Below are 57,671 nucleotides of genomic sequence, written 5' to 3'. Positions count from 1 at the left end.
ATTAAAAGACTTAAGAACGCAAGCCATACAAATTGAAGAGAGTCTTAAAAATGATCCTGATTTTGTAAAAAGTTATGACGACAGCAAGAAAAAAGCGGAAGCCAAAGGTGAAAAATTCGTTCCTATGAATGAAAGAGAAATTGTAGCCTTGATAGCATACATTCAAAGACTTGGCACTGATATTAAAGTGAAAGATAATTCTAAATAATAAAGTCATGTTCGAACAAATAAAACATAATATGGAAACTATCGAAGGAGTTGCCATATACCCAATAGTGTCGCTGCTGATTTTCTTTGCCTTTTTTGTTGGGTTGGGCATTTGGGTTTCATCATACAAAAAAGAAAAAATTAAAGAGATGAGCCAAATTCCATTAGAAAATTAATTTCAAATGTATGTTGTCATGAATTAGTTTAACAAGAATATAAATTTTTAGAAAATCAAATAATAATCATTCCAGTTTCGACCCCCTTTCCTTCGGATGGGAATGGGAGGGAGAAGCTTTAAATATAAAAAAATGAAAAAATTAATCCCAGCATATTTAAGAGTACCACTAATTTTCTTTATTATTTTTGGTGCAATGGAATATTTCATAGATTCTGGTGATAAACCAGCTTTTATAAAATTCCCAATGGTTTCTGTCTTCTTATTGGTATTTCTTTTCCTTTTAATAGCAATTGAAATTACGCTAAATGCGGTTGATACGATTACCTATCAATTACTTACTGAAGAACAGAAAGCAAAATTAGATGAAGCAAACAGTTTAAGCTTTAAGGACAGCAAATGGTTTAAAAACCTAATAAAAGGACTTACTCAATCCGAGTCTATTGAAAACGAATCCCAGTTACTGTTACATCACGATTATGATGGTATCAAGGAGTTAGACAATAATTTACCGCCATGGTGGGTATATTTATTCTATGGTTGTATTGTTTTTTCAGCAGTTTATTTAGTTCGATTTGAGATTATGGGTGGTGACAATCAGGAAACGGAACTCAAAAATGAAATGGCTCAAGCCAAAATTGAAGTGGCTGCCTATATGAAGACCGCTCCCGATATGATGGACGAGAAAACGGTAACCCTATTGACGGATCCAGCTGATTTGTCAATTGGTAAAGAAATTTTCACAACTAATTGTGTTGCTTGTCACAGAGCGGATGCAGGTGGACAAATTGGACCAAATTTAACAGATGACCATTGGGTTTTAGGTGGCGGAATTAAAAATGTATTTCATACAATTGCAAATGGAGGTCGAGATGGAAAGGGAATGATTGCTTGGAAAGCCACGCTTAAACCAAAAGATATTCAGCATGTAGCCAGTTATGTTCTATCTTTACAAGGAAGTAATCCAAAAGATCCAAAGGCACCAGATGGTGAAATTTGGGTTGAGGGAGGTACACCTACAACAAATGCTGCTGCTGTAATTACAAATACAGATAGTACTCAAGTTAAAAAATAAATAAAATGTCAAAATTACCAGACGAAGCCTTTAGAGATACCATCGGAACGATTGATGATGAGGGACATAGAAAGTTTATTTTTCCTAAAAAACCGTCTGGTAAGTTTTATGAATACAGAAAGTGGGTTAGTTATTTTTTGTTATTGGTTCTTATTGCCAATCCTTTTATAAAGATCAATGGCAATCAGTTCATGATGTTTAATGTATTAGAAAGGAGATTTAATATTTTTGGGTTTCCATTTTGGCCACAAGATTTTTATTTGTTCGTTCTTTTTATGATTGTTGGAGTTGTTTTTGTCATTCTATTTACGGTGATTTTTGGGCGTATATTTTGTGGATGGATTTGTCCCCAAACGATATTTTTAGAAATGGTTTTTCGCAGGATAGAGTATTGGATAGAAGGGGATCGGGGTGCTCAAATTCGATTGTCTAAACAGGAATGGAATACCGAAAAAATAAGAAAGAAAGGGATTAAGTGGTTCATTTTCTTGATAATCTCTTTTTTTATTGCCAACGTATTCCTGGCTTATCTAATCAGTAGCGATGAGTTATTTAAAATGATTGAGGAAGGACCTGAAAATCATATGAGTACCTTGATTGCATTATTCATTTTTACGGGTATTTTCTATTTTATTTTTGCTTGGTTCCGAGAACAGGTTTGTATCATTGCTTGTCCATACGGAAGGTTACAAGGTGTTTTATTGGACGATAAATCCATTAATGTGTCCTATGATTTTGTTCGTGGAGAAAAAGAAGTCGGCAGAGCAAAATTCAATAAACAAGAGGATAGGGCAGCATCTGGAAAAGGAGACTGCATCGATTGTAAACAGTGTGTACACGTTTGTCCTACAGGGATTGATATCAGGAATGGGACTCAATTGGAGTGTATAAATTGTACCGCTTGTATTGATGAATGCGATACAATCATGGAAGGAGTCGGTTTGCCAAAAGGTTTAATTCGATATGCCTCTGAAGATGAAATTGAGAAAAAATCCAAATTCAAATTCACTACGCGAATGAAAGGGTATTCGGCCGTTTTATTTATTCTTGTTGGGATTTTGACAGGTTTATTATTTTTGCGTACTGAAGTAGAAACTACTATTTTGAGATTGCCAGGCCAATTGTATGAACATAAGGGGGACGATATTAGTAATATTTTCACCTTTAAAATCATCAATAAAACCAACACGGATTTAGATGATATACATTTTAAATTAAAAGATATAAAAGGAATAATAAACGTTGTAGGTCAACAAGAATTTAAAGTAAAAAAGCAAGGAATGAGTGGAGGAACTTTGTTTATTCAAATCCATCAATATTTATTGGAACACGACAAAACAGAGATAACAATTGAAGTTTATAATGGGAATAAAAAAATTGAAACCACTACAACGAGTTTCTTGAGTCCACGAAGTTTTGATTAAATCCCCCTAACCCCCGAATGGGGAACTCAATGAGAATAGAATTTTAATTTGTAAAAAAATGGAAAATAATAATTTAAAAGATTTAAATACTCCAACAGCAGTTCCCCCTTCGGGGGCTAGGGGGATCAACTGGGGAACATCTATAGTCATAGCATTTGCGCTTTTTATTACTTTTATTTTATATTTTATTATAAGAGTACAAACCAATTCAAAATATGATAACGAATTGGTAGTTGAAGAGTATTACAAACACGACATTCATTTTGGTGATGAAATGACTAGAATTCAAAATGCCCATGATTTAGCACAAAAGCCAGTAATTGCAGTAACTTCTGAAGGAATTACCATTAGTTTTCCAGATGTATTTTCCCCAAAAAATATTAAAGGAAAAGTGTCCCTTTACAGACCGTCTAACAAAAAATTAGATTTCGAGGTTCCGATTTCGTTATCTAGTCCAACTTTGCTCATACCTAAAATAAGTTTGGTAGGCGGTCGATGGGACATTAATATGGAATGGCAATATGAAGGGAAATCCTACTTGACCAAGGAAGTGATTTATATAAAATAAAAATAAAAGAGGATAGCTTTTGTTTTAAACCCAAATCCCATAACTCAAAACCCGCAATCCAAATGTTATATTCTGCCTTCATCTTTGGCTTAATCAGTAGCTTGCATTGCATTGGTATGTGCGGTCCTATAGCCATGATGTTGCCTGTTGACAGAGATAATCCAATAAAGAAAACCATTCAAGTATTAACCTATCATTTGGGACGATTGTCTGCCTATGCTACTATAGGGCTCGTTTTTGGATTACTGGGCAAGGGATTTTTTATGGCTGGAATTCAGCAGCAATTGTCTATATTTATTGGGATTGCCATGATTGCGGTAATTTTGATTCCAGAGAAAATTTTTGCGAAATACAATTTTTCCAAGCCTGTTTTTAAATTGATTTCAAAAATAAAAATGGCCTTAGGCAGCCAATTCAAAAATAAAAGTTACAAATCCCTATTCACCATTGGTTTGCTAAACGGTTTTTTGCCTTGCGGAATGGTCTATGTGGCACTGTTTGGAGCCATCGCCATGCAAAGCGCTACTTTTGGGATTTTATACATGATTTTGTTTGGGCTGGGTACGGTTCCTATGATGAGTAGTGTGGTGTATCTCAACTCCTTTTTATCCATTTCTTTTCGGAATAAAATTCAAAAAGCGATTCCCTATGTGGCAATAGGTATTGGAATATTATTTATTTTAAGGGGCTTAGGATTGGGGATTCCTTATGTTTCCCCCTCCAACATGAGTTTGTTTGTACAAGAGCAACCCAATTGCCATTGAGTTTTTAAATAAAGATTTACTTCGCGAAGTCCCGACTTCGTATAGTTTTTGGAGCAACCTTCTACTATAGTATGGGCAGTGGCTTTTTAAAGTTTTATTGAAAGTTCCAAATGTCCACCCAATCCCAGTTCAACAATTTTTTGCAATGTTGATAAACGCACCTCTTTTACATTGTTTTCAATTCTTGAAATATAGGACTTAGTAGTACCGCATTTAATAGCAAGTTGTTCTTGTGTCATTCCTTTTTCAAGTCGTGCTTCGTGTATTAAAACACCAAGTTTAAACTGTTCATAACCCGCATCTAATTGGTCACGTTCTGCGGTTCCTAGTTTGCCATAGTGTTTATCCTTAAACTCTGATAGCGTTTTTATGTTGTTATTTTTACTCATTTTATTTCTTTCTTTTTTGGTATTCTTGATATTGCTTCGCTAAGTTCATTTTTATATTCCTCCATTATTTTAAGTGCCTTTTCAATTTCTTTTTTCGGGGTCTTTTGCGTTTTTTTTTGAAAACCATTTGCTAATACCACAATTTTTCCTTTATCAAAAAAGCAAAATATTCTAAAAATATCGCTCGATTGTTGAATTCTAATTTCATAAAGCCCGTCCGTGTTTTCAATATGTTTAAGAAATGATTCAGGTACTTTATCAACTTCTTCTATCAAGTCAAAAGTCCAAATTATTTTGGCTCTTACTTTTTCCCTTTGCTTCACAAAGAATTCTTCAAAGTAATCTTTGTAAAATGTGATTGTTCTAGTTTTTATTTTTTCTTCCACATCTTTATAATTACAAATGTTGTACAAAAGTACAACTTTTATTTTTGCTTTTTTATTAAAGGTTGATTTTTAATGTGATGCAATGCCATAGCCCATAAAGTCAGTTCGTCTAAAAACCTCTAAACGAACTATTTTTTGTTAATTAAGAATTTACAAGGAACTCAACCCAACACTTTGCGAACCGTCCCGCTATGGGCGGGATGGTATGAGAGGCGCAGTCCGTCAGTCTCTGGCGGACCCGTCTACTCGATTAGCCGTTCGGTTTTTTATAGTTTGTATTTATAATCTTTCGATATTTTATCAATATAATTTCGAGCAACATTTAACGAAACATTATTTTCATCTTTATATGCTTTCATTGCGTTTAACTTTTCGCCTTTTCGTATATAATTCAGAACTTTTTCACTTACTTCTCCATCATTTCTATTTTCAAAAGAAATACCCCATTTGGTTAAAAATGATTTTTCAATTTCTGAAATTTTAGTTGTAGTTGTTTCAAATGTTGGATGTTTTAAATTGATTTCTTGCATCGCAATAAATGCAGGATGTTGCATTAACATTTCTTGATATTTCTGTATTTCTCGTTGATATTCTTGTTCAGCTTCTATTACTTTATTTTTTTCAGTTTCTCTTTTTTGATTTTGCAATATTTTGTATTCTGAAAATTCCTTTCTCCATTTTCTTTCCTTTTTGATTAAGAAGAAAAGGGGAGTTGCAAAAATAAAGAATACAACTATCTCCATTACAAAAGCATTTTCTGTAGGGTTAGGCAAGAAAATACTAATAAACATAATTAAAGATAAAAAACTAAAAATTGCAATTCCAAGAATTCTAAAAGGATTTGTCTTCCATTTGTCTCTAATTTTAGCTTGTTTAATATCAGCTTTTTTTATGTTAGATATTTCGTTTTCTTTTTGTTTTAAATCAAGTAGTAAATTGTCAATAGTATTTAAAACATTAGCAGAATAAACGCTTGCGTTTATTTCTGCTTTTTCTTTTATTTCGTTTAGTTTTTCAATAATTTGTTTGCTAAACAATTTGTCATTTATTTCTTCCAAAGTGTCATTAGCTTTTAATAATGAGACTTTAGTTTTTTCATAAAATCCATTTATTAAATAATTTAAAACCATTGGGTCATTAATTTTTTCCAATTGTTCAATTATTTCATTTGAATTATAAGATAAAGCTTTGTAGAATTTTTGTTCATCTTTTAATTCTTCTTGACGAATTTGATTTTCTAAAATTTTGCGATTAGTTTCATTTGCAACTTTTAGCTGATTTTTCATATCAATTAAATGAGCATTGCTTTTTCTTTGTTGAACTAATATTTGTTCACTAATTTTTCTATTCTTGTATGTGTTATATGTATTTATTACACTTACACTTCTGTCAAATGTTGAAAGACTAACGTTAATATTTTCACTCATATTTATTTTGACTTTTAGTTCTCGATTTCTCTGTGGTTGTGGTAAACTGACGGCTAACTTTCATATAGGTCTGACAAAATCAGACTTATCACCCTTAATTTGGGTAGATAGGTCTGACAAGCGTCATCTTTTTTCATTTGCTAATGTATGTATATTTTATTACAAATAATCAAAAGGACTTTTTATTTAGAGTACCCTTTTCATGCCAACGTGATTATAAATTTCAGTAGTCTTATTCTACATAACCCCCCCCAAAAAAAAAAGGATGATTAATTTGTGCGAGATACTATTTAAACACCATAAAATGATATTAAGTAGTACTTTATACTACATAAAATACATAAAAATAATGAATAAGTAGTACTTTATACTATATAAACTACATAAAAGTAATGAATAAGTAGTGCTTTATACTATATAAACTACATAAAAATGATGATTAAGTAGTACTTTATGCTACATAAACTACATAAAAATGATGAATAAGTAGTACTTTATACTATATAAACTACATAAAAATGATGAAAAAGTAGTGCTTTATACTACATAAACAGCATAAAAATGATCTTTTTAGATAAAATAGACGATATTTGTTTTTTAAAAATATGAAAAAATGAAGACTACTCCAGAGAATGCCATGAATATTCCAGATGCAGCTCCAAATACGGGAGCGCTATTAATTTCCTATTTTAAAGAAAAACGCATCCGAAAAAGTGCTTTGGCGCGAATGCTGAAAAAATCCCCAAGCACGCTGGTTAGTTTCACTAAAAATAATACCATCCAAACTACCGTGCTTTGGGAAATAAGCCACGCCTTGAAACATAATTTTTTTGCCGATATGCTGCTTCTTTTCCCGAACATTACAGCAACAATGTAAAACCAGATACTACTAAAGACGACCGAATTAAGGAACTGGAATTAGAAAACACAATTCTCAAAGCCGAAGTAGCTATTTTGGTTAAGACCCTGAAAGGATAGGTAAGGCACTTCTCCGGTTCGTTGTTCAACATTCAATTGCCAACATTCGTTATTTATATCATTAATCATTAAAAGTATTGCTATAATTCTGTGTGATTTTGTCATTGCTTCGCCTGTGCTCTTCGTTTGGGTTTCCTTTGTCGAGATGATAAACGTACTTGATAAACAGGCTTAGTACGCACGTTTTGTCATTACTTTGACAATTCGCAATCGTTCGTGTCCGATTCCAATTTTCGGCTGAAATTAGGATTCATGCCGGATTTGCTTAATTTTTTATGATTTTATGGTTGGAAGAAATTTCATCTTCATAATTTACTTTTAAAATATAAACACCTGAACTTAAATTGGAAACGTCCAATGTTTCAATGGTCAAAGGATGGTCAATGTTTAGTACTAAAACACCCATTTCGCTATAAACGCGTATATTCTGAATTCCTTTTTTGGATTCAATATGAAAAAAATCGGAAACAGGATTTGGAAATAGTTGCGTTTCATTTTCATTATAAAATGGTGCTATTCCTAGAGGAATTTGGGATTCTATTGCGCCTATATCTATAGAGCCAAGGATTCTATTTGAACCCAAAAAATCAGTTTCGTTGGGACTTATAGCTGTAGATTTGTTTCCGGAATTGATGCACGGACTTTTTGAATTCAAACTCATATTTAGGGATGTTAAAATATTGTTTGCTATATTCGGACTGGAGTAAAACGAATGAACATCTTGTTTAGTTGCTGAAACATAGGAGAAGAAATTCGTATAAATGGTATTAGGTGGAACAACAATTTTAAGGTCGTTGCTGTCATTGTTAGGTGTAAACCAACAGTTATAGTCAAACGTATTGCTGGGATTTGGATTTAAACCCTTAGCGTAACTTAAAATAATTTTTTGATTGGTTGCATAAAAAATGTTGTTTTCAATTTTGCAATTTGTTGCTTTGGTAATTTGAATTTCGCCATTTCCGCCATTGTTGGTGTCATTCTGAAAAAAAGAATTGTTGCGAATGGTAGCATTTTTAACTTGACCCGTGGTGTTTAAATTATATCCTCCAAGGTAAATTCCGCAATTTAAATTGTTATAAAAAATGTTGTTTTTAACGACAATATTCTCTGTTGTGCCGTTCTTCTCACAACCAATTTCAATCCCCAACGAATTGTTGAAACTTTCATTTTTTTCGACAGTAATATTCCAACCCCCATCAATATAAATTCCTGCGGACGAAGAGTTGGGGTTTATATTGTTATATATTTTATTGTTTTTTATGATTCCATTTCGGGCATGATCTAAACTTGGAACAGCAGATTGTCCATAATTTCCAGCCACATCAATACCAATGTTACTATTGTCCCTAACACTATTATTAATTACTGAAAAACCGTCAACATTGCCATTATGAGTCAAGCTTTCACTGTAACCGGTCACATTGTTATAAATTTTGCATTCCTCCACTGTAATATTTGTAATTGCTGTTTCTTGCGTTGTCCCTGAACCATTAACTACAAACGGGTGTGCATTCTCCAATGAAGAAGTTGGCTGAGTAGTAGATAATGGAGTCCATTTGATGTCATGGATGGTTAGGTTTACAACTTTAATATCCGTAATTCCAATAGAGGGAGAATTAAGGACGATAAAGCCTGTTGCATTTGGACACAGTAAATTTTGAAGGATTAAATTTCTAAATTCCAAATAACTGGCATCGTATACTTTTATCAATGCGGTTCCATCAGCTTTGGAGGTTCCTGTTCCGTCAATGTAAACCAAATCCGTATTGAAATTCCGAAATACGATTGGATTTCCTGCGGTTCCAGAATTGGTTACAATAATGTTTTCATTGTATGTACCCGCTTTTATAAAAATGGTGCTTCCTGCTTGTGCCGTTAAAGCTGCTTTTTGTATTGTTTTCCATGGGGTTGACAACGTAAGGCCATTGTTGGCGTCATTCCCTTTTACTTTGTCTACATAATAATTTACGGCAAAGATTAAAGTGGACTTTAAAATGAATAAGATTAAAAGGAATGTTTTTTTCATTTATTTAAACTTAATATAAAAATTAACTACAAAATGCAAAAGTCATATTTATGTTAAGTTCTTAAAATGAAGATTTTAGGCACACTAAATTATGAATTTAAATTCAGAAATGCAACACTATTAAAATAGTATTATAACAATAGGAAAGTACAGTATCTAATAAATTTACTTTTAATCAAAAAACTAAATTGTCATTGAAAACAACTGCGTTTCTGGGGCTTTTCTTTTCAATCGCAAATCAAATGCCATGCAAATATTTCGAACAAAAGGTTTTCCGGCTTCAGTAACTAAAATTCCATCGTTTTGAATAATTATCAGTCCGTCGTTTTCCATTTCTTTTAATTGAACCAAGACGTCAGGAATTTCATCAAAATAATTGGATTTTTCCTTCCAAGAAGTTTCAAATTGGCACATTAAATTCAGAATGTGTTTTCTGATAACAAGGTCTTCTTCAGTCAATAAATGGCCTCTTAAAAAAGGCAGTTTATCCCATTCTAATATCTGATAATAATCTTCAAGATTCTTCACGTTTTGGGCAAAACTGTACCAACTGTCCCCAATGGAAGATACGCCCAAGCCAATCATCAGTTGTGTTTTTGAAGAGCTATATCCCATAAAATTGCGATGTAGTTTTCCGTTTTCGAATGACTTATATAAACTGTCTGTTTTTAGTGCAAAATGATCCATTCCAATTTCCAGATAATCATTTTCATATAATAGCAGTTTGCCAACTTCATACAATTTTCTTTTCTCTTCGTCTTTAGGAACATCTTCATCTCTAAAACCGCGTTGTCCGTTCCCTTTAATCCAGGGCACATGCGCATAACTGTAAAAAGCCAGTCGGTCAGGTTGTAGTGATTTTGTTTTTTCAATTGTGTCTATGACATCGTCTAATTCTTGAAAAGGCAACCCAAAAATGATGTCGTGACCAATAGAAGTATAGCCAATTTCTCTAGCCCAAAAGGTAACTTTGGCCACGTTATGAAAAGGTTGTATGCGGTGAATTGCTTTTTGCACTTTTTCAGAGTAATCCTGGACGCCAAAACTCACTCTTCGAAAACCCAAATCATACAATTTTTGTAAATGTTCCCGAGAAGTATTGTTGGGATGACCTTCAAAACTGAATTCGTAATCTTTCGCCTTATTGGCATGACTAAAAAGACCGTTAATTAAATCCTCCAAATTTTTAGCTGAAAAAAAAGTAGGGGTTCCACCACCCAAATGAATTTCCTTTATTAGCGGTTTTTCGCCAAGAATTTTACAATATAAAGTCCATTCTTTCAGAACGGCATCAATATAAGGGTGTTCTACATTATGATTTTTGGTAATGCGTTTGTTGCATCCACAAAAAGTACACAAACTTTCGCAAAAAGGCAAGTGTATATATAAGCTGATGCCTTCGGAATGATTGCTTTCTGTAAAGGTTTTTTTTAATGTATCTACCCAATTTTGATAGGTGAAATTAGTTTCATCCCAATAAGGTACTGTAGGATAACTAGTATATCTAGGACCGGGAACATTATATTTCTGAATCAGTAAATTTTTCATCGCAAAAGTGTTTTCAATAATCAAAAGTAATACGACTTAGCAAAAATTAAAATGATAATTATCATGCTTGAAATTTTATATAAAAAAAGCGATTCAAATGAACCGCTTTAATTACAAATGATTGAATTATCTTGAAATACAATTTTGAATTATAGTTTCCCATTTTTTTGCAAGTTGATGGTCTTCATATAAACAAACTTGCCCGATTTGATCTTTTTCAATTCTATAAAATGCAAAACATTTTTTTTTGTCAGATTCCTTAAATTGAAATTGGAATTCAATTTTTTCTATGGTATCATTGGTATTTGTTTTCGTAAACAGTAGCTTACAGTTTGTTACTTTTTTTAAGTCTAAAAATAATACGTTCTCATTTGTTTCGTTTAGATCAATTAAAAGCAATCCTTTTTTTATCTCATCAATAGCCAATATTTTTTTATTTTGAATCTCATGTTGACTAAAATTATAATAATTATTCTGACTGTATTGTTCAAATAATTGGTTGATTTTTTTTCTGTTTACGACATTTGATCGGAACACAAAATAGAGAGGAATTCCAATGATAATGATAATTATGATGCCGATTATTGTTACGGATGTATCCATTTTAATTTTTTTTAAAGTTATTTATATAGCACGAAATTATGAATTGAAACAAAAACGTATCAATTCACATAACAAGATGAATCTTGTTAAATAAAAAAAAAAGACTGTAAATTACCAAAAAATATGAAAGGGAAAGAGTAGTAATGAAACCATTTCACATCGATTGATGTCCTGGCTTGCATGCGATTTATAAGGATTTAATTGGTTGGTATTTTGGATTTTGTCCAAAAATTCCCCCAACCATTTTATACAAATATAGTCGTTGACTTTATTGATTAATATTATTGAAGGATTTGCTTGCGGCTGCATAAAAGCTGATGAACCAATCTGATCTTCAGTATATAGAGAACTTGAATGTAGTTGTTGAATTTTAACATCTACAACACGGTTTACATTGAAAGCTAATAAAAGCATCAACCATAGTCCAATAATACCCACTATTTTCCTTGTATAAACCATTTGGCAAAATTAATTGTTTTATTAAGGGTTTACTAATAATATTTAATAAATGAAAGTTAAATTCAATTGCGTTTTCTTAAAAAAAAACTCGAACTACAAGTAGAACGAGGTTTTAAATTTCATCATTTTTTTAATCTATTCCTGTTTTAGATTTCTCAATTGTTTTAGTTTTTCTTTCCAAACTTCAAGGCTTTCTTTGTGAATGGCTATATTTTTGCGAACTTCCAGTACAATAGAATTTTCTTTTTTTGCATTTCGGGTATTGGTGAAAAACTGAATGTTGTTTTCCAATTGAAAAATTTCATTTTGAACTTCTTCAATCTTACGCATCAAGAAAATCTTTTCGTTATCTAATTTTCGAGAATCATTACTATCAGATAAATGATCCATCCGGTTTGAAAAACGCATCATTTCAGTATCTTTTTTACTCAAACTCAATTTTTCAAACAACGCATCCAAAATTTTATTGAATTTTCCCTCAATATGTCTTCTTGGAAAAGGTACTTTTCCGAAACTTTTCCATGTCTCAATGTGTAGTTTTATGGCATCGAGATCTGGCTTGTGCTCCCCACTAAGATCAAAACTTTTTAAGGTTTCCAAATAGGATTTCTTCTTTTCAAAAGCTTCTATCTCCTCTGAGTTTTCATCTGTTTTTTGTTCTTTTAATTTTTCAAAATAACTGTTGCAAGCCCCTCTAAATTCTCCCCACAATTTGTCTGAAAATTTTCTGGGAACATGACCAATTTGCTTCCAATCTTCCTGAATTTGTTTCATGATTGGAGTAGTGGCAACAAAATCAGTGCTTTCCTGTAATTCCTTAGCTTTAGCTACTAAGGCTTGCTTTTTGCTCAAATTGTCGTTTTGGTCTTTTTTGATGTCTTTATAGAACGAGTTTTTAAGAACATTAAAACTCCTTACGGCATTTTTAAAGCTTGCCCAGGTTTCTTCATTCAAATCACTCGGCACTTTACCAGCTGCAAAGAATTCATTTCGCAAAGCTTCCACTTTTTCGACCTGAGCCAACCAAGCGGCATGGGAATTCACTTTTTCTTGTGCTAAAACTTCTATTTTAGCAATAATTTCTTTTTTGGCATCCAGGTTTTCAAGTTCCGTCCCTCTTAATTTTTCAAAAAGTAACTCTCTTTTGTCATGCATTTGTTTGGTCAAATCGCTGAACTTGTTCCAAATTTCTTCACGATGTTCTCTTGAAACCGGACCAATATCTTCTTTCCAGATTTTATGCAAATCCTGTAATTCTCTAAACGCCTTATTAATGTCAGTTTCGTTTACCAATTCTTCCACCCGGGCAATTATTTTTTGTTTTTGATCTAAATTGTGTTTAAAATCAATATCACGGGCTTCTCTGTCCAAGTGCAAATAATCATAGAAATTCTCCACGTGAAAATGAAAATTATTCCAAACATGGTTGTATTTGTCTTTTGGAATAGATCCTGCATTTTTCCAACGTTCTCTCAGTTCATTGAATTGCTTCAATGTGTCTTTGATGTTTTCTTGCGGATTAATAAGGTTTTTCAGTTCTTCAACAATGGCCAAACGTATTTCTAGATTTGATTTTAAATTTGTTTGTAAACTTTTGAAATGCGTATTTTTTCTATCTCTGTATTGAGAATATAATTGGTCAAATTTTGTTTTTAAAGGGAAATGGTAGTGAAAATCCTCTGTAGAATCTGGATTTTCAGCATGAAACTCATCCTTTTTTTCTTCAATAAAATGATGGTACTTAGTCAGGAATGCTTTCTTGATTTCTTCCACATGATCTTTAACAGCCATTACTTTTTCAGTGGCAACTAGCTGCTCTAATTCAGTCACTAATGCTTCCATAGACAACGTGTCATAATCCAACATTGGTATTTCATGGCGCACAGTTTCGTCTTCACTTTCGGCAGCATTTACATTGGCAATAGCATTTATAACATCATTGGTGCCATGCTCATAGACTAATTCATCGTTTGCCAACTCCTCAGGCGTGAGCTCAATTATAGGAGTACTTTCATTATTTGCAATGACTTTTCCTGTAGCTGTATCGTCGGCAATTTCTTGAGGAAGATCACCTGAAGCTGATGCTTTTTCGATTTTCGTGGGTTGTATTTCGAGTGTCGAGTTTTCTAAATTTCCATCTGCCTCGATATTATGTTGAGTCAGGTTATCATTCTTTTCTTCTAACATTTTATAAAATGTATAAGGTTCCTATTTCTTTGAGGGCGAAAGGTACTAAAGGTGCGTTAAAATTCAAAGTAAAAACCGTAATTTAAAGCGATTAAATACTCGGAATTTTTTAATAGCAGCGAATTTATTTTAGTAATGAGAATTAATTTAAACATTTAGATAGTTATGATGTTTCAATTTTGGGGCTACTAAATTGTATGAAAATTATGCGTAAAAATGAATTTTTTCTTCAAAAGTAAAGTGTTCATCGAACTCTAATGAACAATAATTTCTTGCGAATATTTTATGCAAAAATATTTAGCTTTATTATGAATTGCTTTATCTCCCGTTCATTTTGATTTATAAAAGGAGTTCAATAATTTTTATTTAAAAAAGATGTTTTAACTTATATCTCCCAACAATTGAAAAAATAATTATGGAAGATGTTGGTTGTCAATTGATTTCAAAATTGTAATTTTAGTCTATAATCCGTAACTTTATATTAGGGATAGGCATGTGTATTTAATTAGGTTGTGATTTATTTTATAATTGTGAATAAAGGTTTATAATAATTTGATTTATGAATTTAATAAATTATTTAGATGAAATGTCATTACTTATTATTTTTGTTTCTGATTTTCATAGGGGCGAATATTGCCCTTGCTCAAAACAATCACTTTTTTTTTAAACAAATATCAACTGATGAAGGGCTCTCTCAAAGTAATATCAAATCAATATTACAGGATAGTAAAGGATTTATGTGGTTTGGTACACAGGATGGCTTAAACAGATATGATGGATACGACTTTAAGGTTTTTAAAAATGATCCTGATAATCCCTTAACTCTCAGTAATAATTATGTTACTGATATTTCAGAAGATAAATATGGAAACATATTAATATCCAACAGATTAGGTTTAGATAAATTTAATAGAGATACAAATAAATTTACGCATTATAATTTAGATTTAGAAGGGTCTATCATTAATACCATTTTTCAGGATAGGGTCGGAAATATTTGGTTGGGGACTTCTAATGGATTTGGTTTATTGAATACGAAAATCGGAAAATGTAAATTTTTTGAAAGAGAAAAAAAAGTTAGATTTGGAGGTTGTGAAGTAAAAAAAATTATTGAAGATAAAGAAGGAAATTTGTGGCTGGCTACACAGCATGGACTTATCAAGTTTACCTATAAAACAAATAGAATAGTTCATTATCTTACTAATTCTAGAAATTCAAAAAGCATTTCTGGGAATGACGTAAGAGTCATTTATGCAGATAAGGCAGGCAATATTTGGATGGGAACTTATGGGGATGGTATATGCATATACAATAAGAAAGAAGATTCATTTAAGAGATACAAACATAATCCTAACGACCCCAAAAGCTTATGTTTAGATAAGATCATATCCATTGCTGAAGATGCTGACGGTAAGCTCTGGTTTGGCTCTGAAAATGGAGGTATCAGCATTTATAATAGCGATAAAGACAATTTCTATAATTTAACAAATGATCCTAACGACCCGCGTAGCCTTAATAATACCTCGATCCATAGTTTATATCAAGATCATTCAGGCAATATGTGGGTTGGAACCTATGCTGGTGGAATAAACTTCTTACCTAAATATCGGGACAAGATAGACCTCTATAAAGAAAAACCGAATACTACTAACTCTCTTAGCAGTAGTAATATTCTGTGCATTGCTGGAGACAGTGAGGGGAAAATTTGGATAGGAACTGATGGGGGAGGATTGAATTTTTTTGATAGGGAGAAAAAAACGTTTAAAGTTTTTAAAAGCGAACGGGATAAGAATAGTATTAATAGTGATTATATACTTTCTATAGCAGAAATTAATCGAGATATCCTTGCAATTACCTTTCTAAATGAGGGTTTTGATTTGTACAATAAAAAGACTGGAAAATTCACGCATCACCTTGCAGATACAATTAATCCCAATAGTTTGGCAAGTTCAACAATTCTGTATTCCTATAAAGACAATAATGGGAATCTTTGGCTTGGTTTGTCAAATCGTGGATTAAATTGTTATAATATTAAAACCAAGAAATTCACACATTTTGTAAATGATCCTTATGACAAGAACTCCCTTGTAGGAAATGTGATTAATTCCATTTGTCAAGATGGAGATGGAGCTATGTGGTTTGGTGGAGAAGATGGGCTTTGCAGGTTTGACGCATCCAGCCAGCGCTTTACCCAATATAGGAATAACCGTAAGAACAAGAATAGCCTTTCAGACAATTATGTGGATCATATTTTTTCAGATAAAAAGGGAAATGTATGGGTTGGTACTCGAGGAGGCTTAAATCGATTCGACAAAATGACTAATACATTTACGGTATATACAGAAAAGGACGGTCTCTCCGGAAATATTATTGCTGGTATTTTGGAAGACGATAAAGGAAACTTATGGCTCGGTACCAATAAAGGAATTTCAAAGTTTAATCCTGAAAGTAAAAGATTCAGGAATTATGGGATATCTGATGGTATTCAGGGAAAAGAATTTGGTCGTAATGCGTGTTATAATGCTGTGGATGGTGAAATGTTTTTTGGCGGTGCTAAAGGGCTTAATGCATTTTATCCTGATAAAATAAAAGATAACCTCCTTGTGCCGGAAGTAGTATTCACTAATTTTCAAATATTTAATAAGGATCAAGTGGTGGGAAGTAATAATTCACCATTGAAAAAGGATATCAGTGAGACTAAAGAAATAGTTCTTTCCTATAAAGAATCAGTATTTACGATAGAATTTTCAGCTCTTAATTATATCCATCCAGAAAAGAATCAGTTTGCTTATATGTTAGAGGGTTTTGATAAAAATTGGAATTATTTAGAAGATCAAAGGAAAGCCACATATACCAACCTTAACCCGGGGAATTATATATTTCATGTTAAAGCGTCTAATAATGATGGAGTTTGGAATGAAAAAGGAGCCACGCTAAAAATAAAAATCACTAAACCTTTCTGGGCCACTTGGTGGTTTAGAATTATTGTTTTTTCATTAATTTTTGGAGCGGTTTATGAATTTTTTAAATTTAAAGTGGCCAATATAAAAACCAAATATAGAATGGCCAATATAAAAGCCAAAAAGGAAGAGCTCGAAAAACAAGTAAAAAATCGTACGGAAGAAGTAGTGCGTAAATCGAAAGAATTAGAAGTTCAGGCCGAAGAGTTACGTGTTCAAACCGAAGCTCTTCAGTATGCAAATAACGAACTTCAATCACAATCAAAAGTATTATATTCCCAATCTGAGAATTTACAAATGCTAAATGAAAATCTAAATGAAAAGAGTAAAGAAGCAGAAGTCGCAAAGTTGGATGCCGAACGGGCCAATCAAGCTAAAAGTGCATTTTTGGCTTCCATGAGCCATGAGATTCGTACACCAATGAACGGAGTACTAGGCATGGCATCCCTACTGGCAAGTACCAGTTTAAATTATGAGCAGGAAGATTATGTCAATGTTATCAAAACGAGCGGTGATGCCTTATTAGGAATTATCAATGACATTTTGGATTTCACCAAAATCGAAAGTGGTAGCATGGAAATAGAGCAACATGATTTTGACCTTCACCAATGCGTTGAAAATGTGCTGGATGTATTTGCCATAAAAGCTGCCCAAATGGATTTAGAATTGGTTTGTCAGATAGATCCATCACTGCCAGCCACGATTATAGGAGATAGTCTTCGATTGCGGCAGGTGTTAATGAATTTGATTAGTAATTCTATAAAGTTTACCCATAAAGGCGAAGTATTTGTAAACATATACCCGAAAAAAAGCGTTGGAGACGACTTTCGGATTTATTTCGAAGTGAAAGATTCGGGTATTGGTATCCCTAAAGATAAATTGTCCCGCTTATTTAAAGATTTTTCACAGATTGATTCTTCCACCACCCGTAAATATGGAGGTACTGGATTGGGTTTGGTAATCAGCGAACGTTTAGTAAAACTGATGGGGGGAGCGATTAGTGTTAGCAGTAAAGAAGGGGTCGGTACTACTTTTAGTTTTTACATCAAAAGTAAAATAACTAAAAAACACTTACATCAGGATGATGACTTTAAGATAGACTGGAATGGGGATAAAAAGGTGTTGCTGGTAGATGATAATGCCACCAATTTAAGCATCCTAAAAATGCAATTAGAGACTTGGAAACTGAACCCAACAACGGCATCATCTGGAAAACAGGCACTCGAAATTTTGGAACAAGGAGAGGTCTTCCATCTTATCATTACTGATATGCAAATGCCCGAAATGGATGGGGTGATGCTTGCTAGGGAAATCAAAGCCCAACAACCACAAATACCCATTATTCTGTTGAGTACAGTGGGAAATGAAAGCAAATTAAAATACCCGCATTTGTTCCATTCGGTACTCACCAAACCCATAAAGCAAGCGCAATTATATGAACAGATTCAGCACGAGTTTAGACCTAACGGGGAGCAGGTACATAGAGGAAAGAGCAAACAAACGGAACTATCCGAAGATTTTGCCAAAAATTATCCGCTTAATATTTTAATTGTTGAAGATAATTTAATCAACCAGATGTTGATCATTCGGGTTTTGAATCGATTAGGTTATGAACCGCAAGTAGCCAATAACGGAAAAGAAGCGGTAGATATGCAGGCAGCTAAATCATTTGACATGATCCTGATGGATATCCTGATGCCAGAGATGGATGGTTTACAAGCAACAAAGGTAATAAGAAGTACCATGAGTTTTCAGCCACAAATTGTTGCCATGACAGCCAATTCATTCCCCGAAGACCGTGTCGTCTGTTTGGAAGCAGGGATGAATGAATATATATCAAAACCTATTAAACTGGAAATATTAATAGAGGTGCTCAAGCAAACTGCTGATAAAAAAGGAGCAATGCTTTTTTAAGATTGTGCCTTTGCGTAGTATTTATGGCAAATGGTTCTTGTGCCAATTGGGTCGAAGTCGCATGCCAGTTACTTTTTATTGAACCAAAGATAAGTTGTGAATTGCTTTCAAAATTGTATTTTAGCTTATAATTCCCAACTCAGGATTTGGGATTAATCATGAACAAATGGTTGTGAATTGCTTTCAAAATTGTATTTTAGCTTATAATTCCCAACCGTTAATAAAATGCTCCTTGGGTACGCAGAGTTGTGAATTGCTTTCAAAATTGTATTTTAGCTTATAATTCCCAACAAGGTGACTTAGTATTGATGTCGGCACAAGGTTGTGAATTGCTTTCAAAATTGTATTTTAGCTTATAATTCCCAACATTGCGGATTAAGATACAATCTGATTTTTGGTTGTGAATTGCTTTCAAAATTGTATTTTAGCTTATAATTCCCAACAATTTTATCATAATTTAATACCGATTTTTGGTTGTGAATTGCTTTCAAAATTGTATTTTAGCTTATAATTCCCAACCATTTTTTTATTTACTTAAAAAAGTGCCTGTTGTGAATTGCTTTCAAAATTGTATTTTAGCTTATAATTCCCAACAAATAGCACGTTTCGACGTAAAGAACACCAGTTGTGAATTGCTTTCAAAATTGTATTTTAGCTTATAATTCCCAACAAACGGAATGAACGCCGTATGTAATGGGGTGTTGTGAATTGCTTTCAAAATTGTATTTTAGCTTATAATTCCCAACTTCATTAGTATTGGTTTCTTCTACTGGCCTGTTGTGAATTGCTTTCAAAATTGTATTTTAGCTTATAATTCCCAACTTTCCATTTTGGTAAAACTCTTTATTTTGTGTTGTGAATTGCTTTCAAAATTGTATTTTAGCTTATAATTCCCAACAAGGTGACTTAGTATTGATGTCGGCGCAAGGTTGTGAATTGCTTTCAAAATTGTATTTTAGCTTATAATTCCCAACTTTTGGGTCTTCAACCATTTGTTGCTCCTGGTTGTGAATTGCTTTCAAAATTGTATTTTAGCTTATAATTCCCAACTTTGATTAACAGTAAAATAGTTATCTTTAAGTTGTGAATTGCTTTCAAAATTGTATTTTAGCTTATAATTCCCAACAACTAAAGGATTAGCAACAATCAATTTCTTGTTGTGAATTGCTTTCAAAATTGTATTTTAGCTTATAATTCCCAACTATCATTGTTTGTTTAATGTCAGAATGGCCGTTGTGAATTGCTTTCAAAATTGTATTTTAGCTTATAATTCCCAACCCATGTAGGTATTTATGTGGGTGAGGACAGTTGTGAATTGCTTTCAAAATTGTATTTTAGCTTATAATTCCCAACATTTTATCATAATTCAATACGGATTTTTGGTTGTGAATTGCTTTCAAAATTGTATTTTAGCTTATAATTCCCAACTTTTTACCCATTTGGTTCCGATGCAAAATTGTTGTGAATTGCTTTCAAAATTGTATTTTAGCTTATAATTCCCAACTTACAAGGATTGAAGAAAAACTTAAACCATGTTGTGAATTGCTTTCAAAATTGTATTTTAGCTTATAATTCCCAACACAAGAAATACTACAACATTTAGACACTCAGTTGTGAATTGCTTTCAAAATTGTATTTTAGCTTATAATTCCCAACACTAAATGAGGAACAATTATGGGAACACTTGTTGTGAATTGCTTTCAAAATTGTATTTTAGCTTATAATTCCCAACTGATTGAGCGTGTAAAAGAATGCCGTGTGTGTTGTGAATTGCTTTCAAAATTGTATTTTAGCTTATAATTCCCAACAATGACCAATCCTACAGGAAAGAGCAACATGTTGTGAATTGCTTTCAAAATTGTATTTTAGCTTATAATTCCCAACAAAATTCTTTATGTTTCTAGCTTGACTATAGTTGTGAATTGCTTTCAAAATTGTATTTTAGCTTATAATTCCCAACTGGGTCGTTAAAACAAAAAGCTATGTGCGGTTGTGAATTGCTTTCAAAATTGTATTTTAGCTTATAATTCCCAACTTTAAGCTCTCGTTTATAAATCCAGATGTAGTTGTGAATTGCTTTCAAAATTGTATTTTAGCTTATAATTCCCAACTATACCAAGGAAGATCCATTGCGGACATTGGTTGTGAATTGCTTTCAAAATTGTATTTTAGCTTATAATTCCCAACAAATATTCCCCCGCATAAGTCTCATTTGTCGTTGTGAATTGCTTTCAAAATTGTATTTTAGCTTATAATTCCCAACATGAAGAAGAAACACAAAAGAAACGTTTAGGTTGTGAATTGCTTTCAAAATTGTATTTTAGCTTATAATTCCCAACTAAAACAATAGTACTACAACCAGAAGAAGGTTGTGAATTGCTTTCAAAATTGTATTTTAGCTTATAATTCCCAACAAAGAAATACAACAATGCAAAGACAATCAAGTTGTGAATTGCTTTCAAAATTGTATTTTAGCTTATAATTCCCAACACATTCCCTTCATGCCTTCGGAGAATTTTAGTTGTGAATTGCTTTCAAAATTGTATTTTAGCTTATAATTCCCAACTTGCCCTAAATTTATTTTAGCTGTATTTCTGTTGTGAATTGCTTTCAAAATTGTATTTTAGCTTATAATTCCCAACAGAGCTGTTATGCCTTTATAACGATTTCAAGTTGTGAATTGCTTTCAAAATTGTATTTTAGCTTATAATTCCCAACTTTAGATGAAGAAATACCTTCTGCTAGTGGGTTGTGAATTGCTTTCAAAATTGTATTTTAGCTTATAATTCCCAACATTAAATGATGAGTTTTGCTATATTGGTTCGTTGTGAATTGCTTTCAAAATTGTATTTTAGCTTATAATTCCCAACAAACTTATGTTGAATAGTATCGGTAGCATCGTTGTGAATTGCTTTCAAAATTGTATTTTAGCTTATAATTCCCAACAGGAAGTAAGATAGTAGCGTTTAGGTTGCGTTGTGAATTGCTTTCAAAATTGTATTTTAGCTTATAATTCCCAACTGGGCTATCTTTTTCTTTGAAGTGTGCCAGGTTGTGAATTGCTTTCAAAATTGTATTTTAGCTTATAATTCCCAACCGAGTTCGTTATAAACCACCTCGATACCTTGTTGTGAATTGCTTTCAAAATTGTATTTTAGCTTATAATTCCCAACTGTTTGGCTAAAAGATAAAAATATTTTGAAGTTGTGAATTGCTTTCAAAATTGTATTTTAGCTTATAATTCCCAACTGACGAATGCCTTGCAATTGCTGACAATTCGTTGTGAATTGCTTTCAAAATTGTATTTTAGCTTATAATTCCCAACATTCTTATTCTATTTACATTTTGTTTCAATGTTGTGAATTGCTTTCAAAATTGTATTTTAGCTTATAATTCCCAACTTCATTGACGACATTAAACGCTTCTTTGTTGTTGTGAATTGCTTTCAAAATTGTATTTTAGCTTATAATTCCCAACTTAAAGATTACGGTTACGACTACGAGCATAGTTGTGAATTGCTTTCAAAATTGTATTTTAGCTTATAATTCCCAACATATAATAATAAATAATAAAACAACAATAGGTTGTGAATTGCTTTCAAAATTGTATTTTAGCTTATAATTCCCAACGGGGTCTCAGACTTTTAGAATCGCGCTTTCGTTGTGAATTGCTTTCAAAATTGTATTTTAGCTTATAATTCCCAACTGGTAATAAGACTATTTATACTGGTTATCTGTTGTGAATTGCTTTCAAAATTGTATTTTAGCTTATAATTCCCAACACACGTTGAAGTTTAAAGAATCTACTTCTAGTTGTGAATTGCTTTCAAAATTGTATTTTAGCTTATAATTCCCAACCAAGCCTATCTCTCACACTTTGTAATTTACGTTGTGAATTGCTTTCAAAATTGTATTTTAGCTTATAATTCCCAACAAAATTTCAACTAATCGGGGGTGTGATTCCGTTGTGAATTGCTTTCAAAATTGTATTTTAGCTTATAATTCCCAACAAAGAAGTTCAAGGTTATCAATCGCCCTGCGTTGTGAATTGCTTTCAAAATTGTATTTTAGCTTATAATTCCCAACAGTTAAATTAAGTATTATTAACAAGATTCAGTTGTGAATTGCTTTCAAAATTGTATTTTAGCTTATAATTCCCAACATGGGTATGTGAAATTCCAAAGACAATGCCGTTGTGAATTGCTTTCAAAATTGTATTTTAGCTTATAATTCCCAACTTGAACCTTCGTTTGTTGTTGCTCCCATCTGTTGTGAATTGCTTTCAAAATTGTATTTTAGCTTATAATTCCCAACAAATTTTTTAATGCAATCTTCTGGCATTAAGTTGTGAATTGCTTTCAAAATTGTATTTTAGCTTATAATTCCCAACATACCGCGATGCAATCGTTTGATATGTTGGTAGTTATGAGTTTATTTTAAAATAAAAAAGAAGAGGGTTTTAGATGTTGTTGTTCAGGTAGTTATGCACTTTTTTAATCCTATAAAATTAGAACAACTCTAATTGTTGTGAAGGCTTGTCAGTTTCTACTTGTTTTTTTCCATAAAAAAGTTCCATCATCCCAAATTGTTTATCGGTTATTTGCATGACTCCAATTTTGCCGTGTTCGGGTAGGTTGTTTTTTATTCTTTTGGAGTGTACTTCAGCATTTTCCCTGCTGGCACAAAACCGCATGTAGATTGAAAATTGAAACATAGAAAAACCATCATCCAACAATTTCTTGCGGAAGTCACTCGCAATTTTACGTTCCTTGCGGGTTTCAGTGGGCAGATCAAAAAATACTAATATCCACAAACTTCTATATTGATTTAAACGGGTGTAATGTGCATCATACATAATAGTCCGAATGTCTTAAAATCTAATGTCAAAAGTTCCAAAAAGGTTAAACCGTTGTATCTACGAATATACGGGATATAAAATCTTTCTGGCGGTTCCTTCAAAACACTCATGTAAGGAATGCGTTGTTCGGCTCATGGCTACTAGCAGTGGACTATTTTTTCCATCGATACAAACATCCATACTGGCAATGTTTAACAATTGTTTTTTGAGGTCAATAGTCAGCTCCTCATACGAATCTTCCGTTTCCATGATATGGCAAACAATCAAATCCACGTATGGGCGGTAAGGTTCCATAATGTCATCGGCAAGGCAATAGGCATTGTATTTGTTACGATGGAAAATGCCCAAAGTTGGGAGCATTCCGGAACTGACAAGCGCTCGAGCCGTAATGGCTCGCAGAATGGCGTATCCATAATTCAACAGATTGTTGGGTGCGATTCCTTTTTGTCCACGGGTAAAATTTTCAACTTGGACGAGGTTTTGCCAATAATACACCGCCGCTCTCGATTCGTGGTTGAGTGCATCGCCCGAAGTGACTTCCTTTGCCCAAAGTTCCATTTTGCGCATCGGAATTCCCTTTTCTTTTAGTAGTCCCGCCTGATTCGTAATTTTAGAACTAATGGTTTGTTGCCACAAATTCTTTTTGAGTGGGGCAGAAGCATTGATTTGGTTTTTGAACCGTTCCGATTGTTCGGTATGTCCGTTCAAAGGCATCAATAAGCCAATAGGCAAATGCTGTTGGTCGCAATTTATCAACGCCACATTGTTATGAATCAGTTTCTCCAGCAAACCGTTGGTAATTGTGATTTGTTGGTTTTCCAAAACAATGACCCCTATGTCTTCAATAGCCACGGTTTTTGTTTCTTGTTCCTTGTCGGGATAAGAGATAACAATTTGCTCGTTTTTGGTGCTTAAATAAGCGGGATTGCCGAAGAATAGGGTTCGTTTTATCATCGGATGATTCTTTTAATTTTTCCAAGTCTATCAACTTCTAGTTTCCAACAAACAGATTTAATTTGAATTCCGTTTAAAGAATTTTGATTTTTTGATTGAGGGCTTCCTAAGCCATATTCATTTTGTATAGGAAAGTTTAATCCAATTTTTTCTTGATCTTTTTTTGTTATACTGAATATTAAACTTGAAGAGCTTGCAGGTATGAAATTACAAGTTGTATCGCTACTATCGGTAAATTTATATATTCTTTGAGCTTGCTCTTTTGAGAAGTTTTGAATATTGACACTGTTAGGATTTTCAATTTCTTCAATTGTAGGGACAAATACTAAATCATTAGGGTTTATATAAAACAGAAGAGAAGATAATTCTTGAGTTTTTTCATCTATATAAGTATTTGGGACAGAACATTCGTATGATTTTATTTTTTCAAAAGCACCTAATTTTTGACTTTCAATGACTTCATTTAAAGGAATCGTTTTATAATTTCTTTTACCATTATTGTCTTTGTAAATTGCAAAGAATAGATTAGTTCCTGATGCAGTTTCTACAAATTTGTCTTTTTTATTTCCTGCATCTCCAAGAAAGAACCTTCCACTTTCCTCAAAAACTCTAACTTTATTAATAGGTTGGTGTTTTTTGCCATTATTTAATGCTGTAATGTTTTTGTTTAAATCATCTAAACCATTTTCAGAAAAAGCAACTTCGTGAGCTGGGATTTTTTTACCATCTTCATCAATAGCATTTTGATAAATTTCTTGTCGAAGATGGTTTAATAGAATTTTTTGAATACCAGTATCGGTTATTTTTTCAATTTTCTTTTCATCAAAAGTAATGTCAAGTGTTTTTCTTGTTGCTGTGGCTTCTGTTTTTTCATAAATCTGTACTTTATCAATAACTTTTCCATCAATCATTACAGGAAAAACTTTGAGGTGCTTTTTTAAACCATTAGGATTATTTGGATATGACTTGATTTTTGCTGCCAATTGTTTTTTAACTTCCTTGTCAACAATTAATTCTATTTGTTCAATAGCATTTGTAATAGTAATATGACTTTGTTTAATTCGCTTTAAAAATACTTTTCCACTTACCGTTTCTGCGTGCATTGGTTTTCTAATTGCCCAATTGTCTCCTTTAGTTTGTTTAACGGTAACTTTTTTCATTGCACCATCTTCTTCTTTCCAAACTTGATATTTGTTCACCGTTTTATTAATAACTCGGGTATTTTGTTTGAAACTAATGATAGTTTGATTCAGTTCGTCTTCTGCTTTTTTTGTAAAATTCTCCCAAGGTTTGTAAAATTCCCATTTGTAATTTCCGTTGGCATCAGGTTTGGTTTTAAAACAAAGTTTATTTTTTAATTCGTGTTTGACTGATTTGTCATTATCATCTTTAGCATTTAGATTATTTAAATAGTTGATGTGTGTTCTATTAACACAAGCAATTACCAAAGCGTCTAAAGCGTGATGGCGATGATCAATTCTTTTTTTAGTAAATCCTTTTGCAATTGCATCGGGTACTGTGGTTTGAAAAACTTGTTTGCCTCTATTTCCAAATTCATCTGCTTTAAGTTCTATTTTACCAAAATCACTAGAGTTAGTAATTGCATTCAAGCGTTCAAAACGTGGTGTAATTATGTTGTTCCAAACATCATTTAAGCCCCAATCTTGTTTCATTCTTGATGTGATTGAGCCATTCAATGAAACAATGTGTTTTGAAGTTACTTCTTGTTCGTCGTCTTCTCTAACTATTTTGCTTAAAAGATTCTTCACAATTTTACTGATGTATTTTGTGTCGTTTAATTGTCTTTCTATAAACTTTTCAGGAATTTCTTCACTTAACAATCGTTTTTGTTTGTTTTTGTTTTTGCCGTAATAGGTATTTATGTGTTGAACGTAATCTTCTTTGGTTAAGATTTTCACTGTTCTCGAATTAGTAGATAACTCGGTAACAATTCGACCACCTTGATTATTTATAAATTCCATAGCCGTTTGATTGTCTTTGTAAGGTCTTGCATTTACAATAGATTCACAGATGACTTTGTTTGATAAAGAATCATCAAAAAATCTTGATTGCGGAATAATATGCTCAATTTGATATTTGGTTGAAAATAGTTCACTTAATGGTATGATATTCCCCGTATAAGGGGAAATATAACCTTGTTCCAACCAAAGTTTGTATTTGATAATTTCAGAAGTGGTTGGTTTCGCATTTTTTCTGATTTTATCAATATCTTCTAGTCTTTCTTTTCTATTTTCACTACTATAAACTCCTTCTTCATATATTTTTAAAATCTCTTGCTGACTTGGCGAATATGGACGAACCTCATTAATCCCGTCATTTTTCAATTCCATCAAAATGGCTTTGATTCGCAAATTTGTGTTTTCGTTTTGAGAAATCTGTTTGGTCATTCTTTCTCGAGTTGCTTTGTCGTTCTTCATCTCACGACCTAACTCAATATGAATTTCATTAAAGAAGTTTTCTTTTCCTTCTCCATAATGTTGCCAAATATCTTTTACAACTCGCAAAGTTTCTGTAATAACTTGTTCTACAATTGGATTTCGAAGAGAATGTTGTTTGAAATCGTGTTTTAAAAAGTGCTCAATATCTGCAGGGGTTTTCCATTTTGAAATATCACTAGCTTCGCTGTGTCGATCGTAAATAATATAGGATGCTAACCATAAAGGTAAGCCTTTGAAATCTGAAAGTACACTTAAATGAATTGCTTTTTCTCGAACACGAGTTCTAATGTTTTCATCAAATTCTCCTGTTTGTATTTTGTCAATTCTACTCAATGCATTGGAATCAATATTATTTTCATTCCAAAAACTTCCAAAACGCATTAACGTTAATAATTTCTTTATCGCTTTTTCAGAATAAGAACCATAATCGTTTTTATAAGGTTTTAATTTTGAAAAATTGGCTATAAATTCATCAGGTAAATTATGTCGTTTGGCAAAAGTTGTAATTGCTTTTGTGATTTCAATTTTATCGGTAACCGAATATAAAATATGCCATAAATCTTGGGTGTTTTTGGTATCAAAAAAAGATTTATCTACATCAATTTTTGAAATTGCATTCAAAAATTGATTTCTAGTTTCGTTACAAGGATAGATTTTGTCTTCTACAAAATTCCATCTGAATTTATCTTCTTTTAATTTGAATTTTGGGTAAGCTAAAAATTGTTTTTGACTGATTTCTGCTTTGTCATTTAGCCAATGGAATAATTCTACTAAATCCTCTTCCGTTTTTAAATAATCAATAGTTACATCAATATCGTCTATGATTTCTTTTTTAAAAATTTTAAGGTTTTTGACAAATTGTAATAATCGGAATTCTTGAAAAATAGGATTTGATTTTGCGATACATTTTAGAGGTTTTAAAATTTGCTTTCCACTACTATCTTTTACTAAAATACCTTTTTTATCTTTAATAGGTCTGTGTTCTAAACTACAATCACTAATCAATGAAGTTTTACTTTTAAGTGGGCGTTGGTAAAAGATAATGTCATCTAAGAACAAGTACTCAAAACCTCTTTCTTTAATGTTGTTTTTATGAGAGTCATTGTGTCTGTACAATTCATCAATACATTTTTTATAAAGATTTTTATCTGTTAAAATGTTTTTATGAAATTCTATCTGAGTTTTAAGAATTTTTGATATTTCATCTTTATAGAACTTTCTTTCGATTGTTCGAACTAATTCTCCTTTTATTTTTTGATTAGGGTTTTTAAGTAAATTATCATAAATAAAAGAACCTAAAGATTTACCACTTTGGTTAATAGTTTGTTCTGTTCTGATTTTTACTAATCCCCAATCGTCTTCCTTTGGAGATCTAAAACTTCTTTTTTCTTCGTTGTCTTTATTGAGTTTTATAGTTCCGTCATCATTTAATTCGGTAGTCACGATAAAATCTTTTTGTTTACCAACCCAGTCAAATAATGCGATTTTGCTTTCACGTTTATAAATCCAGCCGTTTTCAAGAATTACATTATACCAAATACCTGATTTTCCTTTTTCTCTTTCAATTACATTAATAACTGTAAGGGTATGAAACTCCTCTAATTTATTTTTGTTCTCTTCTTGTTCCTCTCCACGCAATTGGTAATACCCTCTTTTTTGATTGAAATTCAGTAATATCCAGGCAAGTTCTTCTTTAGTGATTTTTTCTGTCAAAGCTTTTTTTCTCAAATAATAAATAGTCCAATCGTATGGAACTTTTTTTAAATCAGGATATATTAATTTGAATTCAGAAAGCATTTCTTGGTGACTTTCCAAAAATAAAAATTGGTTTTTACCACTTTCATTTTTGTAAAAAGATAATTTTTCTTCTCTTTCGGGCTTAAATTGTCCAAATTTTTTATCAAAATCGATTGCTTCGGAATAATGTTTAGGTAAAAAATCAAGGATATTTAAAACTCGATGAAGTCGTTCTCTTCTTAATAAAAATCGTTGTACTAATCTTCTTGTCCCACGATATTTTGTTCTTTCAGCAGTTTGAGAAATAGACACTCCACTATCAAATTTACCAAGAACATCTTGACTCATAGGGATTATTCGGCTTCCTAATCCTTCAATATTTCCAAGTTTATTATCGAAGTCATTATTTGTTAACGCCCACCCAATACTATTTGTCCCTAAATCTAACCCCAATATTTTCTTCATTTCTGCTCTTTTTTAGTAGCTTGAAACTTACGAATAAAATAGTTACTCCTTTACAGAAAATCACATTCAAATATTAAAACTTTTGTTGTATTATTGTACTACAATTTTGAAGCAATTCACAATAAGGATTATTCCGTTGTGAAAACATTCAAAGCGGTCTCAAAAGGGTCGCTTTTTTTATGAAAAAAATCCTGTTCTAAAAGAGCTACAAATGAAGTACACTTTTTTAGAACAAGATATTTAGATATTCTTGAAGAATTTATTTTTTATTCATTCCAAATCTCCCAAGCTTTCTCTGCCTGAAAAACCAGCATTTCCAAGCCATTTTTAATAACGGCTCCTTTTTCTTTGGCCTTTTTTAGGAATTTGGTTTCTGCTGGATTGTAAATTAAATCGAATGCGATATGTTTTTGAGTAAAAAATTGGTAGGGAATAGGAGGGAATTCAGCCGTATTGGGGCTTGTCCCCAGAGGAGTACTGTTGATAATGATGTGATAATTATTAAAAATGGCAGCATCAATTTGGTCGTAACCAATAGCGTTTTCTGATGCTTTTCTTGAAACGAAAGTGTACTGAATGTTTAGCTCTTTTAAGGCAAAGGCAACACCTTTTGAAGCGCCTCCGGTTCCTAGAATTAAAGCTTTTTTATGATGTAGTTGAAGTAGCGGTTCTAATGCTTTTTTAAATCCGTAGTAATCGGAATTGTAGCCTTTCAGTTTGCCTTCATTGGTAATTTTTATCACGTTTACCGCTTCAATTTCAGCAGCATTTTCAGACAATTCGTCCAAGAAGGGAATTACGGTTTCTTTATAGGGTATCGTCACATTCAAGCCCACCAAATCAGGATTGATTTTTATCATTTCCGGGAATTCATTGATGTCTTGAATATCGAAATTTTCATAGGAACAGCCTACGAGGTTTTCAGTATTAAATTTTTCGGTAAAGTAGCCTTTTGAAAACGAATAATGGATGTTGCGTCCCAGTAAACCAAAGCATTTTTTTAACATGGAGTTCTTTTTTTAAATACAAATTTCACGAATTATTTTGTTTAAATTCGTGAAATTCGTGATGGTTTTTGTCTCATAAGAGACGTGAATAAATGTTATTTTTTATCCTTTTTTATCGCATTTTGAACCATTCTCCTTAGCCATACCGCAGGAAATAATTCTTCCAAAAGAGTGTGGTTCTTGAAATTCAAACGCAATCCGTTACTCAAATGGAATTTTCCTTTTTTATCGTTATGAATCATAAAATACAAACCGGCCAATCGGTATTCCACTTCGTATTCTTCCGGGAAATATTCAGAAGCTTGTAATAAGGTTTGAATGGCACTTTCAAATTCTCCCTGAAATTGTAAGATATCGACCCAAAATAACCAAGTATCCAATTGGTAATCTCCATATTCAACTGCTTTCCTGTAGCCAAATTCCGCTTCTTCAAATAGGTTCATTTCCTTGTTGATTGTCGCAAAACGTTTCCAGTAAAAACGGTTTTGATTGTCAATGCTCAACGCTTTGTTCACATAGAACAGCGCTTTTTTATAGTTTTTTTGACGAACATAGAAATCGGTAATCGCAATCCAGCCTTTGTCTAACAATGGATCTTCATGTACAGTTTTGTTAAAGAATTTTAAAGCTAACGCTTTGTTTCCCAGCTTTTCGTGACATTTCCCTATTCGAAGCAAGGCATATGAAGTGGGGTCGTCCAATTCAATCGTCCTATTGTAGCTTTCTATTGCTTCCTCATAGCGTTTTAGTCTTTCTAGAGTTTTTGCTTTTTCCATAAAAGCACCCAAAAACTCATCGTCTATCAAAGTGGAGTAATCAAAAGCACGTAAGGCTTCCTCGTATTTTTTTAATCCATAATTCAATCGGCCTACTTGATGCCAGGCGATTTCACTATACGGATTTTTGTCGATATACTTGTTTAGGTATTCAATAGCCTCTTCGTTTTGGTCTAAAAACTCAAAACAATACACTACATTATACAATGCAGATTGGTCTTCTAAATCTTCCTCAAGGCATTTAATAAAACTTTCTTTTGCCAGTTCCAAATTATCCATAAAAAGATATTCCATTCCCATGAGATTATATACATCGGCATAATCGTCAGTATATTTCAATGCCATTTTTAATAATTCAACCGCCTTCTCATGATTATCTCTTTTGGAATAGATATTGGCTTTCTGGATGTAAATTTCTTCGTTGTGCGGTTCGATAGCAAATAACTCGTTGAGCATTTTTTCGGCAATGTCGAGTTTGTCATCATAGACCAACATTTCTACCTGAACTAGTTTTAAACCAGTTGATTTGGGATGTTGTTCCAATGCTAATTTTAAGGCTTTTTTTGCTAAAGAGGCTTTACCCATATCGAGATAATGAAGAATGATTTCTTCAAACTCCTCGGAATCAAAAAAGAGAACTTTGTTGGTTTTCAACATTGATTCAAATTTTGATAAGGATAAGTTATAGTCGTCTTCGTCTTCTTCGCTTAATTGCATGGCTTTTTTCTTTAAAGTTATCCTAAATAAAAGTAAGGATTTATATTGTAATCCTGTCAGAATGGAGAATTGTTGTGAACAATTTAATTAACAGAAAACAATTTGATGATTGATAGTTAACAATTGTTCTTTCTCAACTGAATTTCGTTCATCACTTCCAGAATTATAGCACATCCCTCTCGGATTTCTTCTTCAGATATCGTTAATGGCGGTGTAATTCGGATGGCGCAACCTTCAAAAAGTAACCAGAACAATATCAACCCTTTGTCTTGACATTTTAAAATCACTTCGTTAGTGATTTCTGGACTTGTAGTCAATGCCGCCAGCATCAATCCTTTTCCTCGAATAGATACTATCAAAGGGTGTACCAAAAGTGAACGAAATACTGTTTCTTTTTCTAAAGCTTCATGCATTAAGTTTGTTTCGGTAATTTCTTGCAAAGTCGCTAAACATGCTGCCGCAATGACAGGATGTCCGCCAAAAGTTGTAATATGCCCCAGTTTTGGATTATCACTCAAGAGATCCATGTGAGCTGTCGATGCGGTAAATGCACCAACCGGCATTCCGCCTCCCATTCCCTTTCCTAAAATGACTACGTCAGGAACCACATTGTAGTTTTGGAAACCGAATAATTTTCCCGTTCTTCCAAAACCAGGTTGAATTTCATCGATAAGCATTAATGCACCCACTTCGTCGCATCGTTGCCTAACTTTTAATAAAAAATCATTTTCAGGTTGTATAAATCCGGCGCCACCTTGAATACTTTCTAGAATTATTCCTGCGGTTTTTGTGGTTATTTTTTGTAAATCGGCTTCATTATTGAACGTGATGAAATCTACATCAGGTATCAACGGGCGAAAGATTCTTTTGCGTTCTTCAAATCCCATAACGCTCATCGAACCCATCGTATTCCCGTGATAGGCATTATGGCAAGAAATCAGTTGGCTTCGGCCGGTAACACGTCGGGCGAGTTTTAAGGCGCCTTCGGTTGCTTCGGTACCGGAATTGACCAAATAGGTTTTTTCTAAAGGTTGAGGTAGGAGCGAGGCCAGTAATTTGCAGTATTCCACCGAGGGACTTTGAGAATATTCTCCATAGACCATCACGTGCGAATATTTGTCCAACTGGTTTTTAATGGCATCATTCACCCGTTTGTTTTGGTGTCCCAATGTGCAAGCGGAAACTCCGGCAACAAAATCCAAATATTTTTTGTTATTGGTGTCGTAAATATAAGAACCCATTGCATGAGAAATTTCCATTCCTAAAGGATAGAGAGAGGTTTGTGCTTGGTATTTGAGGAAATCTGGATTCACGTTTGTTTGTGGATTTGGAAATTTATTGATGTCTTTTTTGTGGCTAAAGCCAACGACAATTCAAAAAAATGGGTATTATGAATGGGAAATCGGATGTCATTTACACCTGCAATCTAAAATCGTTAATCTAAAATCAAAAATCCTATTTCTTTTTCTTCTTATCATAATTCAAGGTCTCTTTCCGAATTTTCATAGGTATATTTTCCTTTGCCAATTCGTCTTTGCTTGCTTTTATGATTTTGTCGTTGAGTTCATTTTCTTCTGGCGGAAAAATATCGTCTTTGGTTTTCATCCGCTCGTCGCCACGCCAAATAAAGCCACGAAGTTTTCTGGCATTTTCAGGCAAGTCTTTTTCGGGATAAATATCGCCATCCACGTTAGTGAAAAAAGTCATGGTGTCAATCGTGTTGCCGTCTAAGGTCAAATTAATTTTACTGCTCACATTTTTATTGATGCCTATGAGTTCGTGAGCGTCATTTCGCATGTAATAAATAACTTCGGTGTTCTGGACAATGTCGGCTTCATAGAGCTTATTATCCCTAAATTTCCCGAAAAGATTGAGCCCTTTTACCTGGTTATATCCTGTTCCTAAAGTGTCTTTCGAGACCAGAAACGCATTGTTAAGCACTTTGAGTGAATCGAGTTTTTGCGTGTTGTCGTTGCCTATCAAATGCATCACATCGCCAGTCATTTGGTTGTCAAAATTCCAAAGGATGGGTTTGCCTATGAGTTGCGTCAGATTCGTTTTTTGGCTGGAATGAATGGAATCGCATTTGCCGCTCATATCGGTTTTAAAAATGCGGGCATTATCAAAAGCCCTAACAATTCGGTTATCAGGCTTGCCAGTTACCAAGAGCCTTTTTCCGTGAATGTAAACGGAATCTTTGTCGACTAAATTGATGGCAACGGCTCTTTTGGTCACGAACATGGAATCTTTTTGTTTGTACATTTCGGCATAATGGCCTTTGATGATTCCTTTGTTTATCGAGTCTGTAATCTTGACATTATTGGTTGCCGATGCAAATTCGATATTCCTATTGTAATACAAACTGTCGCCTTCTATCAAACGATCCTTGTATTTGATGTACGATTTTCGAAGAAAATGCCCCACATTTTTCTTACTGTCATAAAATCCTTTTTCGGTATAAATAAAATTCTGATCGCTGGTAATTGTTGATGGACCAAAAAGATAGGAATGTCCGGAATTATTATAATAATCCAAATGATTCGATTTTACTACATATTTTGGGTTGGTGATTGTTACGGCAGTAAGGAATTGGAACTTTTTTTCATTGGCATAATAACGTCCCGATTTGCTTTTTAGGGTATTGTCCTTATTGGTTATTGTCCCGTTAGAATTGTAAAAAGCTTGTTGTATTTTTCGATCAAAATTTAAAGTGTCTGTTGATAAAGTCATTTCCGGAGAACGCATCACCACATTTCCGGTGGCATAAGCTTGCTTGATATTTCCGTTGTATTCGGCATATTTACTATTCATGAAAAGAGTGTCGCCTTGAACGATTTGGACGTTTCCAAAGGCCTTAATGTAGTTTTCTTTTTGAAAATAATAGGCTTTATTGCAGGTTAAAATGGCTCCGTCGTGGTTGATGCGCACGTTTCCGGTGAGCAAAAGAGCATCGGGAATTTCAGTTTGGTTGACATCGGCAAAATCAGAAAATTCTATATTGATTTTCTTTGGGGCTTGTGCCAAAAGCGTATGGATTCCTGCCAAAAAGAAACTTAAAAACAGTAAAAAATGTATTTTATTCAAGGGATATAATTTTTGCCAAATTTATGAAAAAGGGAACTAGGAAAAAGGTTATTAAGAATTATTTATTAGTTGCTTGAAAGTGCAGTACAAATTTTTATATTTGTATGCTTTTCCTAACAAAATAAAGAAATATTGAAAGGAGCAAAACGGACATTCAATTAGAATAAATAAGTGAAGTTTTGCGAATTCCATATTACTAATAAAAAATATTAAATACGTATGAAAAAACTAATTCTGTTCGCATTGATAGGTTTAACGCTATCTGCGAATGCCCAAAACAAAAAAAGTAAGTCTATGGTTAAGAATAAAAAAGAAGAGGTTACCGAGAAAAAAGCAGTTGTTTATCAAGTTTTTACCCGATTATTTGGAAATAAAAACACTACTAATAAGCCTTGGGGAACCATAGAAGAAAATGGGGTAGGGAAGTTCAACGATTTTACGGATAAAGCTTTAACAGAAATTAAAAAATTAGGGGTTACCCATATTTGGTATTGTGGAGTTCCTCATCATGCCTTGGTTCACGATTATACGGCTATCGGAATTTCAAATGACGATCCTGAAGTAGTAAAAGGTCGTGCAGGTTCACCGTATGCCGTGAAAGATTACTATAATGTTAATCCCGATTTGGCGGTAAATCCTGCTAAAAGATTGGAAGAATTTGAATCTTTGATTGCCCGCACCCACAAAAGCGGATTGAAAGTTATCATTGATATCGTTCCGAATCACATTGCCAGAAAATACGAAGGAAAAACGAATCCGAAAGGTGTTCGTGATTTTGGTGCAGATGATAATACTTCGATAGAATATGCCAGAGACAATAACTTTTATTACATTCCAGGTCAACATTTTCAAGTTCCAACATCGGACAATTACAAACCTTTGAATGGCGAAAAAAATCCTTTAATTGACGGGAAATTTGATGAAAATCCAGCAAAATGGACTGGGAATGGTTCTCGTTTGGCTAAACCAGATATCAATGATTGGTATGAAACTGTAAAAATAAATTATGGGATTCGTCCGGACGGATCCAAAGATTTTCCGGAACTGCCAGCAGGATACGATAAAAAATCATACAAGGAACATTTTGCTTTTTGGAAAGACAAATCGGTGCCAAGTTCCTGGATAAAATTCCGTGACATTGCCTTGTACTGGACGGCAAAAGGGGTGGATGGTTTCCGTTATGACATGGCCGAAATGGTGCCTTACGAATTTTGGAGTTATATGAATTCGGCAATCAAAACGAAAAATCCAAACGCCTTTTTAATTGCGGAAGTTTATAATCCCCATGAATCCAGAAATTACATCAACTTAGGAAAAATGGATTATTTGTACGATAAGGTAGCATTTTACGATAAAATGAAAGAAATCGTTCAAGGAAAAAGTAATACCGATGGAATTTCTGATATTCAAAACAGTATGGCCGATATCGAGCATCACATGCTGCATTTCTTGGATAATCACGATGAGCAACGTTTGGCAAGCCCTGAATTTGCGGGATCTCCTGAAAAAGGAAAGCCTTTAATGGTGGTTTCTACTACCATTAGTACTTCGCCAACGATGGTTTATTTTGGTCAGGAAGTGGGAGAGGCTGGAAACGAAAACGGCGGTTTCGGTACGCATTCCAGAACTTCTATTTTTGATTATGTGGGTGTTCCCAATCACCAACGCTGGATGAATGGCGGGAAATTTGATGGTGGACAATTGTCGCAACCCGAAAAAGACCTACGTGATTTTTACAAAAGATTGTTGAATTTTACCATAAACAGTTCTGCCTTGATGGGGAAATACCAAGAAATTCACAGTTTGAACCGTTATGCTACCGAAGGATATTTTCCGGAAGTGTATTCCTATGTGCGTTGGTCTAATACTCAAAAACTAGTTGTGATTGTTAACTTTTCATCGGAACACACCAGTCATTTTGAATTAAAAGTTCCTGCGGATATCATTAAGGCTTGGAAATTAAAAGACGGAATCTACCCGGTTAAAGACCAATTGTATGGAAAAAGTACATCACAACTTCATGTGGTAAATGGGGAAGGGAAAGTGCATATTAGTATTGCTCCTTTACAATCGTTTATTTATCAGTTATAGAGGAAAAGACGTATATTGAGAATCAATAAATAGAACCGACAACATGAAAAGCACTTTGTGTTTTTTGTATTGTCGGTTTTTAAAAACGGGAACAATTAGTATTTCAAATGTTTTCTGTTTTACAAATTTCTAATCTTTTTTAAACGGAAAACATAATGATACAGATATGTTTAAACGGAATAGCAATTCAATAACGGAATGCAATAAATTATAATTTTTATGAATACAGATTATTTACCATGGATAGGATATGCCGCTTCGGTGATTATAGCATTATCAATGACAATGAGTTCCATCATCAAGTTTAGATGGATTAATATTACAGGAGCTATACTTTTTTCTACATATGGTTTCCTGATTCATGCTTTTCCTGTTGGGATTCTCAATGGAATTATTGTTTTGGTAGATATTTATTATTTAGTGAATATTTATTCTAAAAAGGAAACCTTCGAAATACTCGAAATTAATGCAGAAAGTGAATATTTAAAACGATTTTTAAGTTTTCACAACGATAGAATTCAAAAAATTCTCCCTGGTTTTGCCTATAATCCGGATATGAATACCGTTAGTTTTTTTATATTGAGAAATATGTCGGTTGCGGGATTGTTTTTAGCGCACCGAGAGGACGGAACAGTTCTTCATGTTGGTTTAGATTTTGTTCTTCCGGAATATAAGGACTTTAAGAATGGCAAATACGTTTATTTTAAGCTGAGACAAAAATTTATAGATGCAGGATATACCAGTGTCATAGCAGAAGGCAATAATTTGAATTATTTCAAATACCTTAAAAAACTTGGGTTTAAGGAAGTTAAAAAGGGAGTATATACTAAGGAATTGTAAATAAATCATTAAGGTATAGACTTTCCTGATTTTTCAAACTGTTGTCCCGTTCTTTAATTCCTTTTATGAGTTTAATTCTGAAAGAGATTCTTGTTTGGTATATCATGACACAATTTTAAAGCAACATAAGTGAATTGCGGATCAACGTCAAATTTGACGTTTTTTGGCAAGTTATTTTATTGCTTGGTTTGTAAGGACAAAGGGTGCTTTTGGAATAAATAAAAACTCAACTAAGTTGAGTGTATAGAAATATTAGAAGAATAATTGATTTAATGAGTATACAAAAGGACTATAGTGATAATTGTCATACTGACCGAATTTTTGGTCTTGATATATTTAGGGCAATTGCCATAATTTTAGTTGTTAAAGAGCATGGGAGTTTTTTATTAAAAAATACCGTCTTAGATAGCCTTCCGAGTATCAAAATGATTGACGGTGTTGACTTGTTTTTTGTATTAAGCGGGTATTTAATTGGAAGTATATTACTAAAAGAAATTAATTCAGGAGAAAAATTTGGAATTCGAGAATTGATCAGATTTTGGAGAAGAAGGTGGTTAAGGACATTACCAAATTATTATTTAATTCTATTTGCAAATTATTTGATAATTTATTTTGGAATAATTCAGGAAGATATTCAACAGTTCAATTGGAAGTTTTTTTTCTTTCTCCAAAATTTTTCATCACCTTTTCATGGTTTTTTTTGGGAGTCTTGGAGTTTGACAATTGAAGAGTGGTTTTACATTTCTGTTCCAATATTTTTAATTCTGTTTTTAAAATTTTTAACGCCCAAAAAATCATTTATTTTAGTGACGGTATTAATGATTGTCTTTCCTTTTTTGTATCGAATTGGGATAATGAATTATTCCATTAATGATTTTTATTTGTATGATATTACATTTAGAAAAATTGTTATGACAAGATTGGATAGTATAGCCTACGGATTATTAGCTTCTTGGGTTTATTATTATTTCAATAATTATTGGGTGAAGTTTAAAACCAGCAGTTTTATAATAGGTATTGGTTTAATTGTTTTCGTGTTAAATTATGAAGCAGAATACAATACTCTATATAAACAAGTGATTTATTTTGCTCTAGGACCTATTTCAGCTATGTTTTTATTGCCTTTTGCCGAAAGTATAAAGATGCATAAAGGGGTGTTTGTTGGGATAATAACTCATGTTAGTAAAATATCATATTCAATGTATCTTTTAAATTTAGCCTTAATAGCAGAAGTAGTTCGGGATAACTTTGCACCAACGAATGAAATTGATGGCATTGTCAAATACCTATTATTTTGGTTTTTTGTACTAGTAGGTTCATCCGTACTTTATAAATATTATGAGAAACCAATATTGAACTTTAGAGATAGGTAAATTATATTGTTTCTCAAAATCTCTTGACTTTGAGAAACAATGAAGATATAAAATATCGCAGGGTAGTAACGAAGCGTTAAATGTTTCCTTTTTTTTTACTTCCTTTCCACAATCAATTTTTCTTTAGCCACGGCTTCCCCGCTAATTGCCGTAATCACATAGATGCCATTTGGCAAGAAGGAAACATCAACACTGCAATCGGTGCAATTTAATGCCTGTTCTGTTATTTTCCTACCGGTCATATCAGTAATGACTGCTTTCTGGATGGTTTGGGAGGCATGTAATGTGATGCTGCTTTTGGCAGGGTTAGGGTAGAGGTTGAAGCCTTCAAGTGTTTCCCCAGTAACGCCAAGCGTTGAGGTTAGGGCATAGTCCAAATTAATATCATTGAAAGTGATGCTGTAAGTTCCTGCCGAGGGTATTGTAAAAGAGATGTTGGCACTTCCTCCCGTGGTTACTTGTGCCGTTCCAACAAGCCCAACGTTGTTGCCCCAATCAATTCCGGTAAAATTATTGGTGTTGGCAAATTTCAATTCATAGGTTCCCGCTGCCAATGCCACGTTTTGTAGCTCCCAAACGCCATTAACAAGCGTCATTGGGGCAAGGCCCCAATTGCTGAAAGTACCAGCGGCATACATTTCCGTTTGGTGATTCACGGTATAAACAATGGAATACTGTAAGGTAATGTCATTAAAATGAATGGAATAGGTTCCTGAAGTAGTTGCTGTAAACGAAATGTTTGCCGCACCACCAGTGCTTACCGCTGCCGTTCCCGTTAGCCCAATACCAATTCCCCAATCGATACCAGTCCAATTGCCCGTGTTGGCAAATTTAAGCTGATGCGCTCCAGCGGTTATAGCAACGTTTTCTATTACCCATTCGTCATTTACAAAAGTCATGGGTTTTAAAGACCAACCATCAAATGTTCCTGCCGTGTACATGACTGTTTGATGTCCGCCCGAAACTTGAAATGACTGTATCGCAGGAATGGCAGCACAATAGGTTGCATCTCCCGCTTGTTTGGCCTGGACATAAACGGTTCCGTTTAAACCCGTGAGGTGAATTTGATTGTTTACGATGGTTGCTGGTCCCGAAGCGACTTCAAAAGCAATCGGCAAACCAGATGAGGCTGTAGTCGATGGCGAAAAATCAGTCCCACCATACACTTGGTTGGCCACGACATTGAACGTAATACTTTGAGCGGTGCAATTGGTTGCTCCGGCGGCCAGCTTATAAATGGCGCAACCGTGTGGGGGAACGGTTACACTTATGCTACTCATGCCACCCATTTCGGTGTGTTGCCAAAGGTCATGAACGTTTACATTTCCCGTAATGCCGAGGCTTGAAAAATTCATGGAACGCGTTACTGAAGTTGTTTCCCTGTTAAAGAATCCAATAACCCAGTCGCCATTGCTTAATTGACCTTTCCAAGTCTGGCTCAAATCATTCAGAGGATCGTTGCTAAGGGGATGTGCCACAAATTTATCGGTATTTAAAGCCAGCATTTCATCATTTTGGTACAACCAAAGGTCATTTCCTATACTTGAATATTGATCTGCAATGGCAACGGGACCTCCGGCAAGTAAGTTTAGCGAAACGATACTGCGTTTCTCGTCATCATTGGCAAAAGTGTTTAGTCGGATAAAATCGCCATCTAATTGGACTAAGTTTTTTCCTGACATTTGAGACCAATAGACAAATCCGTCAAAGGCTGTGGCATACTGTGACCACGTTGTATAATGAATTCCTCTGTCCTCATCACTAAATTTGTACCAAGAACCCGAACCAGCGTCTCCGTTAATTCGAAAGAGATGTCCATATATTTTTTCCTCTTCGGCATTGTTGTTCAAACTGGGCATGACCAAACTCAAATAAACGCCATTGGCATCACAGGCTTCTCGCATCCATTTTAGCGCAGTCACGTATTCTGAATGAGGTCTTGATGGACCAACGGTTCCCATGTTGCGGTCATATCCTGTTTCAAACCATGAAAGGAAATCAACCCGTAAATATTTCACACCCATGTCGGCATAATATTGAACACATCCTTTTACATAGGCTTCAGCGCCGGGTCTGTCCACATGCACCCATTTGAACCATAAGGCATTTTCATTAGAATCCATAAGACTTGATACGGGTATGTTTGTTCCCGTAATCAGAGTCGAGGTGTCGTTTTTATCTACATTTATCCAAAGCGGATTGTGATAAATTCCTAAGGTCATTCCTCTGGATTGCAACTCGGCCGACCACCAGGCAAAATCATGAACCCAATTTACGGAATGGCTTTTTCTATATCCGTTTACATTTAGTTGGGACGTATCGCCCCATCCATCGGTACAAATCATGTTAAAACCGTGTGATTTCAAATGGCTATCTACCCAATTGATGTTAGCCAATAATTCATTTTCTGGAATATAATTATTAGGAATCCCATTTTGTTCCCTAATAATGTGGTATTCATAAGGGTTCCAATAGAGCGGCGCTTTGTAAGGATTAATTTGTTGCGCATAGGAAATGGCACTAAATAATATCAGAATCATTAATGTTTTAGAGGTAAAACGCATATTATTTGGACTTTTAGTATTGAATTATTGTTCTGGTGCAGAATTCAAAAGTAGTTAATTATTACTTATAATCTAAATTAGATTATAAGCTGGTGTAGCCAGATTAGACACTGTGGGAAATCAATGATAAGGAATTTATACAAACTATTAAATACTTAAAGGTGCTTGAGTTAAGAATTATCAATCGTCTCGCCGTGGCGGGATTTTAAAAATTTATTTCTTAAAACTCTGCTTCAATACCACAAAACCGATACTTCCAGCAATTAGGGAAGCCACTAAAATTGCAATTTTAGAATTGTTAATTACTTCATGATTCTCAAAAGCCAATAACGTAATGAAAATGGACATGGTGAACCCAATGCCACCTAAAAATCCCGCACCGATGATGTTTTTCCATTTCAGATCATTGGGTAAAGTACAAAGTCCCAAACCCACACCAATAAAGGAAAAAAGCCAAATTCCTAAGGGTTTTCCAAAAACCAAACCCAGAATAATTCCTAGGCTATTCACATGAGTTAAACCATTTCCTAAGTGAGCTCCAATAGGAATGCACGTATTTGCCAATGCGAATAAGGGCAGAATGAAAAAAGCTACTGGAATGTGCAAAATGTTCTGTAAAATATAAGAGGTCGATTTTTTGTTCCCATTGCCAAAAGGAATTGCAAAGGCTACTAAAACACCTGTAATTGTAGCGTGAATACCGGAATTCAGCATAAAATACCACATGGCAACTCCACCAACTAAATAGGGAATTAAATTGCGTACTTTCATTCGGTTCAAAAGTAGTAAAATCACCCAAATTCCCAGTGCAATCAGTACATTGGTGAACGCAATGGTCTTGGTGTAAAAAATAGCAATCACGACGATAGCCCCTAAATCGTCGATTACCGCTAAGGCTGTTAAAAAAACTTTTAAGGAAGTGGGCACGCGACTCCCCAAAAGTGATAATATGCCTATGGCAAAAGCAATATCGGTTGCCATTGGTATTCCGGCTCCCGATTGGGTGGCAGTTCCAAAATTAAGCCAAAGAAAAATTCCTGCAGGAATCAACATTCCCCCAAATGCGGCAATGACGGGCAATGCTGCATTTTTAATACTGGAAAGTTCCCCAAGATAGACTTCGCGTTCTAATTCTAAACCAATGAGCAAAAAGAAAATCGCCATCAAACCATCATTGATCCAATCGACCAAACTATGTGAACCAACAGGTTGATGCCAAAACTCAATATATTCCTTTTGCCATACCGAATTGGCAAGCAATAGTGAAATGATGGTAATGAAAACTAAAAGGATTCCGCCTGCTTTTTCGCTCTCGAAAAATTTGGTAAATAGTTTGGTACTTTTCATTTTTAATATGCCCTTGGTTAAAAAAAACGCTTTGATTTCTCAAAGCGTTTTTCGTTTATTTTGTAATAGTTTGCTTCCGATCTGGTCCGACAGAAATAATTTTTATTGGAACTTCAACTTCTGTTTCTATGAATTCAATGTATTGTTTTAGCTCAATTGGCAATTCGTCGTAAGTAGTCATACCGGTTAAATCGGCTTTCCAACCCTTGAATTCTTTGTATATTGGCGTTACATTTTCCGGCTCGATGTTGTAAGGCAAATGGTCAATAATTTCTCCTTTATAATTGTATGAAGTACATATTTTTAAGGTTTCAAACCCAGATAAAACATCACCTTTCATCATCATCAATTGCGTTACTCCATTGATTTGAACAGCATATTTCAAGGCTACTAAATCCAGCCAACCGCAACGTCTTTTTCTTCCTGTAACAGAGCCAAATTCGTTTCCAACACTTGCCATAGTATCACCTGCATCTTCAAAATCTTCAGTAGGAAATGGTCCGCTTCCCACACGTGTAGTGTAGGCCTTGAAAATTCCATAAACTTCTTTGATTTTATTTGGGGCAATTCCTAAACCGGTACAAGCACCAGCCGCAGTGGTGTTTGAGGAAGTCACAAACGGATATGTTCCGAAATCAACATCCAATAAAGATCCTTGAGCTCCTTCGCATAAAATAGATTTTCCTGATTTTTGTGCCTGATGTAAATATTCTTCACTGTCAATAAAAGTTAGTTTTTTCAATTCTTCAACGGCTTCGAAAAACTCTTTTTCTAATTCCGGCAGGTCGTACTGAATATCTACGTTATAAAAAGCAATCATGGCTTCGTGCTTGTCGGCCAATGCTCGGTAACGTGCTGCAAAATCCTCTAATTCAATATCACCAATGCGTATTCCGTTTCTTCCGGTTTTGTCCATATACGTTGGACCAATTCCTTTAAGGGTAGAACCAATTTTGGCTTTACCTTTAGAAGCTTCAGAAGCCGCATCAAGCAGGCGATGCGTTGGCAAAATTAAATGTGCTTTTCTGGAAATAATCAGCTTGTTTTTGATGTCCAGATTGAATTTGGCAAGACCATCAATTTCACTTTTGAAAACTACAGGGTCAATGACCACTCCGTTTCCAATAATGTTGATTGATTTTTTGTGGAAAATCCCGGATGGAATCGTTCTTAAAACGTGTTTGATTCCGTCAAATTCTAAAGTGTGACCAGCATTTGGGCCACCTTGAAAACGAGCGATAATATCATAATTTGAGGTTAAAACGTCAACAATTTTCCCTTTGCCTTCGTCTCCCCATTGCAATCCTAGTAATAAATCTACGGTCATTCTGTGTGTTGTTTGTAGTTAATTTGTTTCTATTGAAGGGACAACTTCTGAGTCGTCCGAATGATTATTTTTTTTCTGTTTCTTGCTTCCGTAAAAGTAGAGGGAGTGATTATGAATATCGATATCAAAAATTTCTTCGATAGTTTTTTTTATCATTTGGATTCGGGGATCGCAAAATTCGATTACTTCGCCAGTATCGGTCATGATAATGTGATCGTGTTGTTTGTCGAAGTATGATTTTTCGTAATGGGCTTGATTTTGCCCGAACTGATGTTTACGAACTAAAGCGCAATCTAACAGCAATTCAATGGTATTGTAGAGGGTTGCCCTGCTTACGCGATAGTTTTTGTTCTTCATTTTGATGTAGAGATTTTCAATATCAAAATGTTCTTCGTTGTCATAAATTTCCTGAAGAATAGCATAGCGTTCAGGAGTTTTTCTATGTCCTTTATTTTCAAGATACAATGTAAAAACATTTTTTACAATTTCTTGGTTTTTGCTGTTATCAACAGATATTAGTGTCATGTGGCAAAGATAATTTTTTATTTTATAAGTTTAAACGTTTAAAGTTTAAAGTTCGAAACTTCTAATTTTTATATACTCTTGTTACTTTATCAACACCATCAATTTTTTTTATGTTTTCTATCATTTTATTCAATATAGAATTGTTTTGCACTACCACGACAACCTTACCTTTAAAAATACCAGCTTCACCGCTCAAGAAAATACTTTGAATATTTACGTTCATATTATTCGAAATCACCTTGGTTAACTTGTTTGTAAGACCAATAGTGTCCATACCTGTAATGTTCAATATGGCTTTAAATTCCTGTTGTGTAGAATCAATCCATTTGGCTAAAATAATGCGATATGCATAGTTGGATTGCATGCTTATGGCATTGGGACAATCTTTTTTATGCACTTTTATGCCTTCATTAATAGTAATAAATCCAAATACGTCATCACCGGGAATTGGATTGCAGCAGGAAGACAGTTTGTAATCTAATTTGTCTTGTTCTGCTCCAAAAACCAACATGTCATAATTTTTGTTGATGACCTGTCTATGAATGTCTGCATCAGCCGTACTTGTTGGAGAACGCTTAATTTTGCTTTTGAAGAAATTCATCAACGAATTGCTTTTTTGAGCTGCATATTCCTTGAGTTGCTGATTTTCAATAGAACCAATTCCTGTTCGGTAAAATAAATCCAAGCTTGTTTTTAAACTAAAAAAGTTAACCAATTCATTAATTACCTGCTCGTTAACCGTAATTTTAAGATGCCTCAATTTTCGGGTTAATATTTCTTTTCCTTCTTCGGCTATTTTCTTAGTATTCTCATTGAGAACATTTCTGATTTTATTTTTCGCTCTGGAAGTAGTCACATAATCCAACCAATGGACGGTTGGTTTTTGATTTTGAGAGGTGATAATTTCAATTTGATCTCCACTTTTTAGTTCCGTGTTGAGTGGTACTAATTTTCCGTTTACACGAGTTCCTCGGGTTTTAATTCCTATTTCGGAATGGATACTAAAGGCAAAATCGAGTGATGTCGCACCTTTTGGTAAGGATTTTATTTCGCCTTTTGGAGTAAATACAAAGATCTCTTTTGAGTAAAGATTCATTTTGAAATCTTCTACAAAATCAACCGCATTGGTTTCAGAACTCTCTAAAGCTTCTTTCAATAAATTGAGCCACACATCTAAGCCACTTTCTTCAGTGCCTCCATTTTTATATTTGTAATGTGCCGCATACCCTTTTTCTGCAATTTCATCCATGCGTTCACTTCGAACTTGGACTTCTACCCATCTTCCTTTAGGTCCCATTACGGTGATATGCAAAGCTTCATAGCCTGTAGATTTTGGTGATGAAATCCAATCTCGCAAGCGGCTAGGACTTGGTCTGTAATGATCGGTTACGATAGAATATATTTTCCAAGCCAGAAATTTTTCTTCGTGAGGGGTAGATTTATATACGATGCGAAGAGCAAATTTATCATATACCTCATCAAAGCTCACGTTTTGTGCCTTCATTTTTCTGTAGATAGAATAGATTGATTTTGGTCTTCCCTTTAGAATATAATCAATTTCTTCTTCATCAAGTGATTTTTTGAGGACATCAGAAATGTCTTTTATATAGGCATCTTGTTCTTCTTTAGTTTCTTTAATTTTACTTACAATATCGTTATAAACCTTTGGTTCGGTATATTTTAAACCTAAATCTTCCAGTTTTGTTTTGATGTTGTATAAACCCAAACGGTGGGCGAGAGGGGCATATATATATAAGGTTTCGGAAGCAATTTTGGTTTGTTTGTCTTCCTGCATCGATTCCATGGTTTGCATGTTGTGCAAACGATCGGCCAGTTTTATAAGGATTACACGAACATCATCATTGAGGGTAAGAATCATTTTGCGAAAATTCTCGGCTTGCATTGATACATTTAGATCCTTTTGGACTAATGATATTTTTGTTAAACCTTCAACCAGTTGCGCAACCTTAGGGTTAAATAAGCGTTCAATATCCTGAATTGTTACAGGAGTGTCTTCTACAACGTCATGCAACAAAGCTGCAGCAATTGAATTGGCTCCTAGGCCAATTTCTGAAGCAACAATTTTAGCTACAGCAATAGGATGGAAAATATAAGCTTCACCTGATTTGCGGCGCTGGTCTTTGTGGGCATCAACGGATACATCAAATGCTTTACGAATGAGTTTCTTATCTTCATCTGTTAAAGTCTGATAACTAATGCGAAGCAATTCCTTGTATTCCTTTGCAATTGCTTTATTTTCCTTTTCTATATCAATCTCAACCATAGTTTTTGTAATTCTAATTTTTAAAAATAGAAATAAGATTTGAAATATGCAAGAAGAAGTTTTTATTCGAATTTCTAAGAAGTGAATCCTCGCTGTCTTTTTGCTTCAAAAATTAATATTGCTGCAGCTACCGAAACGTTCATACTGTCTATTTCGCCTTGCATCGGAATTATAATGTTTTGTGTGGCTTCCTTTCGCCATTCTTCTGTCAAGCCAGTAGCTTCAGTTCCCACTACTAATGCAGTTGGAGTGGTATAATCTTGGGTATAATAGCCTATGGAGTTTTGTAAGGTTGCACAATAGAAATTAATTTTTTGTTCTTTTAGGAAAGTAATAATTTCTGAAGTGGTTCCAGTGGCAATTTGGTTGGTAAACAATCCGCCAACGCTTGAACGTACTATGTTTGGATTGTACAAATCGCTTTTTGGATTTGCAATAATTACCGCGTCAAGATTGGCAGCATCGGCTGTGCGCAGTAAAGCGCCAATATTTCCTGGTTTTTCAGGTGATTCGGCAATAAGTATTAGCGGGTTTTTAGATAATTTCAAATCTGATAATTGCATGGATTTGGATTTGGCAATGGCCAAAATGCCCTCCGTAGTGTCGCGATAGGCGAGTTTTTGATAAACGTCTTTTGAAATTTCAATTAAGTCAACTTGTGGATTCGTTAATTTGGTTATTTGGACTTCCGGAATCAATTCCGGTGAAAATAAAATGGTTTCAATTTTATAACCGCCTTTGATGGCTAAAGCAATTTCGCGTTGCCCTTCAATTAAAAAGGTTCCCGATTGCTTCCTGGCCTTTGCTTTTTCTTGCAAGAGCACTAATGATTTTATAAACGGATTTTGGACGGAAGTAATTTGTTTCATTTTAGGGGTGCAAAAGTGGCAAAGCGTCAAAGTTACAAAGGTTTTCTGGAAACCAATTTCAAAAGATTATAAATTATTATGGCTGTAAGGAGTTTTTGGCTGTCATTTTATCTCGTTAAAAACAAATAACCCGCAAGAGGTTGCTGATAATTGGGATCATTCAAATCTAGGATATAGAAATAAGTGCCTTCAGGAATTTCATAATGGTTCAATAAAAGCCCCTGGTTTGCATAGCCATCCCAATCCGGTTGGTCATTATTTCCTGTCCAGATTAAGGCTCCCCAACGATTGTAAATGGATAATTTAAATTTCAAGTAAACATCTCTCAATCCATCAATTAGGAAAGTATCATTTGTTTTGTCATTATTGGCAGATACAAAATTGTGAACGGTTGGCGGACAGTTTTTTGTTGATAATAAAAAAGAAGTCGTGCTAAAACAATTCCCATTATCTACCTTGACAAAAATTGTTGTTGGTGACGATGAAATTGCATAATCAGAAATGCCTGAAATAGCATGAGTTTCATTTTCTAAATCCGTCAATGTAGGATAAAATGTGACTATATCAGTTGTATTGGTCTTGATTGAATCTTCGTAGTTTGAAAAATTGAAAATGCCTTTGCCAAGTCCGATATTGCAGGAATCGAGGTTTTCTAAAGTTTTTAAAACATCAGAAATAAATAATGTCACATCTTCTGAAAAAATATTGTTGCTTTCGTTTAGTTCCGTTACTTTCCCTTGTCCGGCTCCTCCGTCATCCACAACAAATTTTAATATGAAATTGTTAGGAATAGAATCGGGGATGGTAAGTGTAATTGCAGCGCTTTCGCTTCCATCAATAGGAATTATTGCCTTTGTTTCGGTATTTTGAAGTAAAACATCATTGATATAAATTGCTATTGGGGTTAAGGCAGGGAGGGAATTTGTGCAATTCAAATTTGAAACCGTATAATTTACAGTTATTTTTTTAGAATTACAGGCTTTATCAATTGTTGTAATCGCTAGGGTTGCATCTGGCAATTGACTGTTTAACTTGGTAACGATAGCATTTATCATTACAAAATCCTGACCCGAAGTGAGTTGGATTTGTGCGGTTGTATCTCCAATATTGATGTTGTTTTGAATGCTATACACATCCAAATCCATATTGTATAAATTTGATGTGCCAGTAAAGCTGTTTGTGCCGTTAAAGGCATTGTTTGTGGGGTTTAATGGAGGGTTTCCGATTAGGTTTCCATTAATTCGAAGCGACTCATCCTTACTTATATTCTTGTCACCTTCCCAAGCTACAAAACCAATTTTGGCATCCTGATTGTCAATTACATTTAAACTATTTAGTGTTATGTCTATTTCATTTGGGACGGATTGCATGCCATCATAAATGTTAAGTTGATTTAAGGGTAAAGTGTTATTTTTATATACAATTACAAGTGCCCATCCACCAAAGTTTCCTCCAAAAAAGCAATAATTAGAAATGACGTTAGTCAAATCCAGTTCAGAAAAATTATAAGTGCCATTTCCGGTTGATTTAATTGCAGAAGTTACATCGGCAAAAGCACTAAAAAAAGGGTATCCTGTAGCGTTTTGAATGCTAAATTTGCGTTGAGCACTAATATTCAATCCATTAAGTTTCACATCAAAATCGCCAGTTCCGGAGCCCGCCCAATACAAATAGGCGCTCTCTATCACATCCATTGGATTTAGATTTAATGTAGCCGAGGAACTGGTTAGGATTGTACATGGAGGACTTGGAAGTCCAGGTATACTGTTGTTTTCTATTGTATTTAAAGTATTTCCTATAAAAATGAAATCATATCGCCCGTTGTATTGTTTGTATAGAGAAATATCCTGTCCATAAAATGAATAGGAAACCATATAAATTACAATAAAAAAGCAATCAGGTAGTTTTAATTTCACAACAGAAAGTCTTATATTGCCTAAAATTACTAATTTTATTTAAAAATGGATGAGTAATTTTAGAATTAAAAAGTATTTTGATAAGAATTATTTAAATAATCTACTAAAGTATTGAGAATGTTAGTTTGATTTAGGGATGAAGGGAGTGAATTCATAGTTTTTGTGGATGTATTTTTTATTAAAATCAATTAGCGGATTTTTTTCTAATATTATAGAATATAGATATTTCGGAGTATAAATTTAAATGAATGAGAATTGAATTTTATTAAAACTATAGCTAGAACGCCTTTATTTAAAATTACTTCATTAAATAGTATCAGTATTTTATTAAAAATAGGGATTGGATTAATTACTTCAAAAATTTTAGCCATTTTTATAGGACCAAGCGGTATGGCTTTATCGGGAAATTTAAGAAATTTCCTAACCTCTACAGAAAGTATTGCTACTCTTGGATTTCAAAATGGTATCGTAAAATATATTGTAAAAAATAAAGATAAAGAGGAAGAACTTAAGAAAATTATTTCCACGGTTTTTTTAAGTCTTATAACGGTAACATTACTCTCAAGCATTGTATTATTTTTTTTCTCCTCTTATTGGAATGATTATATTTTTGGCAATACTTTAGAATATGCCAGTATTTTTAAAATTCTTGCACTCGTTTTGCCCTGGTATGTAGTGACTGTTTTTTTATTGGCAATAATCAACGGATTGGGGAAATTTAAGAATGTAATTTACATTAATATTATAGGAAATAGTATAGGCTTGATTTTTTCTGTTTTTATGATTTGGCAGTTTAGAACTTTCGGAGCATTACTTTCCATTATTATTCCGCCTTCGTTATTATTTTTTGTGGCATTTTATTTCATCAATAAAGAGATTCATTTTATAAACAGTATTTCAACTCGTTTTTTTGATTTTCAGGTATTAAAAAATTTGTCATCTTATTCTTTGATGGCATTAGTATCTTCCGTTTTTGGACCATTAGTTTTTCTGGCCATCAGAAATAATATCATCGAAAAATTAGGTATAGAGTCCGCTGGATATTGGGAAGCCATTAGCAGAATATCGACCTACTATTTTATGTTTATTTCTTCGATTCTTACGGTTTATTTTTTTCCGAAATTGGCTTTTGCCACAACAAAAAAAGCGACTAAAAATGTATTTTTGAGTTATTATAAAGGAATTTTACCCCTTTTTATAGTTGGTATGGTAATCCTTTATTTTTTACGTTTTTTTATTGTGAAGTTACTTTTTACAAATGTTTTCCTTCCAGTTACGGGGTTGTTTTTTTGGCAACTTTTAGGGGACACATTTAAAGCGGCCTCACTTGTTTTGGGGTATCAATTTTTCGCAAAGAAGCTTACTATCGCTTTTATAATATCTGAAACAATTTCATTGGTGATTATGTTTTTTTTGAGTAACTATTTAATTGGGATTTATCAAATAGAAGGAGTTGTTATGGCTCATGCAATCAATTATTTTATCTATTTGATTGGATTGCTGTTTTATTTTAGGAAGAGTTTGCTTTAGTGAAATGCGGATCATCACATCTTAGTTAGAGCATTCTTTATTTAAAAAATGAATCCATAACAAAAAAAGCATCTCAACAAGAGATGCTTTAAATTTCTAGGGTTGTAGCTAATTTTACAGTGCCGTAATAATAAATTCACTGCGTCTGTTGGCTTGATGTTCTTCTTCGGTACACTTAACGTTATCGGCACATTTATTCACTAATTGTGTTTCTCCATAACCTTTTCCGGTTAATCTGTTGGCGTTAATACCATTTTTAATCAACCATGCCATCGTAGATTTTGCTCTTCTGTCAGACAGTCTTTCGTTGTATTTGAATGTTTGGCGGCTATCTGTATGGGAGCGAATATCGATTTTCATGGTTGGATTTTGGGTCATTACGTCTAATATTTTCTCTAATTCTAGAGCGGCATCTAGTCTGATATTCCATTTGTCTAAATCAAAATAGATAATTTTAATCCCAAATGTTTTGGCTAAATCATCACTAACAGTAACGGGTTTTACTTTTTTCTCTAATTGAATAGGAAAATCGGTTTTACCAGTATTTTTAGAAATAGTGATTTTTTGTTCTTTAGTTTCATACAATTCTTTTTCGGCTCTAATAAAATAGGATTTTCCGCATTCTACGTCAAAAGTATAAAACCCTTTATCATCCGATTGAACTTCCATGATTTTATTGAATTTATCATCAAATAACGTCACTTTGGTATCAGCCAGAATTTCACTGGTTTCTAAATCGGTTACAATTCCAGATAATACTTGTTCGCAGATTAATTTTTTGGTTTCCAGAAATTTATAAATATCATCGTATCCTTTTCCTCCAGTTCTATTTGAAGATAGAAATCCGGTTCTAGTTTTAGTGTCAATTAAATAGGCGAAATCATCTTGAGGAGAGTTTGCTGGTGCGCCAATATTTATGGGTTCGTTAAATGTTCCATCAGCATTTATTCTTGACATGAAAATATCCAAACCTCCAAGACCTGGATGCCCATCTGTAGCAAAGTACAATTCGTTTTCATCAGTGATTATTGGAAAAGATTCTTTTCCTTCAGTATTTATTTTTGACCCTAAATTCTCTGGAATCCCAAAACTTCCATCTTCATTAATTGCTACTTTCCATAAGTCTGATTGCCCATGGGTTCCAGGCATATCAGAAGCAAAATACATTGTTTTTTCATCAGAACTTAGGGTAGGGTGGGCAACACTATAACTATCACTATTAAAGGGCAATTCTGTAGCTTTTACCCATTGGCTGTCAATTACAGTGGCTTTGTAAATTTTAAGTAATGTAATTCGATTAGCATCTTTTCCTGTTTTGCCATTATTGAAATTATTTCTGGTAAAATACATAGTTTTCCCATCTTTAGTGAAAACCGGAGTGGCTTCGTGAAATATTGAGTTCACCTTTTTAGCAAATTTTACTGGGGAAGCGAGACTTTTTCCTGAAGTGGTATCGACAGAAATTATATTAGCAGAATACATAGTGGTAAAATACTGGTTGTTCCATTTGTGTTTTCTTTTTGCAAAATTCCCAGTGTCTCTTGAAGAAGTAAAAACTAACGTATTGCCAGAAAATGCACTTCCGTAATCAGAATATTCAGAGTTGATACCAGCATCTTCAATGTTGTATCTTCCAGAATTAGCCTTAATGATATCTAGGTAATTTTGTTTGTCATTAAAGATTTTGCCTCTTGTATCCTCACTTGATTTTTTATTGAAAAGTATCATCATTTCATCTGCTTTGGCATATTGGCCAATCGATTTTAAAGATTGGGAATATCGATAGTAGTATTCGGGAGCTACTTCTTCGTTCATCGCAAATAATTCTCCATACCATTTTGCCGATTTTTCTAAATTGGCATTAAAATAATAAGCGTTTCCTAATTTTTGGAACAAATCTGCCGATTTGTATCCTTTATCAGCTACTCGCTCATAGGTTTTTGTAGCATCAACATAGGCATACTTTTCGTATTCTTTATTTCCTTTTTTAACAATTTTTTTTTGAGCATAACTAGCAGTAGCTAAAATACTTAAAAATGTTATATAAATGATTGTTTTATTTTTCATGATGTTGCAGTTTTAGAAGAATCGTGGGGAAATGATTTTGTTAAAATTGTTGAATAGTTCATAACGCAGAAATATCTCGTGTGAACCAGAATTATAATGTCTCAATTTTGTGGTTTCCATATCATATCCATAACCAATGAATAGACCATCATTTACTTGAAAACCAGCCATCGCACTTATGGCAGAATCCCAGCGGTAGGCTGCGCCGAGGACAAATTTTTCATTGAACATAAAGTTTGCCGAAAGATCTACTTGAAGTGGAGCTCCTTGAACCAATTTTGTTATTACTGAGGGTTTGAATTTTATGTCACTACTTAAATCAAAAACATACCCTGCAATTAAATAATAACTAATTTTTTCTTTAAAGATAGCCACATCATTATTGTTGTAACGTTTTGATTCGATAAAATTAGGTACAGAAATTCCGATGTAACTTTTATCGGAATGTAAGTAAACACCAGCTCCAATATTTGGCGAAAATTTATTTAAATTTTGAAATTGAGGATCACCTTGTTCAGCTGGATTTAATTTGGATACATCTAAATTAAAAAAGTTACCCGTAGCTTTCACTCCAAATGATAATTTATAGGCTTCAGAGGTTTGGATAGTATAAGATACATCTGCAGATATTACGTTTTCAACTGTAGGTCCAATTCTATCATTTACAAAAGAAATACCTATTCCTAAATTGCTATCATTTATGGGAGTGTTTAATGATAAGGCATTAGTAACTGGAGCCCCGTCTAATCCCACCCATTGAGTACGGTGTAGTCCAAATATGCTCATAACTCCTCTCGATCCAGCATAAGCAGGGTTGACATTGATTGTGTTGTACATGTATTGTGTATATTGTGCATCTTGTTGTGCATGACATACTACTGCTGTAAACATCAAAACGAAAATTAATATTTTTGATTTCATTAGATTTCAGTTTTAAACTGAAGGCAATAAACCTTCAAGTGTTAGATTTGAGTTCGGTTATCTTGTTAGGTATAAATATCCTTCTTTATGTTCTTCAACGCCTTTATTAGCATCAAAATATTTAATAATATAGAAGTAGGTTCCAGCTGGCAATTCAGACGACTTGTCAATAGTTACTCTTCCTTCAGAAAAACCTCTGAAGACCTTAGTACTATTATCATATTGTTCGGTTTCGAATACTAAAATTCCCCAACGGTTGTAAATTGTTACTGTGTTTGTTGGGAAACACGCTATTTGATCAATGTTTTCAATTATAAATAATTCATTGATATTATCATTGTTTGGAGAGAAAGCATTATGAACCAAAAATGAACAGGCGGGTTCAACAACACAATCATTATCAACAGTCATGACAACGGCAACAGTTTTAGAACAATTTCCAACTTCAACAACATATTTTAATGTGTAATCTCCCACTTCAATTCCGTTGGGAATATACTGATTATTTTTTATTGAATTTTGATTTATTTCATCAGACCAAGTTCCGCCTGTAGGAGTACCTTGAGGCAATAATTCGGTAAGATTTATTTTTAAGTCAACATCACTATTACATTTTACATAACCAGGAGTACCTTGAGTTGTATCATTTGATGAAGAAACTATTACCTTTTGTATTGCCGTGGATGTATTTCCATTTCCATCATTAAAAGTCCAAATGATACTATGTGTTCCTTCAAGATTGTATGTCAACGGATCATTTGTTGTTGCTGTTATAGTTCCAGAGCAATTATCTGTAGTTGTTGGAGTAGGTGCCGTAGCCGAACATAGACCAGTAACATCAGCTAATTCGGGAATAATCGGAGCGATGGTATCGTCTATTATTACTGTCTGATTTGCAGAAAAATTATTGCCATTACCGTCATTAAAAGTCCAATGAATGATAAATGTACCTTGGGAAGTATAGGTTAATGGGTCAGAAGTTGTTCCTATAACATTACCAACACAACCATCTATTGCAATTGGAGCTATAATTGTAGCGGAACATTGTTCTGTTATAGTCGATAATATTGGGGCAATCGGAGCGGTTTTATCTTCAACATTAATAGTTTGTGTTGTAGTTGATATATTTCCACAAGTGTCGATTGCCGTCCAAGTTCTTACTACTGAAAAGGTACTTGAATTAGCTCCAAGAGTTTTCACATCTGCGAAGGTTAATGTGAAACCACCACCACAATTATCAATAGCAGAAGCTTGTGTGAATTCGGGTTTTGCAGGACAAGAAATCGTTATCGGTGCTGGTAATTCTGCAAATACGGGAGCCATAGTATCAATTACATTAATAGTCTGAACAGTAGATGAAGTATTACCGCAAGCATCACTAAAGATCCAAGTTCTAGTTATAATGAACGAATTTGGACAATTTCCCGGAGTGATGGCATCTTCACCTTGAACAGTGATTTGATCTTCACAGTTATCAGTTGCTGTAAGAGAATTTGCCGGAGGTACCTCAGAAGGACAAGTTACCGTAAGGTTAGCTGGAGCAACTGGAGCAACTGGAGCAACATTATCAATTACGTTAATAATTTGAGTAGTTGAAGATGAGTTATTGCAAGCATCAGTGAAAGTCCAAGTTCTGGTTATGATGAACGAGTTAGGACAATTTCCTGGCGCAATAGCATCCAATCCTTGAGCTGTGATAGTACCATTACAGTTGTCAGTTGCGGTGAGAGAACCTGCAGGAGGAACTTCGCCGGCACAAGCCACTGTTAGATTGATAGGAGCATCAGGAGCTAATGGGGCAGTACTATCTTTTACATTAAAAGTGGCCGATGTATTTGATGTATTTCCACAAGCATCTTTTGCAGTAAATTGTACGGTTACTGCGGCAGAACAATCATTAGAAAGAATATCAAAGTTATTAGACCAAGTTACATTAGAACAGGTATCAGTTGCAGTCGCGCCACCATTAGAAGCTAACCAATCAGTCATGGCAGTTTCATTCCCCAAGCCATCACACTCAACAGTAATATTTGAAGCTTGGGCTGTAATTACGGGAGCCGTTATGTCTTGAACGTTTATAGTTTGCGAAGCAGTAGACGAATTGTTACACCCATCTTTAGCCGTCCAAGTTCTGGTAACAGAATAAGAACCAGCGCAAGCTCCATCGGTTTTTACGTCTTCAAAAGTCAATTCAAAAGCCGAATTACACTCATCCGTTGCAGATGCCTGAGCAAACACGGGCATTGCAGGACAATTGATTGTTGAAACATCAGGCAAAGCAGCAATTACGGGAGCCGTTATATCTTGAACGTTTATAGTTTGCGAAGCAGTAGACGAATTGTTGCAAGAGTCTTTAGCGATCCAAGTTCTGGTTACAGAATAAGAACCAGCGCAAGCTCCATCGGTTTTTACGTCTTCGAAAGTCAATTCAAAAGCCGAATTACACTCATCCGTTGCAGATGCCTGAGCAAACACGGGCATTGCAGGACAATTGATTGTTGAAACATCAGGCAAAGCAGCAATTACGGGAGCCGTTATATCTTGAACGTTTATAGTTTGCGAAGCAGTAGACGAATTGTTGCAAGAGTCTTTAGCGATCCAAGTTCTGGTTACAGAATAAGAACCAGCGCAAGCCCCATCGGTTTTTACGTCTTCGAAAGTCAATTCAAAAGCCGAATTACACTCATCTGTTGCTGATGCCTGAGCAAACAGAGGTATTGCAGGACAATTGATTGTTGAAACATCAGGTAAAGCAGCAATTATGGGAGCCGTTATATCTTGAACGTTTATAGTTTGCGAAGCAGTAGACGAATTGTTGCAAGAGTCTTTAGCGATCCAAGTTCTGGTTACAGAATAAGAACCAGCGCAAGC

At 33.9% G+C, this 57,671-nt stretch carries 37 protein-coding genes and 1 CRISPR repeat array (1 of these 38 running past the window's edge); of the genes, 12 read left to right on the top strand and 25 right to left on the bottom strand.

Annotation, left to right across the window (positions count from 1 at the left end; translation table 11 throughout):
• The 6 genes from ccoN to DB895_RS04245 all read left to right on the top strand — a co-directional run.
• A protein-coding gene (gene ccoN / locus DB895_RS04270; RefSeq protein WP_116724128.1) for a cytochrome-c oxidase, cbb3-type subunit I crosses the window boundary here: on the top strand, positions 1-208 show its 3' portion. The gene continues 1,979 nt to the left of window position 1, outside the view; 208 of the gene's 2,187 nt are visible here — the last part of the coding sequence; the start codon falls outside the window, past its left edge; the stop codon is at positions 206-208.
• A 31-nt stretch (positions 209-239) separates the two neighbouring features.
• A complete protein-coding gene (locus DB895_RS04265; protein WP_394336323.1) occupies positions 240-383 on the top strand; it encodes a CcoQ/FixQ family Cbb3-type cytochrome c oxidase assembly chaperone in 144 nt (47 codons plus the stop codon).
• Positions 384-515: 132 nt separating this feature from the next.
• On the top strand, positions 516-1,457 hold the full coding sequence (locus DB895_RS04260; protein ID WP_116724268.1) for a cbb3-type cytochrome c oxidase N-terminal domain-containing protein: 942 nt from the start codon (positions 516-518) through the stop codon (positions 1,455-1,457).
• A 5-nt stretch (positions 1,458-1,462) separates the two neighbouring features.
• Positions 1,463-2,881 (top strand): cytochrome c oxidase accessory protein CcoG, encoded by a 1,419-nt coding sequence (gene ccoG / locus DB895_RS04255; RefSeq protein WP_116724126.1) that lies wholly within the window; start codon positions 1,463-1,465, stop codon positions 2,879-2,881.
• Between the two features lie 58 nt (positions 2,882-2,939).
• On the top strand, positions 2,940-3,449 hold the full coding sequence (locus tag DB895_RS04250; protein WP_116724125.1) for a FixH family protein: 510 nt from the start codon (positions 2,940-2,942) through the stop codon (positions 3,447-3,449).
• Between the two features lie 62 nt (positions 3,450-3,511).
• A complete protein-coding gene (locus DB895_RS04245) occupies positions 3,512-4,213 on the top strand; it encodes a sulfite exporter TauE/SafE family protein (RefSeq protein ID WP_116724124.1) in 702 nt (233 codons plus the stop codon).
• A gap of 86 nt (positions 4,214-4,299) precedes the next feature.
• Here DB895_RS04245 and DB895_RS04240 read toward each other — a convergent pair whose 3' ends face one another.
• From DB895_RS04240 to DB895_RS04230, 3 genes are all read right to left on the bottom strand, one after another.
• On the bottom strand, positions 4,300-4,602 hold the full coding sequence (locus DB895_RS04240; protein WP_116724123.1) for a helix-turn-helix domain-containing protein: 303 nt from the start codon (positions 4,600-4,602) through the stop codon (positions 4,300-4,302).
• Positions 4,599-4,988 (bottom strand): type II toxin-antitoxin system RelE/ParE family toxin, encoded by a 390-nt coding sequence (locus DB895_RS04235; protein ID WP_116724122.1) that lies wholly within the window; start codon positions 4,986-4,988, stop codon positions 4,599-4,601. Before DB895_RS04235 ends, DB895_RS04240 begins: the two co-directional genes overlap by 4 nt.
• 266 nt (positions 4,989-5,254) lie before the next feature.
• The gene (locus tag DB895_RS04230; RefSeq protein WP_116724121.1) at positions 5,255-6,415 is read right to left on the bottom strand and encodes a hypothetical protein; all 1,161 of its coding nucleotides are present in this window, start codon (positions 6,413-6,415) and stop codon (positions 5,255-5,257) included.
• Positions 6,416-7,028: 613 nt separating this feature from the next.
• Here DB895_RS04230 and DB895_RS04225 point away from each other — a divergent pair.
• Positions 7,029-7,292, top strand: a complete 264-nt coding sequence (locus DB895_RS04225; RefSeq protein ID WP_116724120.1) for a hypothetical protein — start codon at positions 7,029-7,031, stop codon at positions 7,290-7,292.
• A gap of 366 nt (positions 7,293-7,658) precedes the next feature.
• Here the strand turns inward: DB895_RS04225 and DB895_RS04220 are convergent, their stop codons facing one another.
• The 5 genes from DB895_RS04220 to DB895_RS04200 all read right to left on the bottom strand — a co-directional run bounded on the left by DB895_RS04220 (position 7,659) and on the right by DB895_RS04200 (position 14,216).
• Positions 7,659-9,419, bottom strand: a complete 1,761-nt coding sequence (locus tag DB895_RS04220; RefSeq protein WP_116724119.1) for a T9SS type A sorting domain-containing protein — start codon at positions 9,417-9,419, stop codon at positions 7,659-7,661.
• Positions 9,420-9,602: 183 nt separating this feature from the next.
• Entirely contained in the window at positions 9,603-10,967 is a 1,365-nt protein-coding gene (gene hemN / locus DB895_RS04215; RefSeq protein WP_116724118.1) for an oxygen-independent coproporphyrinogen III oxidase, read from the bottom strand.
• Positions 10,968-11,093: 126 nt separating this feature from the next.
• Positions 11,094-11,570: a hypothetical protein gene (locus DB895_RS14205; protein ID WP_116724117.1), complete on the bottom strand. Its 477-nt coding sequence runs from the start codon at positions 11,568-11,570 to the stop codon at positions 11,094-11,096.
• Positions 11,571-11,681: 111 nt separating this feature from the next.
• On the bottom strand, positions 11,682-12,029 hold the full coding sequence (locus DB895_RS04205) for a hypothetical protein (RefSeq protein WP_116724116.1): 348 nt from the start codon (positions 12,027-12,029) through the stop codon (positions 11,682-11,684).
• A gap of 135 nt (positions 12,030-12,164) precedes the next feature.
• A complete protein-coding gene (locus DB895_RS04200; RefSeq protein ID WP_116724115.1) occupies positions 12,165-14,216 on the bottom strand; it encodes a DUF349 domain-containing protein in 2,052 nt (683 codons plus the stop codon).
• Positions 14,217-14,797: 581 nt separating this feature from the next.
• Between DB895_RS04200 and DB895_RS04195 the strand changes: the two genes are divergently transcribed.
• Positions 14,798-19,090, top strand: coding sequence for a hybrid sensor histidine kinase/response regulator (locus DB895_RS04195; protein WP_116724114.1), 4,293 nt, complete (start codon positions 14,798-14,800; stop codon positions 19,088-19,090).
• A 93-nt stretch (positions 19,091-19,183) separates the two neighbouring features.
• Positions 19,184-23,479: a CRISPR direct-repeat array (repeat unit 46 nt; unit sequence GTTGTGAATTGCTTTCAAAATTGTATTTTAGCTTATAATTCCCAAC).
• Between the two features lie 117 nt (positions 23,480-23,596).
• Here DB895_RS04195 and cas2 read toward each other — a convergent pair.
• From cas2 to DB895_RS04160, 7 genes are all read right to left on the bottom strand, one after another.
• The gene (gene cas2, locus DB895_RS04190; protein WP_116724113.1) at positions 23,597-23,944 is read right to left on the bottom strand and encodes a CRISPR-associated endonuclease Cas2; all 348 of its coding nucleotides are present in this window, start codon (positions 23,942-23,944) and stop codon (positions 23,597-23,599) included.
• Positions 23,945-24,004: 60 nt separating this feature from the next.
• A complete protein-coding gene (gene cas1 / locus DB895_RS04185) occupies positions 24,005-24,901 on the bottom strand; it encodes a type II CRISPR-associated endonuclease Cas1 (RefSeq protein ID WP_116724112.1) in 897 nt (298 codons plus the stop codon).
• Positions 24,898-29,562 carry a type II CRISPR RNA-guided endonuclease Cas9 gene (cas9, locus tag DB895_RS04180; protein WP_116724111.1) on the bottom strand — a complete coding sequence of 1,555 codons (4,665 nt, stop codon included), beginning with the start codon at positions 29,560-29,562 and terminating at the stop codon, positions 24,898-24,900. Before cas9 ends, cas1 begins: the two co-directional genes overlap by 4 nt.
• Before the next feature lie 266 nt (positions 29,563-29,828).
• Positions 29,829-30,569, bottom strand: coding sequence for a shikimate dehydrogenase family protein (locus tag DB895_RS04175; RefSeq protein ID WP_116724110.1), 741 nt, complete (start codon positions 30,567-30,569; stop codon positions 29,829-29,831).
• Positions 30,570-30,664: 95 nt separating this feature from the next.
• A complete protein-coding gene (locus DB895_RS04170; RefSeq protein WP_116724109.1) occupies positions 30,665-32,062 on the bottom strand; it encodes a tetratricopeptide repeat protein in 1,398 nt (465 codons plus the stop codon).
• A 116-nt stretch (positions 32,063-32,178) separates the two neighbouring features.
• Complete coding sequence (locus DB895_RS04165; protein WP_116724108.1) at positions 32,179-33,375, bottom strand: aspartate aminotransferase family protein; 1,197 nt, start codon at positions 33,373-33,375, stop codon at positions 32,179-32,181.
• A 142-nt stretch (positions 33,376-33,517) separates the two neighbouring features.
• A complete protein-coding gene (locus tag DB895_RS04160; RefSeq protein WP_243694629.1) occupies positions 33,518-35,137 on the bottom strand; it encodes an OstA-like protein in 1,620 nt (539 codons plus the stop codon).
• 228 nt (positions 35,138-35,365) lie between these two features.
• Between DB895_RS04160 and DB895_RS04155 the strand changes: the two genes are divergently transcribed.
• The 3 genes from DB895_RS04155 (at position 35,366) to DB895_RS04145 (ending at position 39,450) form a co-directional block, all read left to right on the top strand.
• Positions 35,366-37,237 (top strand): alpha-amylase family glycosyl hydrolase, encoded by a 1,872-nt coding sequence (locus DB895_RS04155; protein ID WP_116724107.1) that lies wholly within the window; start codon positions 35,366-35,368, stop codon positions 37,235-37,237.
• A gap of 219 nt (positions 37,238-37,456) precedes the next feature.
• Positions 37,457-38,077 carry a hypothetical protein gene (locus DB895_RS04150; RefSeq protein ID WP_116724106.1) on the top strand — a complete coding sequence of 207 codons (621 nt, stop codon included), beginning with the start codon at positions 37,457-37,459 and terminating at the stop codon, positions 38,075-38,077.
• Positions 38,078-38,316: 239 nt separating this feature from the next.
• Entirely contained in the window at positions 38,317-39,450 is a 1,134-nt protein-coding gene (locus DB895_RS04145) for an acyltransferase family protein (protein ID WP_133242639.1), read from the top strand.
• A gap of 95 nt (positions 39,451-39,545) precedes the next feature.
• On the opposite strand, the gene DB895_RS04140 is transcribed toward DB895_RS04145, so the two are convergent.
• The 7 genes from DB895_RS04140 to DB895_RS04110 all read right to left on the bottom strand — a co-directional run bounded on the left by DB895_RS04140 (position 39,546) and on the right by DB895_RS04110 (position 50,282).
• Positions 39,546-41,990, bottom strand: a complete 2,445-nt coding sequence (locus DB895_RS04140; protein WP_166426927.1) for a T9SS type A sorting domain-containing protein — start codon at positions 41,988-41,990, stop codon at positions 39,546-39,548.
• Positions 41,991-42,227: 237 nt separating this feature from the next.
• Positions 42,228-43,361 carry a Na+/H+ antiporter NhaA gene (nhaA, locus tag DB895_RS04135; RefSeq protein WP_116724103.1) on the bottom strand — a complete coding sequence of 378 codons (1,134 nt, stop codon included), beginning with the start codon at positions 43,359-43,361 and terminating at the stop codon, positions 42,228-42,230.
• A 55-nt stretch (positions 43,362-43,416) separates the two neighbouring features.
• Positions 43,417-44,688, bottom strand: a complete 1,272-nt coding sequence (locus DB895_RS04130; protein ID WP_116724102.1) for an adenylosuccinate synthase — start codon at positions 44,686-44,688, stop codon at positions 43,417-43,419.
• A gap of 18 nt (positions 44,689-44,706) precedes the next feature.
• The gene (locus DB895_RS04125) at positions 44,707-45,213 is read right to left on the bottom strand and encodes a Fur family transcriptional regulator (protein ID WP_116724101.1); all 507 of its coding nucleotides are present in this window, start codon (positions 45,211-45,213) and stop codon (positions 44,707-44,709) included.
• 61 nt (positions 45,214-45,274) lie between these two features.
• Positions 45,275-47,497: a RelA/SpoT family protein gene (locus DB895_RS04120; protein WP_116724100.1), complete on the bottom strand. Its 2,223-nt coding sequence runs from the start codon at positions 47,495-47,497 to the stop codon at positions 45,275-45,277.
• Positions 47,498-47,571: 74 nt separating this feature from the next.
• On the bottom strand, positions 47,572-48,366 hold the full coding sequence (locus DB895_RS04115) for a TrmH family RNA methyltransferase (RefSeq protein WP_116724099.1): 795 nt from the start codon (positions 48,364-48,366) through the stop codon (positions 47,572-47,574).
• A 107-nt stretch (positions 48,367-48,473) separates the two neighbouring features.
• Entirely contained in the window at positions 48,474-50,282 is a 1,809-nt protein-coding gene (locus DB895_RS04110) for a T9SS type B sorting domain-containing protein (RefSeq protein ID WP_116724098.1), read from the bottom strand.
• 255 nt (positions 50,283-50,537) lie between these two features.
• Here DB895_RS04110 and DB895_RS04105 point away from each other — a divergent pair, with 255 nt between their 5' ends.
• A complete protein-coding gene (locus tag DB895_RS04105) occupies positions 50,538-51,812 on the top strand; it encodes an O-antigen translocase (protein WP_116724097.1) in 1,275 nt (424 codons plus the stop codon).
• A gap of 114 nt (positions 51,813-51,926) precedes the next feature.
• Here DB895_RS04105 and DB895_RS04100 read toward each other — a convergent pair whose 3' ends face one another.
• From DB895_RS04100 to DB895_RS04090, 3 genes are all read right to left on the bottom strand, one after another.
• Complete coding sequence (locus DB895_RS04100) at positions 51,927-53,879, bottom strand: OmpA family protein (RefSeq protein WP_116724096.1); 1,953 nt, start codon at positions 53,877-53,879, stop codon at positions 51,927-51,929.
• 12 nt (positions 53,880-53,891) lie between these two features.
• The gene (locus DB895_RS04095) at positions 53,892-54,800 is read right to left on the bottom strand and encodes a PorP/SprF family type IX secretion system membrane protein (protein WP_116724095.1); all 909 of its coding nucleotides are present in this window, start codon (positions 54,798-54,800) and stop codon (positions 53,892-53,894) included.
• 57 nt (positions 54,801-54,857) lie between these two features.
• Positions 54,858-57,671 (bottom strand): gliding motility-associated C-terminal domain-containing protein (locus DB895_RS04090; protein ID WP_133242638.1); only part of this gene is annotated, 2,814 nt, incomplete at its 5' end.

This window comes from Flavobacterium psychrotolerans (assembly GCF_003097635.1).
Lineage (GTDB): Bacteria > Bacteroidota > Bacteroidia > Flavobacteriales > Flavobacteriaceae > Flavobacterium > Flavobacterium psychrotolerans.
Note: the sequence above shows the minus strand (reverse complement) of the source record. Positions and strands in the feature narration are given on the sequence as shown.

Coding starts and splice junctions, on each gene's coding strand:
- DB895_RS04265 (WP_394336323.1), top strand. CDS start 240: ATGGAAACTATCGAAGGAGTTGCCATATACCCAATAGTGTCGCTGCTG.
- DB895_RS04260 (WP_116724268.1), top strand. CDS start 516: ATGAAAAAATTAATCCCAGCATATTTAAGAGTACCACTAATTTTCTTT.
- ccoG (WP_116724126.1), top strand. CDS start 1,463: ATGTCAAAATTACCAGACGAAGCCTTTAGAGATACCATCGGAACGATT.
- DB895_RS04250 (WP_116724125.1), top strand. CDS start 2,940: ATGGAAAATAATAATTTAAAAGATTTAAATACTCCAACAGCAGTTCCC.
- DB895_RS04245 (WP_116724124.1), top strand. CDS start 3,512: ATGTTATATTCTGCCTTCATCTTTGGCTTAATCAGTAGCTTGCATTGC.
- DB895_RS04240 (WP_116724123.1), bottom strand. CDS start 4,602: ATGAGTAAAAATAACAACATAAAAACGCTATCAGAGTTTAAGGATAAA.
- DB895_RS04230 (WP_116724121.1), bottom strand. CDS start 6,415: ATGAGTGAAAATATTAACGTTAGTCTTTCAACATTTGACAGAAGTGTA.
- DB895_RS04225 (WP_116724120.1), top strand. CDS start 7,029: ATGAAGACTACTCCAGAGAATGCCATGAATATTCCAGATGCAGCTCCA.
- DB895_RS04220 (WP_116724119.1), bottom strand. CDS start 9,419: ATGAAAAAAACATTCCTTTTAATCTTATTCATTTTAAAGTCCACTTTA.
- hemN (WP_116724118.1), bottom strand. CDS start 10,967: ATGAAAAATTTACTGATTCAGAAATATAATGTTCCCGGTCCTAGATAT.
- DB895_RS14205 (WP_116724117.1), bottom strand. CDS start 11,570: ATGGATACATCCGTAACAATAATCGGCATCATAATTATCATTATCATT.
- DB895_RS04205 (WP_116724116.1), bottom strand. CDS start 12,029: ATGGTTTATACAAGGAAAATAGTGGGTATTATTGGACTATGGTTGATG.
- DB895_RS04200 (WP_116724115.1), bottom strand. CDS start 14,216: ATGTTAGAAGAAAAGAATGATAACCTGACTCAACATAATATCGAGGCA.
- DB895_RS04195 (WP_116724114.1), top strand. CDS start 14,798: ATGAAATGTCATTACTTATTATTTTTGTTTCTGATTTTCATAGGGGCG.
- cas2 (WP_116724113.1), bottom strand. CDS start 23,944: ATGTATGATGCACATTACACCCGTTTAAATCAATATAGAAGTTTGTGG.
- cas1 (WP_116724112.1), bottom strand. CDS start 24,901: ATGATAAAACGAACCCTATTCTTCGGCAATCCCGCTTATTTAAGCACC.
- cas9 (WP_116724111.1), bottom strand. CDS start 29,562: ATGAAGAAAATATTGGGGTTAGATTTAGGGACAAATAGTATTGGGTGG.
- DB895_RS04175 (WP_116724110.1), bottom strand. CDS start 30,569: ATGTTAAAAAAATGCTTTGGTTTACTGGGACGCAACATCCATTATTCG.
- DB895_RS04170 (WP_116724109.1), bottom strand. CDS start 32,062: ATGCAATTAAGCGAAGAAGACGAAGACGACTATAACTTATCCTTATCA.
- DB895_RS04155 (WP_116724107.1), top strand. CDS start 35,366: ATGAAAAAACTAATTCTGTTCGCATTGATAGGTTTAACGCTATCTGCG.
- DB895_RS04150 (WP_116724106.1), top strand. CDS start 37,457: ATGAATACAGATTATTTACCATGGATAGGATATGCCGCTTCGGTGATT.
- DB895_RS04140 (WP_166426927.1), bottom strand. CDS start 41,990: ATGATTCTGATATTATTTAGTGCCATTTCCTATGCGCAACAAATTAAT.
- nhaA (WP_116724103.1), bottom strand. CDS start 43,361: ATGAAAAGTACCAAACTATTTACCAAATTTTTCGAGAGCGAAAAAGCA.
- DB895_RS04130 (WP_116724102.1), bottom strand. CDS start 44,688: ATGACCGTAGATTTATTACTAGGATTGCAATGGGGAGACGAAGGCAAA.
- DB895_RS04125 (WP_116724101.1), bottom strand. CDS start 45,213: ATGACACTAATATCTGTTGATAACAGCAAAAACCAAGAAATTGTAAAA.
- DB895_RS04120 (WP_116724100.1), bottom strand. CDS start 47,497: ATGGTTGAGATTGATATAGAAAAGGAAAATAAAGCAATTGCAAAGGAA.
- DB895_RS04115 (WP_116724099.1), bottom strand. CDS start 48,366: ATGAAACAAATTACTTCCGTCCAAAATCCGTTTATAAAATCATTAGTG.
- DB895_RS04100 (WP_116724096.1), bottom strand. CDS start 53,879: ATGAAAAATAAAACAATCATTTATATAACATTTTTAAGTATTTTAGCT.
- DB895_RS04095 (WP_116724095.1), bottom strand. CDS start 54,800: ATGAAATCAAAAATATTAATTTTCGTTTTGATGTTTACAGCAGTAGTA.